Source organism: Methylobacterium sp. J-001 (genome assembly GCF_022829565.1).
Taxonomy (GTDB): Bacteria; Pseudomonadota; Alphaproteobacteria; order Rhizobiales; family Beijerinckiaceae; genus Methylobacterium.
In genome coordinates, this window is record NZ_JAKSYN010000227.1 from 166,042 (window position 1) to 219,612 (window position 53,571).

The 53,571-nt window shown below is 68.3% G+C and carries 60 protein-coding genes, 1 tRNA gene and 1 riboswitch (2 of these 62 cut by a window edge); of the genes, 22 read left to right on the forward strand and 39 right to left on the reverse strand.

Annotated features, from left to right (window positions below):
* From MKK65_RS30350 to MKK65_RS30390, 9 genes are all read right to left on the reverse strand, one after another.
* Window positions 1-461 carry the 5' portion of a biotin-dependent carboxyltransferase family protein gene (locus MKK65_RS30350; RefSeq protein WP_243961913.1) on the reverse strand. The gene continues 556 nt to the left of window position 1, outside the view, so only the first 461 of its 1,017 coding nucleotides appear in the window; it begins with the start codon at window positions 459-461; its stop codon lies beyond the left edge, outside the window.
* Window positions 458-1,195 carry a 5-oxoprolinase subunit B family protein gene (locus MKK65_RS30355; protein ID WP_243961914.1) on the reverse strand — a complete coding sequence of 246 codons (738 nt, stop codon included), beginning with the start codon at window positions 1,193-1,195 and terminating at the stop codon, window positions 458-460. Before MKK65_RS30355 ends, MKK65_RS30350 begins: the two co-directional genes overlap by 4 nt.
* Entirely contained in the window at window positions 1,192-1,953 is a 762-nt protein-coding gene (locus tag MKK65_RS30360; RefSeq protein ID WP_243961916.1) for a 5-oxoprolinase subunit PxpA, read from the reverse strand. The genes MKK65_RS30355 and MKK65_RS30360 overlap by 4 nt, the downstream gene beginning before the upstream one ends.
* A gap of 184 nt (window positions 1,954-2,137) precedes the next feature.
* Complete coding sequence (locus tag MKK65_RS30365; protein WP_243961917.1) at window positions 2,138-2,521, reverse strand: DCC1-like thiol-disulfide oxidoreductase family protein; 384 nt, start codon at window positions 2,519-2,521, stop codon at window positions 2,138-2,140.
* Window positions 2,518-4,200 carry a hypothetical protein gene (locus tag MKK65_RS30370; RefSeq protein WP_243961918.1) on the reverse strand — a complete coding sequence of 561 codons (1,683 nt, stop codon included), beginning with the start codon at window positions 4,198-4,200 and terminating at the stop codon, window positions 2,518-2,520. Before MKK65_RS30370 ends, MKK65_RS30365 begins: the two co-directional genes overlap by 4 nt.
* 540 nt (window positions 4,201-4,740) lie before the next feature.
* A complete protein-coding gene (locus tag MKK65_RS30375; protein ID WP_243961919.1) occupies window positions 4,741-5,556 on the reverse strand; it encodes a glycosyltransferase family 25 protein in 816 nt (271 codons plus the stop codon).
* Between the two features lie 308 nt (window positions 5,557-5,864).
* Window positions 5,865-7,181, reverse strand: a complete 1,317-nt coding sequence (locus tag MKK65_RS30380) for an O-antigen ligase family protein (protein WP_243961920.1) — start codon at window positions 7,179-7,181, stop codon at window positions 5,865-5,867.
* A 325-nt stretch (window positions 7,182-7,506) separates the two neighbouring features.
* Window positions 7,507-7,581 (reverse strand) — tRNA-Gly (locus MKK65_RS30385).
* A gap of 184 nt (window positions 7,582-7,765) precedes the next feature.
* A complete protein-coding gene (locus tag MKK65_RS30390; RefSeq protein WP_243961921.1) occupies window positions 7,766-8,101 on the reverse strand; it encodes a hypothetical protein in 336 nt (111 codons plus the stop codon).
* 257 nt (window positions 8,102-8,358) lie between these two features.
* Between MKK65_RS30390 and MKK65_RS30395 the strand changes: the two genes are divergently transcribed.
* Entirely contained in the window at window positions 8,359-8,892 is a 534-nt protein-coding gene (locus MKK65_RS30395; protein ID WP_243961922.1) for a TY-Chap domain-containing protein, read from the forward strand.
* 22 nt (window positions 8,893-8,914) lie between these two features.
* On the opposite strand, the gene thiC is transcribed toward MKK65_RS30395, so the two are convergent.
* A complete protein-coding gene (thiC, locus tag MKK65_RS30400; protein WP_243961923.1) occupies window positions 8,915-10,801 on the reverse strand; it encodes a phosphomethylpyrimidine synthase ThiC in 1,887 nt (628 codons plus the stop codon).
* A 70-nt stretch (window positions 10,802-10,871) separates the two neighbouring features.
* Window positions 10,872-10,978: riboswitch (TPP riboswitch) on the reverse strand.
* Between the two features lie 210 nt (window positions 10,979-11,188).
* Between thiC and MKK65_RS30405 the strand changes: the two genes are divergently transcribed.
* The 5 genes from MKK65_RS30405 to MKK65_RS30425 all read left to right on the forward strand — a co-directional run bounded on the left by MKK65_RS30405 (window position 11,189) and on the right by MKK65_RS30425 (window position 14,337).
* Window positions 11,189-11,470 carry a DUF6516 family protein gene (locus MKK65_RS30405; RefSeq protein ID WP_243961926.1) on the forward strand — a complete coding sequence of 94 codons (282 nt, stop codon included), beginning with the start codon at window positions 11,189-11,191 and terminating at the stop codon, window positions 11,468-11,470.
* 2 nt (window positions 11,471-11,472) lie between these two features.
* Window positions 11,473-11,817 carry a hypothetical protein gene (locus MKK65_RS30410; RefSeq protein WP_058192635.1) on the forward strand — a complete coding sequence of 115 codons (345 nt, stop codon included), beginning with the start codon at window positions 11,473-11,475 and terminating at the stop codon, window positions 11,815-11,817.
* Between the two features lie 116 nt (window positions 11,818-11,933).
* Window positions 11,934-12,773, forward strand: coding sequence for an alpha/beta hydrolase (locus MKK65_RS30415; protein WP_243961927.1), 840 nt, complete (start codon window positions 11,934-11,936; stop codon window positions 12,771-12,773).
* Window positions 12,774-12,795: 22 nt separating this feature from the next.
* Entirely contained in the window at window positions 12,796-13,170 is a 375-nt protein-coding gene (locus MKK65_RS30420; protein WP_243961929.1) for an HNH endonuclease, read from the forward strand.
* A gap of 105 nt (window positions 13,171-13,275) precedes the next feature.
* Entirely contained in the window at window positions 13,276-14,337 is a 1,062-nt protein-coding gene (locus MKK65_RS30425; protein WP_243961930.1) for an acyltransferase family protein, read from the forward strand.
* A gap of 9 nt (window positions 14,338-14,346) precedes the next feature.
* Here MKK65_RS30425 and MKK65_RS30430 read toward each other — a convergent pair whose 3' ends face one another.
* Both MKK65_RS30430 and MKK65_RS30435 read right to left on the reverse strand, forming a co-directional pair.
* Complete coding sequence (locus tag MKK65_RS30430) at window positions 14,347-14,592, reverse strand: hypothetical protein (RefSeq protein ID WP_058192638.1); 246 nt, start codon at window positions 14,590-14,592, stop codon at window positions 14,347-14,349.
* 106 nt (window positions 14,593-14,698) lie between these two features.
* Window positions 14,699-15,181 (reverse strand): hypothetical protein, encoded by a 483-nt coding sequence (locus MKK65_RS30435; protein ID WP_243961931.1) that lies wholly within the window; start codon window positions 15,179-15,181, stop codon window positions 14,699-14,701.
* Window positions 15,182-15,373: 192 nt separating this feature from the next.
* Between MKK65_RS30435 and MKK65_RS30440 the strand changes: the two genes are divergently transcribed.
* Window positions 15,374-15,748 (forward strand): hypothetical protein, encoded by a 375-nt coding sequence (locus MKK65_RS30440; protein WP_058192640.1) that lies wholly within the window; start codon window positions 15,374-15,376, stop codon window positions 15,746-15,748.
* A gap of 142 nt (window positions 15,749-15,890) precedes the next feature.
* Window positions 15,891-18,071, forward strand: coding sequence for a transglycosylase domain-containing protein (locus tag MKK65_RS30445; protein ID WP_243961932.1), 2,181 nt, complete (start codon window positions 15,891-15,893; stop codon window positions 18,069-18,071).
* An 11-nt stretch (window positions 18,072-18,082) separates the two neighbouring features.
* On the opposite strand, the gene MKK65_RS30450 is transcribed toward MKK65_RS30445, so the two are convergent.
* Window positions 18,083-18,529, reverse strand: a complete 447-nt coding sequence (locus MKK65_RS30450) for a DMT family transporter (RefSeq protein ID WP_243961934.1) — start codon at window positions 18,527-18,529, stop codon at window positions 18,083-18,085.
* A gap of 99 nt (window positions 18,530-18,628) precedes the next feature.
* On the reverse strand, window positions 18,629-19,468 hold the full coding sequence (locus MKK65_RS30455; RefSeq protein ID WP_243961935.1) for an aldo/keto reductase: 840 nt from the start codon (window positions 19,466-19,468) through the stop codon (window positions 18,629-18,631).
* A 280-nt stretch (window positions 19,469-19,748) separates the two neighbouring features.
* Between MKK65_RS30455 and MKK65_RS30460 the strand changes: the two genes are divergently transcribed.
* From MKK65_RS30460 to MKK65_RS30470, 3 genes are read left to right on the forward strand one after another with little or no spacing between them, the layout of a single operon-like run.
* Window positions 19,749-20,819 carry an adenylate/guanylate cyclase domain-containing protein gene (locus MKK65_RS30460; RefSeq protein WP_243961936.1) on the forward strand — a complete coding sequence of 357 codons (1,071 nt, stop codon included), beginning with the start codon at window positions 19,749-19,751 and terminating at the stop codon, window positions 20,817-20,819.
* The gene (locus MKK65_RS30465) at window positions 20,819-21,022 is read left to right on the forward strand and encodes a hypothetical protein (protein WP_058192645.1); all 204 of its coding nucleotides are present in this window, start codon (window positions 20,819-20,821) and stop codon (window positions 21,020-21,022) included. Before MKK65_RS30460 ends, MKK65_RS30465 begins: the two co-directional genes overlap by 1 nt.
* Complete coding sequence (locus MKK65_RS30470; RefSeq protein ID WP_243961937.1) at window positions 21,019-21,492, forward strand: YaiI/YqxD family protein; 474 nt, start codon at window positions 21,019-21,021, stop codon at window positions 21,490-21,492. The genes MKK65_RS30465 and MKK65_RS30470 overlap by 4 nt, the downstream gene beginning before the upstream one ends.
* Before the next feature lie 11 nt (window positions 21,493-21,503).
* Here the strand turns inward: MKK65_RS30470 and MKK65_RS30475 are convergent, their stop codons facing one another.
* Both MKK65_RS30475 and MKK65_RS30480 read right to left on the reverse strand, forming a co-directional pair.
* Window positions 21,504-22,067, reverse strand: a complete 564-nt coding sequence (locus tag MKK65_RS30475; protein ID WP_243961938.1) for a cyclase dehydrase — start codon at window positions 22,065-22,067, stop codon at window positions 21,504-21,506.
* Window positions 22,064-23,236, reverse strand: a complete 1,173-nt coding sequence (locus MKK65_RS30480) for a zinc-dependent alcohol dehydrogenase (protein WP_243961939.1) — start codon at window positions 23,234-23,236, stop codon at window positions 22,064-22,066. The genes MKK65_RS30475 and MKK65_RS30480 overlap by 4 nt, the downstream gene beginning before the upstream one ends.
* A 637-nt stretch (window positions 23,237-23,873) precedes the next feature.
* On the opposite strand from MKK65_RS30480, the gene MKK65_RS30485 reads away from it, so the two are divergent.
* Window positions 23,874-24,422, forward strand: coding sequence for a formaldehyde-activating enzyme (locus MKK65_RS30485; RefSeq protein ID WP_058192649.1), 549 nt, complete (start codon window positions 23,874-23,876; stop codon window positions 24,420-24,422).
* A gap of 204 nt (window positions 24,423-24,626) precedes the next feature.
* Here MKK65_RS30485 and MKK65_RS30490 read toward each other — a convergent pair whose 3' ends face one another.
* The 7 genes from MKK65_RS30490 to MKK65_RS30520 form a co-directional block, all read right to left on the reverse strand.
* Window positions 24,627-24,890 carry a BrnA antitoxin family protein gene (locus MKK65_RS30490; protein WP_243961940.1) on the reverse strand — a complete coding sequence of 88 codons (264 nt, stop codon included), beginning with the start codon at window positions 24,888-24,890 and terminating at the stop codon, window positions 24,627-24,629.
* A 6-nt stretch (window positions 24,891-24,896) separates the two neighbouring features.
* Window positions 24,897-25,268 carry a hypothetical protein gene (locus MKK65_RS30495; RefSeq protein ID WP_058192651.1) on the reverse strand — a complete coding sequence of 124 codons (372 nt, stop codon included), beginning with the start codon at window positions 25,266-25,268 and terminating at the stop codon, window positions 24,897-24,899.
* Between the two features lie 303 nt (window positions 25,269-25,571).
* Window positions 25,572-26,558: an energy transducer TonB gene (locus MKK65_RS30500; protein WP_243961941.1), complete on the reverse strand. Its 987-nt coding sequence runs from the start codon at window positions 26,556-26,558 to the stop codon at window positions 25,572-25,574.
* Window positions 26,559-26,562: 4 nt separating this feature from the next.
* Entirely contained in the window at window positions 26,563-27,036 is a 474-nt protein-coding gene (locus tag MKK65_RS30505; protein WP_243961943.1) for an ExbD/TolR family protein, read from the reverse strand.
* Between the two features lie 147 nt (window positions 27,037-27,183).
* Window positions 27,184-27,879: a MotA/TolQ/ExbB proton channel family protein gene (locus tag MKK65_RS30510; protein WP_058192653.1), complete on the reverse strand. Its 696-nt coding sequence runs from the start codon at window positions 27,877-27,879 to the stop codon at window positions 27,184-27,186.
* 122 nt (window positions 27,880-28,001) lie between these two features.
* The gene (locus tag MKK65_RS30515) at window positions 28,002-28,478 is read right to left on the reverse strand and encodes a hypothetical protein (protein WP_058192753.1); all 477 of its coding nucleotides are present in this window, start codon (window positions 28,476-28,478) and stop codon (window positions 28,002-28,004) included.
* Window positions 28,479-28,539: 61 nt separating this feature from the next.
* The gene (locus MKK65_RS30520; RefSeq protein WP_058192654.1) at window positions 28,540-29,031 is read right to left on the reverse strand and encodes a hypothetical protein; all 492 of its coding nucleotides are present in this window, start codon (window positions 29,029-29,031) and stop codon (window positions 28,540-28,542) included.
* 424 nt (window positions 29,032-29,455) lie between these two features.
* Between MKK65_RS30520 and MKK65_RS30525 the strand changes: the two genes are divergently transcribed.
* Window positions 29,456-29,884, forward strand: a complete 429-nt coding sequence (locus MKK65_RS30525; RefSeq protein ID WP_058192754.1) for an Hsp20 family protein — start codon at window positions 29,456-29,458, stop codon at window positions 29,882-29,884.
* Window positions 29,885-30,032: 148 nt separating this feature from the next.
* On the forward strand, window positions 30,033-30,317 hold the full coding sequence (locus tag MKK65_RS30530; RefSeq protein WP_058192655.1) for a DUF1150 family protein: 285 nt from the start codon (window positions 30,033-30,035) through the stop codon (window positions 30,315-30,317).
* A gap of 9 nt (window positions 30,318-30,326) precedes the next feature.
* Here the strand turns inward: MKK65_RS30530 and MKK65_RS30535 are convergent, their stop codons facing one another.
* On the reverse strand, window positions 30,327-31,094 hold the full coding sequence (locus tag MKK65_RS30535; protein WP_243961944.1) for an alpha/beta fold hydrolase: 768 nt from the start codon (window positions 31,092-31,094) through the stop codon (window positions 30,327-30,329).
* Window positions 31,095-31,264: 170 nt separating this feature from the next.
* Between MKK65_RS30535 and MKK65_RS30540 the strand changes: the two genes are divergently transcribed.
* The 3 genes from MKK65_RS30540 (at window position 31,265) to MKK65_RS30550 (ending at window position 34,132) form a co-directional block, all read left to right on the forward strand.
* On the forward strand, window positions 31,265-32,488 hold the full coding sequence (locus MKK65_RS30540) for a glycosyltransferase family 4 protein (protein WP_243961945.1): 1,224 nt from the start codon (window positions 31,265-31,267) through the stop codon (window positions 32,486-32,488).
* Window positions 32,489-32,727: 239 nt separating this feature from the next.
* Entirely contained in the window at window positions 32,728-33,249 is a 522-nt protein-coding gene (gene infC, locus MKK65_RS30545) for a translation initiation factor IF-3 (RefSeq protein WP_243944922.1), read from the forward strand.
* Between the two features lie 97 nt (window positions 33,250-33,346).
* A complete protein-coding gene (locus tag MKK65_RS30550) occupies window positions 33,347-34,132 on the forward strand; it encodes a HesA/MoeB/ThiF family protein (protein WP_243962058.1) in 786 nt (261 codons plus the stop codon).
* On the opposite strand, the gene MKK65_RS30555 is transcribed toward MKK65_RS30550, so the two are convergent.
* From MKK65_RS30555 to rpmI, 7 genes are all read right to left on the reverse strand, one after another.
* On the reverse strand, window positions 34,121-35,002 hold the full coding sequence (locus tag MKK65_RS30555) for a DUF1186 domain-containing protein (RefSeq protein WP_243961946.1): 882 nt from the start codon (window positions 35,000-35,002) through the stop codon (window positions 34,121-34,123). The two genes, MKK65_RS30550 and MKK65_RS30555, sit on opposite strands and share 12 nt — an antisense overlap.
* Before the next feature lie 10 nt (window positions 35,003-35,012).
* Window positions 35,013-37,433, reverse strand: a complete 2,421-nt coding sequence (pheT, locus tag MKK65_RS30560; protein ID WP_243961947.1) for a phenylalanine--tRNA ligase subunit beta — start codon at window positions 37,431-37,433, stop codon at window positions 35,013-35,015.
* Window positions 37,430-37,900, reverse strand: a complete 471-nt coding sequence (locus MKK65_RS30565; RefSeq protein WP_058192661.1) for a hypothetical protein — start codon at window positions 37,898-37,900, stop codon at window positions 37,430-37,432. The genes pheT and MKK65_RS30565 overlap by 4 nt, the downstream gene beginning before the upstream one ends.
* Window positions 37,901-37,903: 3 nt before the next feature.
* Window positions 37,904-38,188 carry a hypothetical protein gene (locus tag MKK65_RS30570; protein WP_058192662.1) on the reverse strand — a complete coding sequence of 95 codons (285 nt, stop codon included), beginning with the start codon at window positions 38,186-38,188 and terminating at the stop codon, window positions 37,904-37,906.
* 16 nt (window positions 38,189-38,204) lie between these two features.
* Entirely contained in the window at window positions 38,205-39,287 is a 1,083-nt protein-coding gene (gene pheS, locus MKK65_RS30575) for a phenylalanine--tRNA ligase subunit alpha (RefSeq protein ID WP_058192663.1), read from the reverse strand.
* Between the two features lie 161 nt (window positions 39,288-39,448).
* Window positions 39,449-39,826 carry a 50S ribosomal protein L20 gene (rplT, locus tag MKK65_RS30580; RefSeq protein ID WP_007561402.1) on the reverse strand — a complete coding sequence of 126 codons (378 nt, stop codon included), beginning with the start codon at window positions 39,824-39,826 and terminating at the stop codon, window positions 39,449-39,451.
* Window positions 39,827-39,876: 50 nt separating this feature from the next.
* Window positions 39,877-40,080 carry a 50S ribosomal protein L35 gene (gene rpmI, locus MKK65_RS30585; protein WP_007561407.1) on the reverse strand — a complete coding sequence of 68 codons (204 nt, stop codon included), beginning with the start codon at window positions 40,078-40,080 and terminating at the stop codon, window positions 39,877-39,879.
* 384 nt (window positions 40,081-40,464) lie between these two features.
* Here rpmI and MKK65_RS30590 point away from each other — a divergent pair, with 384 nt between their 5' ends.
* Together MKK65_RS30590 and MKK65_RS30595 are read left to right on the forward strand one after the other, a co-directional pair.
* Complete coding sequence (locus MKK65_RS30590) at window positions 40,465-41,595, forward strand: glycosyltransferase family 4 protein (protein ID WP_243961948.1); 1,131 nt, start codon at window positions 40,465-40,467, stop codon at window positions 41,593-41,595.
* Window positions 41,596-41,744: 149 nt separating this feature from the next.
* Window positions 41,745-44,087 (forward strand): amylo-alpha-1,6-glucosidase, encoded by a 2,343-nt coding sequence (locus tag MKK65_RS30595; RefSeq protein ID WP_058192665.1) that lies wholly within the window; start codon window positions 41,745-41,747, stop codon window positions 44,085-44,087.
* A gap of 55 nt (window positions 44,088-44,142) precedes the next feature.
* On the opposite strand, the gene MKK65_RS30600 is transcribed toward MKK65_RS30595, so the two are convergent.
* Window positions 44,143-44,442: a PilZ domain-containing protein gene (locus MKK65_RS30600; RefSeq protein ID WP_243961949.1), complete on the reverse strand. Its 300-nt coding sequence runs from the start codon at window positions 44,440-44,442 to the stop codon at window positions 44,143-44,145.
* 256 nt (window positions 44,443-44,698) lie between these two features.
* Between MKK65_RS30600 and dapE the strand changes: the two genes are divergently transcribed.
* Window positions 44,699-45,868, forward strand: coding sequence for a succinyl-diaminopimelate desuccinylase (dapE, locus tag MKK65_RS30605; protein ID WP_243961951.1), 1,170 nt, complete (start codon window positions 44,699-44,701; stop codon window positions 45,866-45,868).
* A 225-nt stretch (window positions 45,869-46,093) separates the two neighbouring features.
* Here dapE and truA read toward each other — a convergent pair whose 3' ends face one another.
* From truA to recR, 4 genes are all read right to left on the reverse strand, one after another.
* On the reverse strand, window positions 46,094-46,846 hold the full coding sequence (gene truA / locus MKK65_RS30610; protein ID WP_243961953.1) for a tRNA pseudouridine(38-40) synthase TruA: 753 nt from the start codon (window positions 46,844-46,846) through the stop codon (window positions 46,094-46,096).
* Window positions 46,846-47,781: a methionyl-tRNA formyltransferase gene (gene fmt / locus MKK65_RS30615; RefSeq protein ID WP_243962059.1), complete on the reverse strand. Its 936-nt coding sequence runs from the start codon at window positions 47,779-47,781 to the stop codon at window positions 46,846-46,848. The genes truA and fmt overlap by 1 nt, the downstream gene beginning before the upstream one ends.
* A complete protein-coding gene (gene def, locus MKK65_RS30620; RefSeq protein WP_058192756.1) occupies window positions 47,781-48,296 on the reverse strand; it encodes a peptide deformylase in 516 nt (171 codons plus the stop codon). The genes fmt and def overlap by 1 nt, the downstream gene beginning before the upstream one ends.
* Window positions 48,297-48,382: 86 nt before the next feature.
* Window positions 48,383-48,988: a recombination mediator RecR gene (recR, locus tag MKK65_RS30625; protein WP_058192670.1), complete on the reverse strand. Its 606-nt coding sequence runs from the start codon at window positions 48,986-48,988 to the stop codon at window positions 48,383-48,385.
* A 410-nt stretch (window positions 48,989-49,398) separates the two neighbouring features.
* Between recR and MKK65_RS30630 the strand changes: the two genes are divergently transcribed.
* The gene (locus MKK65_RS30630; RefSeq protein WP_243961955.1) at window positions 49,399-51,018 is read left to right on the forward strand and encodes a phosphoenolpyruvate carboxykinase; all 1,620 of its coding nucleotides are present in this window, start codon (window positions 49,399-49,401) and stop codon (window positions 51,016-51,018) included.
* A gap of 42 nt (window positions 51,019-51,060) precedes the next feature.
* Here the strand turns inward: MKK65_RS30630 and MKK65_RS30635 are convergent, their stop codons facing one another.
* The gene (locus MKK65_RS30635; RefSeq protein WP_243961956.1) at window positions 51,061-51,546 is read right to left on the reverse strand and encodes a MarR family winged helix-turn-helix transcriptional regulator; all 486 of its coding nucleotides are present in this window, start codon (window positions 51,544-51,546) and stop codon (window positions 51,061-51,063) included.
* 119 nt (window positions 51,547-51,665) lie between these two features.
* On the opposite strand from MKK65_RS30635, the gene MKK65_RS30640 reads away from it, so the two are divergent.
* Complete coding sequence (locus MKK65_RS30640; protein WP_243961957.1) at window positions 51,666-52,568, forward strand: DMT family transporter; 903 nt, start codon at window positions 51,666-51,668, stop codon at window positions 52,566-52,568.
* A gap of 137 nt (window positions 52,569-52,705) precedes the next feature.
* Here MKK65_RS30640 and MKK65_RS30645 read toward each other — a convergent pair whose 3' ends face one another.
* Together MKK65_RS30645 and MKK65_RS30650 are read right to left on the reverse strand one after the other, a co-directional pair.
* Window positions 52,706-53,029 carry a YbaB/EbfC family nucleoid-associated protein gene (locus MKK65_RS30645; protein ID WP_243961959.1) on the reverse strand — a complete coding sequence of 108 codons (324 nt, stop codon included), beginning with the start codon at window positions 53,027-53,029 and terminating at the stop codon, window positions 52,706-52,708.
* Between the two features lie 80 nt (window positions 53,030-53,109).
* Window positions 53,110-53,571 carry the 3' portion of a DNA polymerase III subunit gamma/tau gene (locus MKK65_RS30650; protein WP_243961960.1) on the reverse strand. Its footprint extends 1,437 nt past the window's final position, so the window shows 462 of its 1,899 coding nt (coding positions 1,438-1,899); the start codon falls outside the window, past its right edge — the gene reads right to left on this strand; its stop codon occupies window positions 53,110-53,112.

A 53,571-nucleotide genomic window follows, 5' to 3' on the forward strand; every position in this document is an offset into this window, starting at 1 on the left:
GGGAGGCGATCGCCGGCGGCGAGCCCGCGCCCGTCGAGACCGCCGAGGCCGGACCGGGTGTGGGTCGCCGTCGATCCGAGGACCGGTGCCACGTCGATGCGGCCCTGCACGGCCACATAGCCCCAGGCGCCGGAGGGGCCCGCGCGAACCGTCAGCGTCCGGCCGGGCTCCAAGGTCAGCGCGACCGAGTCAGGCAGGGCGGCCCCGTCGAGGGTGATCCGGAAGCTGCGCGAGACCATCGCGATCCCGAGTGGGCTGCCCTCGGCCGTGAGCGTGAGGCCGCCGGTGGAGACCTCGATGGCGGTGGCGTCGAGGGGATTGCCCGCCGCCCGGTTGGCGGTGGCGTGCATCAACGGGTCCATCGGGCCCGCGGCGGTGATGCCGTAGCGCAGGTAGCCGTGCCGGCCGCCATCCTGCAGGGTGATTCCCGGGCCGGCGGCCTCCACGACAAGGGCGGTCATGGGACGGCCTCTCCGCGCCGGGCCACGCGCTCGCCGGCCGCCTCGCGGGCGTCGAGGGTATCGAAGGTCGCGCAATCCACCGGCTCGAAGCGGATCAGGTCGCCGGCGCTGATAAAGAAGCTCTCTTCGCGCTCCGGGGCGTAGAGCCGGGCCGGGGTCGCGCCGATCACGTACCACCCGGTCGGCATCGGCACCGTCGCCACCGCGGCGAGGCCGCCGCCGATCACCACGGCGTTGCGCGGATGCGGCGGCCGGGGGCTCGCGCGCCGCGGCACCGCCAGGGTCTTGGGCAGGCCACCGAGATAGGCGAAGCCCGGGGCGAAGCCGTACATGTAGACCCGGTAGGTCGCCCCGGCATGGGTCGCCACCACGGCGTCGTGCGACAGGCCGGTGCGCTCGGCGACCTGGGCGATGTCCTCGCCGTGAGGCTGGTCGTAGCAGCAGGGCAGGGTCCAGAGGGTCGGCGTGCCGGCGCGCGCCACGGCGCCCGCGACCAACGCCCGGACCCGCTCCGCCAGCGCCTCCCGGTCGAGCACCAGCGGATCGTAATGGAGCATCAGGGAGCGGTAGGTCGGAACGCGCTCGCGCAGGCCCTTGGGCGGATCGGCGCCGAGGGCATCGTCGAGGGCCAGGACCCGGTCGCTGATCGCCGGATCGACGACGCTGCCGAACTCCACCACCAGGGCCGCCTCACCGGAATCGAGGAGCCGGGGCTCGTCCTCACTCCCGCTCATGGCCGGAACGGTGCCAGCGTCACGCCGGCCCCCTCCAGCCGGGCGCGCACCGCCCGAGCCGTGGCGAACGCGTGGGCGGAATCGCCGTGGACGCAGATCGAGCGGATCGGGGTCGGCAGCGCCTTGCCCGAGGCGGTGAGGATCGCGCCGCCCTCGACCATGCGCAGCACGCGTTCTGCGGCCGCATCGGCCTCGGTGATCAGGGCGCCGGGCTGGTTGCGCGGGATCAGCTGGCCGGCTTCGGTGTAGCCGCGATCGGCGAAGATCTCCTGGTGGACCTCCAGGCCGCAGGCCTCGCCGGCCGCCACTTGCGCGGTGAGCGCGATGGCGAGCAGCGCCAGGTCGCGGTCGACCGCCCGGACGGCCTTCGCGATGGCATCGGCGACCGCGCGATCTTCGGCGGCGAGGTTGGCAAGCGCGCCGTGGGCTTTCACATAGGTGATCCGGTGGCCGGCATAGGCGGCGAGCGCCTGGGCGGCGCCGACCTGATAGGCCACCAGCCGCTCGATCTCGGGCGGCGTGAACGGCATGCGCCGCCGTCCGAAGCCCCAGAGATCCGGAAACCCCGGATGGGCGCCCACCGCCACGCCGCGTTCCTTCGCCAAGGCGAAGGTGCTGGCCATGATCTCGGGATCGCCCGCATGCAGGCCGCAGGCGACGTTGGCGGAGGTGACGATGCCGAGGATCGCTGCATCGTCGCCGCAGGCATAGGCGCCGTAGCCCTCGCCGAGATCGGAGTTCAGGTCCACGCTGGCCAACGGGCTCGTCCCCTTCCTGCTGCGCAACGGCCCGACAGAGCAGGCGGCGCGCATCGCGACCGGATCTGCTCCTTCCACACCCGCGACGGTCAGAAGTCGAGAGCGCCATGGCGATGGCAGGGTGGACATGGGATCGGGAGCAAGGTCGATGCCGGATGGGTCTTTTTCGGATCGTCGGCCCGCGTTACGCCTGCGCGATGAGCTTGCGGCCCAGCAGGGCAAGGGTCGCGCGCCGGCCGAGCTTCATCACCGGATAGAGCAGGCGGGCGCGGGACGGGTCGCGCAGGAGCCGAGCGAGGGTTCGTCCGACAACGCCCCGATCCTCGCTGAGGGTCGAGAGCAGGACCAGGGCATCCGGGCCGTAATACAGGGTCTGTCCGTGCCGCACGACCATGCCGTTGTTGAGGTCATAGCCCCGTCGGGCGAGCTCCGCGACGATGGGGCCGCCCGCGCGGGCATCGACGAGCACCACGCTGCCGACCGACCGGCGCAGGGCCATCAGGCGGACGTAGTTGCTGCAGAACGGGCATTCGCCGTCGTAGACGACGGTGAGGGCGTGGTCGGTCATGGCTTCAAATCGATCCGATGCTCGGCTTCCGAGACCAGCCGCCGGACCGGCACGCCGTCCTGCAGGCTGAGGCAGACGGATTCACGCCGGTAGATGTAGGCGACGATGTCGTGCAGAGGCACGCCGTCGAAGCTCGCCCCGTGCTGGTGCGGAACGAAGAAGTGATGCGGGTAGAAGGCGTGGGGAAACGCCCCCAGCGTGTCGACGATCCGGCTGACCAGCCGGTGATAGCCACGGATATAGGCATCGACCGCGGGCCGGTTGATCTCGTTCTTGGCGAGATCCTGCCCGGCGCCGTCCCGGGTCGTCAAAACCGGCACGTCGCAGGTCAGCGAGGCCAGCACCTTGCGGTAGACCTGTGTGCCGCCGTTCGGGTTATCGAGGGCGAAGGCGGTCTCGGCATCCGGCGAGCCGTAGGCCATGTGGGCGAAGGGATACGAGTAGAACGTGAAGAAGTTCGTCGGGACGTAGTGTCGGCCGCCGTCCTTATCGACCGCCAGGACGTACATCTTGTTGTTGGCTGCGGTGTCGTACCAGCCGAGCCGGGCCTGGGTCATGAAGCTGTTGTCGGTCAGGATGAACAGTACCGAGAACAGCCCGATGACGAGCGGCGGCTTCTGATAGTGCCGGCTCACCACCACGGCGCCGATCGCCAGGTTCAGCAGGATCCACGGGGCGAAATTCGCCCCCATGACGACCACGATGGACAGATGCATCGCGTCGAAGCCGAGCAGCAGGACCACGAGCCAGCGCCGCGGCATCAGGATGCCCACCAGTGCCGCCCCCTGTCCCAGCAGGATCAGTGCATTCGTCACCGGCCCGGCATGGCTCAGGATCGCCCGCATGCCATCCACCAGCCAGGATGAACTCGCGTAGAAGACGTGATTGTTGTCGAGGCCGACACTGAAGAGCTTTCCGGGGTCGTTGCCCATAAGCCAGGAGGTCGGGCCGGCATCCAGCGTCACCTTGGCCAGGAAGGACGAGTAGTAGTTTCCCAGGTGGATGCTGATCGCCGCGGCGATCAGGATTTTGGCGAACAGCGCGCAAGCCGTTGCCATGTCGCTCTTCGTCGAACCGCTCACGCTTGGCCGGGCGCTCAGGCGCTCGGTCAGCGCAAGGACGGCAAGACCGGCCAGCAGGCAGGCGCCGACCTCGGCGAGCGGCAGGACATCGATGATGTGTCCGTGCCAGAGCCCCGTCACCCGCATGACGGCATGCTTGCTCCAGACCAGATAGGCCGCCCCCACGACGCCGAGCGACGGCCAGCGCAGGCACAGGATCCCGGAGGCGACGGCTGCGACCCACAGGACGACGATGGCCCACAGCGTCGCCATCACCTTGAAGCCGTGCTCGACGACCGGGAAGAGCGGGTAGTGGACGAGGGCATAAGCCCCCGAGATCACGCCGATCAGCTGCAGCAGCCGGACCGCGGCTTTGTCGAAGGGCGCATAGGTCCGTCGCACCATCGCGGCGGCGAGCAGCAGCGGCGGAACGATGCCGTAGACGTTATTCCGCTCTTCGATGACCCGGAACAGCTTGATCACCATCAGCAGAGCGATGGTCTGCGCCAGCACGATGAGATACGGCCGCGCCACCGCGAAGAAGATCGGGCCAGCCAGCCAGGATGCCCGGAGCGAGAAGGTCGCGTTCGGACCGGTGGTTGAGAACGAGCGGATCATCGTCAGTCTTCGCTGCCTCAGGATCGTGGCGGGCGCAGCGGCAGCGCGGCGGCCGGGTGGCTCTGGATGCGTCGTTTCAACGGGACCGCCGGTGCGACCACGATTCCTCCGCGCTTCGACAGCCAAACTGTCACGGTTCGATCCCGGTCCATGGTTAAAGACGACGGAACCCGGCTACGCCTTTCGGTTGCGGTTTGGGGTTACGTGCAGGCTCACAGCGTGGCACGTCAGATGGAACGGCCTCCGCCTCGGCACGAAAAAAAGCCCAGTCTCAGTCACCCGCACTCGACGAATGGGCTCCGCGGTGTTTGCAGGTGCAAAGCTCCAAATCTCGAACGCGTGCAGCGTTTGCGAACTGAGATACGGATCTGCAGCGCACGATACCGGAAGCGACTTTGCGGTGCTGTCCCTGTCGTGACGCGAAGGGTCTCGGCTGGCGTTCGGGGAATGTTGGACTGATTGATCGAAGATGATCGCGTCGATGGACGTGTGGACGTCGCGTCGTTACATCAACGAATGCCTAGATCTCATGGATCTCAGTTATTGCGGCGATAGGTTCGCGTAGGGCGAGACTTCGTCCACCAGCACCGTATTCCCCGTCATGCGTGCGGTCAGGAACCTGCGTCTGGCCGCAAGCAGGGGTTGGAGCAGACGGCTCCCTTTCATGACACTGCCGATCTTCGATCCGGACGGAAAGATCGTGGATTCGAACGGCTTGAGCGAGACCGGGTTCGGCGACATCACCCGTGCCCGCGTGAAAGCCCTGCGCTCGTAAAAATATCCCCAGTTGTCAGCGGCGGCCACCACGGGCTGGTTCGCCTTCAGGATGCCTTCCGCTGCCTGCCGGGTGATCACGTATGCGGCCGTCGTGCCGAGACCGCCCATGCTCATGGGCAGACACAACCGGTAATCGCCAATCGAGTCGGCGTTCACGGTACTGAAGGCGGCGCGATACTGCGGACGATTGTAGAGCAGGACCACGTCGCCTCGGCGCAGCGTTGCCTCGACCCGGATGAGAATGTCGTGAATATCGGGCGGCAGCACTGCGTCGTCTTCGACGATCAGCGCCCAGGGCAGATTGCGGGCGACCACGGCCTCGTAGGCGGCCAAGTGCGACAGCGCGCAGCCGACCTGTCCGGCGCTCAGATCGGACCCGGGCGATGCGTCCCGACCCGCCACCGCCCCGTCGATGCCGATGATCTCGAAATCAGGACCCCAGATCGTCTGGAGATGCCGTGTAATATAGGCATGTCTCTCACGGAACCGCGGGATGGATATTGCAATGCAGCACATGGTACGGACCTTTGCTGCCCGATATTGCGCAAAAAGCGAGAGTTTTACAATTAATTTGCGCATCCGAATTCAGTAGTCGCCGTACGTCCAAATTGCGAGCCTTGCGCCTCTCGGCATGCGGGTGCCAAAAACACGAAACCTAAGTTACGGAGGTCGCAGGTCAAGATTTATCTTAAAGTTTTCGTCTTTAATTCGATCGATAAATAAAATTGGTCTCACACATAAAGATCTCGTCACCGACCGGACGTGAAACGATACTGATAAGCCGTCCGTGGCCTTCAGCAGTTCCGATTTTCTTTCCGATTCGAGCGTCGTGGCGATTGTCGTCCCCGGCGATGCGCCCGCAATCCTGCGCCCACCCCGATCGTCCGTCAGCCGGTCTGCCGCGGCCGGAGAAGCGGCAGGCTCGCTGCCAGCAGGAGCTGATGCAGCCCATGATTCACGAAGAGCGGGCATTCGAAGCCGACGAGGAGGCTGGTCTGGGTCAGGAACAGGATCGGCCAAGCCTCGATGTAGCCCGGCGCGCGCGCGAAATGCTGGACCACCCGGCGGGCCGTATCCAGCATCACGCCCGTGAAGACGATGAGGCCGAGAATCCCGAACGCGACCGCGACGTCGATGAAGTTGTTGTGAAAGAACCAGAGCTTCTGCTGGGTGGTGAAGTGCAGGTACGGCGCGGTCGTAATCGGGCTTTCCCAATAGGCCTTGTAGCCGATGCCGATGACGGGTTCCCGCCAGAACTGATCGATACCGAACTGCCAGAGGATCGTGCGGCCGGTCAGCGTCGTGTCCTTGCCGAGATCGGAGAGGAGACGGGCCGACAGGTCTGCACCGTAGGTCGCGGCGACCAGGATGCCGATCCCGGCAAGCGCGATCGCGAAACCCAAGCAGACGCCCGTGACCAGGTTGCCCTGGCGCCACGCAATGATCACGCTGAGCGGCGCGAGTCCCAGAGCTCCGGCCACCAGGGCCGTGGCGGAATGGGAGGAGGCGAGGAGCGCCAGCGCTCCCAGGAAGGCCGCCCCCGTCAGGGCCCGCTGCCAGCCCTGAAGGAAGAGGCAGGCGGCACAGAGAAGCTGGAGGCTCATCAAACCCCCAAGCACGTTCTTGTGTGAATAGACCCCCGACCATTCCCCGCTGAGTCCGCGGGTCAGTCCAGGCGCGGCCACGCCCAACACGACCGACAGGATTTGTCCGCCCAGGAGCCCCAGGAAGACGATCCGGACGATACCCGACAATCCCATCGTGGCCCGCAGGGCGATTCCGGCCACGATCGTGGCGAGCAGCTGGACGCCGTGATAAACCGAGATGCCGGGGGTCAGGGACCAGGTTGCCGACAGGATCGCGAGCGCCGGCCAGAGCAGGATGATCGGCCGACTTCCGAACAGCGTGCTGCCGAGATCGCGCCGCAGGACCAGGAAGGCGAGGGCGGCCAGATCGGCTCCGAGCCAGACCAGCTTTTCGAGTCCGGGCAGCTTCACCTGCTCGCCGCTCACCGGCGCCAGCATGATCAGCAGGATCCAGGGGATCGCGGACAGCCCGAGGCGCGGTAGCGCGATGGTGCGGTGTCGACGAACGCCGGAACGACCAAGCGGCCAGCCGGCGACCGAACCCTCGTCGCCGGGCTGAAGCCAGGCCAGCTCGGGATCCCTGGGTCCGAAGGCTGCCAGATCTCGACGCACCGCCATCGCACCCCGTCCCAGACTTCCCCGACGCCGGCTCTGCCAGATCCCAGTCAGCGAAGTCTCGAGCCAGGCTCCACCTGCTCATCCCGATCGCCGCGAGGCTGGCAAAGCTGCCGTCCGGACGTGAACACAGACCAGAGCCGCCGCCCGTCCGATTCCGCCAAACGAGGTAGGCCGGGGGGATCGGCCAGTCCCAGGCCGCAATTGGGCAGGGCGTCGAAACCGCGAGACCGATGACACGCCGACCGTTGGGCCACGCGGTCGCCCTAACCCGCGAGCGCGACACGCTTCCGGGAAAAATCGGATCGACGAGTATGATGAACGGAATTGGAGCGGGCGATCGGGATCGAACCGACGACATTCAGCTTGGGAAGCTGACGTTCTACCACTGAACTACGCCCGCGGACACGAACGGTGCGGTGGTATCTGCGCCAGCGAGGCCGTGGCTTCGCTGGGGCTCCGTGCGCCCGTGTACGGGAGCGATCTAACAGCCGGGCGGCAACGGCGTCAAACGGCGTTTTCGGTATCGACGGGATCGCGGCGCCTGCGGGACGGGTGCGGTCGCCAAAAGGTCCGGGTGTGCGCGCTCAGGCGATCCGAGACAGATTGCCCGCGGCGGCGTGCGATTCGCGGGCGGCGTCGTAGGCTCGGTTGCGGAGGGCCGTCTCGCTCGGGAGCTGCTCCACCACGTTGCCCGAGTTCGGATCGACCACCTGGAACACGATCGCGCTGGTATCCGGATCCTGGATGTAGCGTGCCTTGTCGCCGGTTGGGGCGATGTCGAGCTTTACCGCCGGCTCCAGCGGTGGCGTTGCGGCCTGCGCCGGCGCGGTTTCCTGCGTGACGGCCGACGTCGCGGTCGCCGCGAGGGCGTCGAGACCCTGTGGCCCCGGCGTCGTCGCATTCAGCGGACGGATATCCATGGCTGATCTCCTACGATCCTGTGATTGGGGGATTCAGCGGATCTGCGGCCTAACAGCTCGTTAATGGCGCCCCCCAGCGCAGGGGATGGCCGAGCCGCGGCCGGACTCGCGATGAAGATCCTGTTACCTAAGACGCGCGAACTTACGATTCTTCTGGTCGCTCAGGTCGCTCAGGTCGCTCAGGTCGCGCTTCGCGAGGGGCGGGGGCTCACGACTGCCGCCGCACCACCGGCGGAGGCGTGCGTCGGGAGGCGCCCATGCGCCGGATCCGTATGGCGGCTGTGATCATGACCACAGCCCTCAGCGCCGCCGCTCCGGCCAGCCCGCAGGCGCGCCCAGGGCTGTCGCCGCGGGAGGCGTTTGTTCTGCAGCATCGCTGCGAGATCGTGGCGCGCCTTGAGAGGATCCATCGGCGCGGCCCGGTCGAAACGTCGCGCGACCGCTTCGTCGTCGTCGCGCTGCGCGATCGGCCGATGCATTACGTCCAGTGCATCTTCCAGCCCTTCGACACGGAGATGCTGTGCGAAGCCTCGTCGGGGGCGTACGGCAGCCCGGCCTTCGAGCTCGACGCGCAATCGCAGGCCGTGTTGCGCGCTCTCCATTACGTCCAGGAGGACCCCCGGACGAATTTTTCCCGCACGATCTTCCTCGGAGACCCTCCGAATCTCGGCATCGCCGCGGATCTGATGCTGGCCGCACTCTACGATGCCTACGGAGCGGAGCCGGATTCGGCGATCTCGATCACGGCGCCGCGCGGGGGCGGCGCCGGATGCGGCACGCCCACGTCCTGACCGGACGGGGCGTGCCGCGCGCTCACTCGGCGGCGTCGACGTAGAGCTTGCCGCCCTCGGCCAGAAATTCCTGCGACTTCGCCCGCATGCCGGCCTCGGCCTCCGCCTTGGACATCGCAGGCGCGGCGCCGATCACCGCGCCGGCTTCCTCCATGGCCAGAACCTCGGCGCGGAGATCCTGCGTGATCTTCATCGAGCAGAATTTTGGTCCGCACATCGAGCAGAAATGCGCGACCTTGTGGGCGTCCTTGGGCAGGGTCTCGTCGTGGTAGCGGCGGGCGGTGTCCGGATCGAGCCCCAGGTTGAACTGGTCCTCCCAGCGGAAGTCGAACCGGGCGCGGCTGAGCGCGTCGTCGCGCAGCTGGGCGGCCGGGTGGCCCTTGGCGAGATCGGCGGCATGGGCGGCGATCTTGTAGGTGATCACGCCGGTCTTCACGTCGTCCCGGTCGGGCAGGCCGAGATGCTCCTTCGGGGTGACGTAGCAGAGCATCGCGGTGCCGAACCAGCCGATCATGGCCGCGCCGATGCCCGAGGTGATGTGGTCGTAGCCCGGGGCGATGTCGGTGGTCAGCGGGCCGAGTGTGTAGAACGGCGCCTCGCCGCATTCCCGCAGCTGCTTCTCCATGTTGACCTTGATCTTGTGCATCGGCACGTGGCCGGGGCCCTCGATCATCACCTGGCAGCCCTTGTCCCAGGCCACCTTCGTGAGCTCGCCGAGCGTCTCCAGCTCGCCGAACTGGGCCGCGTCGTTGGCGTCGGCGATCGAGCCCGGGCGCAGGCCGTCGCCGAGCGAGAACGACACGTCGTAGGCCCGCATGATGTCGCAGATCTCGTCGAAATGCTCATACAGGAACGATTCCCGGTGCCCGGCGAGGCACCAGCGCGCCATGATCGAGCCGCCGCGCGAGACGATGCCGGTCACCCGCCGGGCGGTCAGCGGCACATGCGCCAGCCGCACGCCGGCATGGATGGTGAAGTAGTCGATGCCCTGCTCGGCCTGCTCGATCAGGGTGTCCTTGAACACCTCCCAATCGAGCTTGAGCGGGTCGCCGCCGACCTTCTCGAGCGCCTGGTAGATCGGCACGGTTCCGATCGGCACCGGGCTGTTGCGGATGATCCACGAGCGGATGTTGTGGATGTTGCGGCCGGTGGACAGGTCCATGACCGTGTCGGCGCCCCAGCGGATCGACCAGACGAGCTTCTCGACCTCTTCCGCCGCCGACGAGGTGACGGCCGAGTTGCCGATATTGGCGTTGATCTTGACCAGAAAATTCCGGCCGATCGCCATCGGCTCGAGCTCGGTGTGGTTGATGTTAGCCGGGATGATCGCCCGGCCGCGGGCGATCTCGTCGCGGACGAATTCGGGGGTGATGAACGGCGGCACCGAGGCGCCGAAGCTCTGGCCGTCGGCGAGCGTGGCCTCGGCACCCGCCAGCATCGCGTCGCGGCAGGCGTTTTCGCGGTGGGCGACGTAGATCATCTCCTCTGTGATGATCCCGGCCCGGGCGAACTCGTACTGCGTCACCATCTGGCCGGGGCCAGCCTTGCGGATCGTGCGGGCAGCCGGGCAGGGGGCCACGAGCTTGTCGCCGGCGAAGCCGTTATCCTCGGGCTTGACCGCGCGGGGCTCGACCGCGGTGTAGCCGCGTGCCGCGATCCAGGGCTCGCGCACGCCGGGCAGGCCGGCGGTGAGATCGATGCGCGCGTCGGTCTCGGTGTAGGGGCCCGACGGATCGTAGACCCGCACCGGCTCCTCTTTCGGATCGGACAGGACGATCTCGCGATAGGGCACGCGGATGTCCGACCGGCCGGCCGGGCTCGCATAGACCTTGCGCGATCCGGTGACCGGACCCGTGGTCACGGTCTCCGGGCTGCCTTTCACGTCCTTGGGGAGAACGGGTGCGTTCATCGTGGGCCTCTCCTCGTGTTGGAGCGCTCCGGACCACGCGATGGCTGAGATGAGATCCGGCCGCACGCATGCAGCCGCAGGTTCCCGTCCCTCCGCCGGTATGAGCCGGATCAGGTTCAAGGGTCAGGGCAGCGTGCCCAATCTCAGCCCCCTCGCAGGGCCCCCCTCGGAACGGTTCAAGACTCGGCCTCGGCAATGGGTTTGTCAATGCTGTGGTGCGGGGCGGGGCTGACAGGATCGCGCGGTTCGGCATGGTAGCGGGGCGGACCACCGCGCGGCTCGCCGCCGGGATCGGATCACCGCTGCCGGGATGTGGGAAAGCTCCTCTCCGAATGCCTGTTGGCACGCTTGCCAACGACCTGGTCCGTTGGCATTCTCGCCAACGTCATGGACGCCGCACTGCTGTTCAGGGAACGGATCGAGGTCACGGCCGATCGGTCGTTCGCCGAACTCGTCGTTTGGAGGGTGCTGTCTCCGGTTCGTGGAAGCGCCCACGGCTTCAAGTATCGGCTCGCTTTCGTGGTCGAGGGTGCTTGCGTGCTCCGCTACGACAACGAGGCCGGGAAGGGCGACCACAAGCATATCGGCGAGCGGGAAGTGCCTTACACCTTTACAAGCTCAGAGGCCCTGATGGCGGACTTCTGGGCCGATGTCGCATCCTGGAGATGACCATGAAGACCGTGACCATCGGTGTCTCCACCATCGAAGACAGCACTGTCCGGGCGCTGGCGGCTTTCCGCGGCGAGGAGCAGGGCGCCTTCATCTCGTTTCCGACGGTCGAGCGGTTGTGGACCGTCCTGACGCCCCGCCGCTGGGAGCTGATCCGGATTCTGGCCGGGCAGGAACCGATGTCGCTGCGGGCCGTGGCGCGCTTGCTGGATCGCGACGTCAAGAACACGCATGGCGACGTGCATGCGCTCCTGAACGCGGGCGTCCTGGATCGTACAGAGGACGGGCGGATCGTGTTTCCCTACGACACCGTGCATGTCGACTTCACGATCCGGAAGGCGGCTTGATGCACGGCCTGATTGAGCGCGCGCGATAGGATTGGGGCTGCCCGGCCACCAATCGGCCTCGCCTCCTCAGACGAGCGAAACGCAGCTATCAAGGTCTCTCAACCCAATCTTCAAAAATGCGCATCCTGCTCCTGGTGCTGGCCGGCGTGGTCCTGGTCTATCTGGCCGCGCTCGTGGCCCTCGCGGTGTTCCAGCGGCGGTTGATCTATCCGGGGGCGGCCTGGGCGGGTGAGCCGGCCCGCGACCGGTTCGCGCCGCCCGGGACCGAGGCGATCACCCTGACCACCGCGGATGGCGAGCGGCTCTTCGCCCTGTGGCGGCCGCCGCGTCCGGGCTGCGGGGTGGTGATCAGCTTCCACGGTAACGGCTCCCGGCCCCAGCCGCATGCCGCCCGCTTCGCTGCGGATCCGTGGCGCGGGGCCGGATGGGGCGTGCTGGCGCTGGCTTATCGCGGCTATCCCGGCTCGACGGGATCGCCGAGCGAGGACGGGCTGATCCGCGACGGGATGGCGGCGGTGGCGGCCACGATGGAACGCGCCCCGGGGGCGCCGATCCTGCTGCATGGGCATTCCCTGGGGGCCGCGGTGGCGGTGGCCATGGCCGGGCATATCGAGGCGATCGGGCTCTACCTGGAGGCACCGTTCGATTCGCTCACGCACGCCGTGCGGCTGCATGTCCCGCTGGCCCCGCCCTGGCTCCTGCGCGACACCTTCCGCTCGGACCTGCGCATCCGCGGCGGGACCGAGCCGGTCCTGATCGTTCAGGGCGCCGACGACCCGGTGGTGCCGGCGAAGCTCGCCCGGGCGCTGGCGGCGGCGGCGGGCCCCCGGGCGCGGTTCGAGCTGGTCCCGGGCGACCACGTCTCGATCGTCGGGATCCGGGACCGCGAGGCCGAGGCGGCGTTTCGCGGGCGCGTCGGGCCGGCCTGTCTCGCGGCGGACGGCGCTGTGCCCTGATCGGGATGGAAGGAGGGATCGCTTGGTCGGACGCCGCTCCTGGCGCTGGAACGCAGACGACCCGGATATGCCGGGCGCCGCCCCCCGGGCGGATCCGGTCTGCCCGCTCTGCGGACGGCCGATCCCGCCGCGCGCCCGCTCCAGCCGCCATCACCTCACCCCGAAGCTGAAGGGCGGGACCCATCAGGGCACGGTCCGCCTGCACCAGATCTGCCATTCGGCGATTCATGCCCGCTACAGCGAGGCCGAGATCGCCAAGCGGCTTGCCGATGTCGACGCCCTGCGGACCGATCCGGAGATTGCGCGCTTCCTGATTTGGATCCGTGGCAAGCCCGACGATTTCCACGCCGCCACCCGCATGACCCGCGACCGCCGGGCCGGGCGGCGCCGGGATTGAGCCGGCCGTTTACCCGGCGCTCAGCACGTCCGCAGGTTCCGCAGCCGGGCACGCATCCCCGCTAACCTTGCCGCTCCACACTCACCTCGATCGCGGAGTTGGACGATGGGCGGGGCAGGGGACGGGCGGCTGGCCTGGGTGGATGTCGCCAAGGGGATCTGCATCCTTTTGGTGGTGATGATGCATTCCGCCATCGGCACCGGCGTCGCGATGGGCGGGGAGGGGTTCCTCCACCCGGTGGTGGCCTTCGCAAAGCCGTTTCGGATCCCGGATTTCTTCCTCTTGTCCGGCCTGTTCCTGGGCCGGGTCATCGACCGCGACTGGCGCCTGTTTGCCGACCGCCGGGTGGTGCATTTCGCGTATTTCTACCTGCTCTGGCTCGTGATCCAGTCGGCGGCCCGCTACGGCAGCATCGTCGGCGATTCCGGGCCCGGGGCGTTCGCCGCCCATCTCGCCCATGCGCTGGTCGAGCCGTATTCCAGCCTGTGGTTCGTCTACCTGCTGGCGGTGTTTTCCGTGGTGACCAAGGCCCTGCGCCGATGCCCGGCCGGAATGCTGCTCGCCGGCGCCGCCCTGCTGCAGATCGCCGACATCCGCAGCGATGCGACTTTGATCGAGGAGTTCTGCGGCCGCTACGTCTACTTCGTGGCGGGCTACCTGTTCGCGGGTCGGATCTTCGCTCTGGCCGATGGGGCGCGCCGGCATGCCGGCCTCGCGCTCTGCGGTCTCGTCGCCTGGGCCGCCGTGGAAGGCTGGCTCGCCCTGACCCAGACCGGCAGCTCGGTCTACCCGACGCTCGCCAGCCTGCCGCTGGTCAGCCTCGCCCTCGGGGCGGCCGGCGCCCTGGCGATCGTGGTCATGGCCGCCCTGATCGAGCGGGCGGGCGGCGGCGTGGCCGAGGGCCTGCGGACCTGTGGCCGGCGCTCGATCGTCATCTATCTCGCCTTCTCGCTGCCGATGGCCGCGACCCGCGAAATCCTGGTCCGCACCGAGCTTGTCACGGATATCGGCCTCGCCGGTCTGATCGTGATGGCTGCCGCCCTGCTGCTGCCGCTGGCGCTGGAACGAATGGTGCGGGACACGCCGCTCAAGCTGCTGTTCGTGCGCCCTCAGAAGTTCCGGCTGGTGGCCGGGCCACGCCCGCGCTCGACCCTGGCGGCGACGTGACGAAGGACGTCAGCCCTCGAAGGCGACGCCGATCCGGCGGCTCTTCCGCCACGCCACTGCGGCTGGTCGCGGATCGGCCCCGTCCGTGAGGCGGATTGGGAAGCGGTCCGGTACCGCTTGATCGCCCTCGACCTCGATCTGGGCGCCCGTCTCGGTCGCGTCCCAGACCAGGCAGCTGACCTCGCCGCAGGCGAGCAGCAACGTGCCGAACGTGAAGGCATTCTTCCGGAATGCCCCGCGGCGATCCTCCGTCATCGCAATCTCCACCCGGCTCGCGACGCCACGGCTCGCAGATTGGACGATGCCGGAGGGTGGTTAACAGCCCGGATATGGGGGTGCGACTGGTATCACCCTCGAACGATCAATATTCGTCCCGGTCGTCCCGATAGCTGCGCCGCGGCGGGGCGTCGTAATCGTCGTCGTAGGACCGGCGCGGCCGCGGGCGGTCGTAATCGCGGCCGTAGCGGTACTCGTCGCGCTCGCGGTAATCGTCACGTCGGCGGTCGTCGTAATCGTCGTTTCGGTCCCGGGGGGCGATTCCGCCGCCGCGGGTCTCGCTCAGGCGCGGCGCGTACCAGCAGCTCTTCGGCTGGCCAGGGGCGGGATCGCCGAAGGTCTGGCTGTTGCAGGGGACCATCCCGCCCTGCGGAAAGGGGCGACCGTTGGTTTTGCCGGGCACGCCGTAATAGACGTTCGTGGGGTAGGGCATCCGGCAGACGCCGCCATCCTGGGCGCAGGCGACCAGGTTCACCGTGTCGAGTTGCTCGACCCGCGCCGAGGCCGGCCCGACCTGAATTGAACCAAGCAAGAGGCCCCCCAGGGCCACGGCAATCCTGCAACGCACGTCGTCGATCCCTCTCTCGCCGATGATCGCGGCCTCGATATCGCGGCGCGGTGGCTTCCGGCTAGGGCTCAGCCCCGGTATGGCGAACCCGTGATGGTCTGCACGCGGTCGCAGGCCGGGACCGACGTTTGTGTGACAGGGATCGGGCGCGTGCCGGGTTGTCCACCGGGATTGGCGCGCCGGGAGGAATCCATGCGGGATGCGTCGGCGCAGGAGCTCATGATCCTCAGCGCGCTGCAGGAATGCCGGCTCCAGCTCGAGACCGCGCGTCGGGACGAGGCGAGCCGGGCTGTCGTGCGCCTCGAACTCGATGCGGCCCTGAAACGCGAGGCCATGCTGAAGGCGGAGATCGTGGAGGAGCGCGAGCGCACCGAGGCGGTGCGGACCGTCCTGCTGGCGCTGAATGCCAGCATCGGCCGGTTCGGCCTGCGCCGGCGCCTGTTCAAATCGCGCATCGCCCGGCTCGGCCGCGAGACCCCCGATTCCGGACCCCAATCGGTCCGGCATCCGGTTCTGCTCGCCGAGGCGCGGCGGGTGCTGGGCCAGGATCCGACAGCCACGGGTTGAGGCCCTGGCCCATCCGTCCACCCGGTTCGGGTGCTGAATGGAACGCTAACGACCCCTTAAACCGCCGCATTTAGCGTGCGGAAACGCGGTTGCACCGCAACGCACGCGCGCGTCGGTGTCGGATCGTTCGAAGACGGGATGCATGGCCAAGGGTCGGGGCAGGATGGAGCCGAATTTCGACGTGCCGGAAGGGCGCGTCCGGGATCGCGGCGAACTCGACCTGCGCCTGTCTCGGGACGACCGGGCCGGGACAGGAGAACGTGTGGGCAAGCGAGCGGACGAGACGGCGCGGCCCCCGGCCAAGACGACGGCACGCCGGACCCAGAAAAAGTCCGGCCGGCGTCGGCGGTCGTGGCTCGGCCGGATCGTCTACGGCACCGTTGTGCTCGGCCTGTGGGCGGTGATCGGCATCGCCGGCCTCATCGCCTACCACGCCTCGCAGCTGCCGCCGATCGACCAACTCGCGGTGCCCAAGCGTCCGCCCAACATCGCCATCCTGGCGAGCGACGGCTCGCTCCTAGCCAACCGGGGCGAGACCGGCGGCCGGGTGGTCTCGATCAAGGAGCTGCCGCCCTATCTGCCCCGCGCCTTCGTGGCGATCGAGGACCGGCGCTTCTACCAGCATTTCGGCGTCGACCCGGTGGGCATCCTCCGGGCGATCGGCCAGAACCTGACCCGGCGCGGCGTCGCGCAGGGCGGCTCGACGCTCACCCAGCAGCTCGCCAAGAATCTGTTCCTGACGCCTGAGCGCTCCGCCTCGCGCAAGATCCAAGAGGCGATCCTCGCCCTCTGGCTGGAGCACAAGTACAGCAAGGACGAGATCCTCGAACTGTACCTGAACCGCGTCTATTTCGGCGCCGGCGCCTACGGCGTCGAGGCCGCCGCGCAACGCTATTTCGGCAAGCCCGCCAAGGAGGTGTCGCTGGCCCAGGCGGCGATGCTCGGCGGCCTCGTTCAGGCGCCCTCGCGGCTCGCCCCCAACCGCAACCTACCCGCCGCCCAGGCCCGGGCCGCGCAGGTGCTGGCCGCCATGCAGGAGCTCGGCTTCGTCCCGGCGCAGGACGCCAAGGTGGCGCTCGCCCAGCCGGCCCGGCCCGCCAACGCCCGTGGCGGCGGCTCGGCCAACTATGTCGCCGACCTCGTAATGGACGTGCTCGACGATTACGTCGGCAAGTTCGACACCGACATCACGGTCCAGACCACCGTCGACACCGGCCTGCAGGGGCTCGCCGAGAAGGCGCTCACCGACGAGCTGAACGCCAAGGGCGCGCGGTTCAACGTCGGCCAGGGTGCGCTCGTCTCGATGCGGCCCGACGGGGCGATCCGCGCGCTGATCGGCGGGCGCGATTACGCGCAGAGCCAGTTCAACCGGGCGACCACGGCCAAGCGCCAGCCCGGCTCCTCGTTCAAGCCGTTCGTCTACCTCGCCGCCGTGGAGCACGGGGCGACGCCCGAGACGGTCAAGGACGACGCGCCGATCCGGATCGGCACCTGGGCGCCCGAGAACTACTCGCACCGCTACGAGGGCCCGGTCACCCTGCGCATGGCGCTGGCGCATTCGCTCAACACGGTGGCGGTGCGGCTCGGCCAGGAGGTCGGACCGAAGACCGTGGTTCAGACGGCCCAGCGCCTCGGCATCACCTCGCCGCTCCAGGCCAACGGCTCGATCGCGCTCGGCACCTCCGAGGTGACCCTGCTGGAGATGGTCGGCGCCTACGGGGCCTTCGCCAATGGCGGCACCGGGGTGATCCCCTACGTGGTCACCTCCGTGAAGAGCGCCGCCGGCAAGGTGCTGTACAAGCGCTCCGATAACGGCCTCGGCCGGGTCATCGATGCCAATGCCGACGGCATGATGAACGCCATGATGCACGAGACCTTCGTCTCCGGCACCGCCAAGAAGGCCGACATCCCGGGCTGGGAGCTCGCGGGCAAGACCGGCACCACCCAGGATTTCCGCGACGCCTGGTTCATCGGCTATTCGGGCACCCTCGTCACCGGGATCTGGCTCGGCAACGACGATGGCGAGCTGACCAAGAAGGTCACCGGCGGCAACCTGCCGGCGGAGATCTGGAAGACCTACATGACCCAGGCGCTGAAGGGTCAGAACCCGGTGCCGCTGCCGGGCCTGAACCGCTGGCGCAAGCCGCCGCCCGAGACCACCGCCTCGGTGGCGAGCGCGGCGCCGAGCGCCCCGACGGACATCCTAGGCCAGATCTTCGGCGATCCGGCCGCCCAGGCGCCCCGCCAGCAGGCCCCGGCGCGCCGAGCGCCTGCCAAGGACGATCGCAACTTCGTCGAGAAGCTGTTCGGGATCGGGGAGTAAGCCGGTCCGGCTCAGCGCCGGATCAGGACGACGCCGCCGATCAGGAGCGCGACGCCGAGCGCGCGGGGCAGGTCGATCGGCCTTTGGGTCAAGCCGAGCCAGCCGTAATGGTCGAAGGTCACCGACGCCAGCATCTGGCCGGTGACGAGGAGCGCCAGGAAGGTTCCGGCCCCGAGCTGCGGGACGAGCACGATCCCGAGGCCGATGAAGATCGCCCCGAACATCCCGCCGCTCCACGCCCACCAGGGGATCCGCGCCAGCACCCCGGCGGACGGGATCGGGTCGCGGGCCACGAGGGCGAAGACGACCATGCAGGCCACCCCGGCCGTGAAGCTCACGACGCCCGACAACGCCGACGAGTTGAGGGCCGTGCGCAGATTGGCGTTCAGCGCCTGCTGGATGACGATACTGACGCCCGCCGCGAGGGCGAGCGCCGCGGGGAGGAGGAGCTTCAGCATGAGGGGCGCGTGCTTCCGGATGGTGCTGGCATTACGCCCGCCGTATCGCGTTCCGCGACCTTCGCCACAACGTCTAACGATGCCGGCTCCGTCCGTCCCTCATAGCATCGGCAGCATCCGCGGACGCGGCCCCCGGGGGAAATGCGCGTCGATCATGGCGAGTTCGGCCGGGCCGAGATGCAGGTCGGCCGCGCCGGCATTCTCGATCGCCCGGGCGGGGCGGCCTGTCTTGGGGATCGTGAAGGTGCCGGGCAGGCGCGTCAGGAAAGCCAGGGCCACCGCGTAGGGGGTGGTGCCGTGGGTGCGGGCGATGCCGTCGAGGACGCGGCCGCCGGCGCTGGCCGGGTCGGGGAAATCGCCGCTGCCGAACGGCGAATAGCCGACCATCGCGACCCCGTGCTTCTCGCACCAGGGCAGCACCGCGTGCTCGATCGCCCGCTCGTTGAGATGGTAGAGGACTTGGTTGCAGGCGATCCGGTCCGGACCGGCGATGGCCAGCACCCGGTCGAGGTCGTCGACGTCGAAGTTGCTCAGTCCCCAGGACAGGATCTTGCCGTCCCGGCGCAGGTCCTCGAACCCCGCGATCGTCTCGGCGAGGGGATGCTGGCCGGGCCAGTGCAGAAGGTAGCTGTCGAGCCGGTCGGTCCTGAGCCGGCGGAGGGAGGCCTCGCAGGCCCGCACGACGCCCCGGCGGGTGGCGTTGCCCGGGACCACCTTCGAGACGAGGAACACCTCCTCGCGGCCATCCGCGATGGCCTCGGCCACGATCGCCTCGGCGTCGCCGTACATCTCGGCGGTATCGATATGGGTCATGCCGGCATCGATGCCGGCCCGCAGGGCGCGCACGGCGTCGGCCCGGTCCGAGCCGTCGATGTGCCACGTGCCCTGGCCGATCACCGGCACCGAAACGCGCGTCGCCCCGAAGCTCCTGGCGTACATGGCAGCGCTCCCTTCCTCGCCGCGATGGCTTTTTATGTCTCGGCCGGCATGCGGATCCGAGCCCACCCGGCCTCCGCAGGGGCAGGAGGGCGCCGCCATCCGCAGGGCCGAACGTCCGCCGCGCCTTACTCGCGCCATCTTGGGGGAATGAGCAATGGGTCGTCGCCGCTCCGGTGCGAAACTTTAGTCCAGTGTCTCACGCCGCGCTCAACGAGGCCGCCAGGGGGCCTGCCAAGCCTGGGCCGCGGTGGACCGCGCCGGCCCTGTGGGAGACGCGCTGATGCTGCCGGCCCACCGGGTGTTTTGGGGTCTGATCCTGCTCGCCGCTGCCGGCGCGGGGTTGCTCTACAACGTCATCTTCGCGGATGCCGCCGCGCCGCTCGCCGGCTTGACCTACGGGCTGTGCATGGGCGCCACGGTGCTGGCCTTCGACCGCGGGCTGATCCTGGCGGGGCTGCAAGCGCGGATCCGGCGGCTGCCGGCCTGGCTCTACGTCATCGCGGCGGAACTCGCCTACGTGCTGATGATTGTCGCGGGCAACGCGCTGGGCGGCCTGATCGTCTGGAGCCTCGGCCTCACCGGCGACGAACTCGCCGTCGCGACGCGGATGACCGCCCGGGTCCTCGCCTACGCCCTGGCGGTGGCCGGCCTCCTCGTCTTCGTGATCCGGATGCGCGACCTCGTCGGAGGCGAGATCTTCGTGAACTTCATGATCGGCCGCTATCACAAGCCGGTCGCGGAGGAGCGGATCTTCCTGTTCCTCGACGTCGTCGGGTCGACCGCCTTCGCGGAGACCCATGGCGACCTGCGAGCCCAGGAATATCTCAGCGCGGTCTTCGCCACCCTGGCCGAGCCGGTGCGCCGCAACGGCGGCTCGGTGGACGACTATATCGGCGACCTCGCCATGATCACTTGGCCGATGAGCCGTGGCCTGAAGGATGCCCGCTGCGTCACCTGCGTATTCGACGTCATCGACCGGATCGAGGCCGACGTGGCCGCCTGGACCGCCCGGTTCGGCACGGTGCCGAAGCTGCGCGCCGCGCTCCATGGCGGCTCGGTGGTCACCGCGGAAGTCGGCGTCGACCGCCACAAGATCGCGTATTTCGGGGATGCCGTGAACGTCACCTCGCGGATCGAGGCCCTGTGCCGCCCGCTGGGCGTCGGCATCCTGATCTCGCAGGATCTGCTGAGCCGTCTGCCGCGCCTGCCACAGGGCGTGCGGGCGCGCTCGCTGGGGGCGCATGCGCTGCGCGGCCGTGGCGCGCCACTCGCTGTGGCGACGCTGGAGCGCGGCGCCGCCGATACCGGGATCGCCGACGAGCCGGTTCCCCGTCGGGTCGCGGCGCGCTGATGGCCTCCACCGAAACCGGCCCCTGGACCGTTTTGCTGGTCGTCAAGCTGGCGTTGCGTTTCGGGCTGCCCCTGATCGGCCTGTTCGTGATCGGACGCGCGGTCGTTCACTCGATCGGCGGCGATATCCAGCGCTGGCAGTTCGCCCTCGGGGCACTGCTGATCCTGGCGGGCTTCGTCTCCAAGCTGGTGCCCCGGCGATGAGCGCTGAGGAGACCCGGCCACCGATCTACCTCGATGCCGATGCCTGCCCGGTGAAGGACGAGACCTATCGGGTCGCCGCGCGCTACGGCCTCACGGTCAACGTCGTGGCCAACAGCGTGCTGAACCTGCCGCGGGAACCCTGGATCGTGCGCGTCGTGGTCGGCGCGGCGCTGGACGCCGCCGATGACTGGATCGCCGAGCGCGCCGGCCGCGGCAGCATCGTGCTCACCGCCGACGTGCCGCTCGCCGCCCGCTGCGTGAAGGCGGGCGCCACCGTACTGGCCTTCACCGGCAAGCCGTTCAGCGAAGCCTCGATCGGCATGACGCTGGCGACCCGCGACCTGATGCAGTCCCTGCGGGAGGCTGGCACGATCACGGGCGGCCCGCCGCCCTTCTCCCGGGCCGATCGCTCGTCGTTCCTCTCAGGGCTGGACCGGGCGGTGAACCGGATCCTGCGCGAGCGTCCCTAGACCGGGGGGATCTACATCCTGTCGGGCTGCCAAGAGCGCAGCGGCTCGGGGATGCGAAAATCGGCCGGTGGCTCGAAGTCGGAGGCTGCCCCCCGCATGGTCCGCGCGGGCCGGGGGAAGCCGCTTCGAGTGCTGTAATCGAAGGCTCCCGGGGGCGAGAGGCGCTTCTGGCCGATCAACCCCTGCGCGCAGATCACGTCGAGAACCGTCACGCCCGCCACCGCGGCTGTGGCGGCGGCGAGGTTGGTCTTCTTCGGGTTGTCGTCCTCGAAGCCGGTAGCCAGCGTCGCGAGGTCGATGACATCGCCACCGACCCGGCCGAGGATCCAGGGCGTCGGGTCGTGGCTCGTGAGGATCGCGACGCCTGTTGCTACCTCGCGGATGCCGTAGGCCTGGATCAGCGTCTCGCGGCCGCGGAGACCGAGCGCTCGGCACAGACCGCGCGCCGCCGTCAATTCCAGGAATCCCAGGCCGATCGAGAACCAGCCGAGACTCCGGGCCAGTTCGTCGTGCCGTGTCGCGGCGCCTCCGCCCGGAGCGCCGCGGGGTGCGAGCGGTTGCTGTCTGGTGCTCATGGCCGGATCACCACCTTGATGCAGCCGTCCTGCTTGTCCCGGAAGACCCGGTACATCTCCGGCCCGTCCTCGAGTCCGATGGTATGGGTGATGACGAAGGACGGGTCGATCTGCCCGTCCTCGATCCGCCGCAGCAGGTCGCGGGTCCAGCGGTTGACGTGCGTCTGACCCGTGCGGACGGTCAGACCCTTGTTCATCAGCGCGCCGATCGGGAACTTGTCGATCAAGCCGCCATACACGCCAGGCACCGAGAGCACGCCCGCCGGCCGGCAGACCATGATCATCTGGCGCAGCACGTGGGCGCGGTCTGTTTCCAGCAGCATCGCCTGCTTGGCGCGATCGTAGACGGCATCGACGGCCCCCATCGCATGCGCTTCGAGCCCGACTGCGTCGATGCACTTCTCCGGGCCCTTGCCGTCCGTCATGTCGTTCAGGCGGCCGACGATGTTGGATTCCGTGTTGTAGTCGATCACCTCGGCCCCGCCGGCCTCGGCCATCTGCAGGCGCTCGGGGACCCGGTCGATGGCGATCACGCGCTTCGCGCCGAGCAGCAGCGACGAGCGGATCGCCATCTGGCCGACGGCGCCGCAGCCCCAGATCGCCACCGTGTCGGTGGGTTGGATGTCGCATTGGACCGCGCCCTGCCAGCCGGTCGGGAACACGTCCGACAGGAACAGAAGTTTTTCGTCGGAGATGCCGTCGGGCACCTTGACGTGGGTCGAGTCCGCGAACGGTACGCGGAGATACTCGGCCTGACCGCCGGCATAGCCCCCGGTCAGGTGGGTATAGCCGAACAGGCCCGCGGTGGTGTGCCCGAACGCGGTATCGCCGAGCGCCTTGTTGCGGTTGGATCGCTCGCAGACCGAGAAATTGCCGCGCCGGCACTGCTCGCACTGGCCGCAGGTGATGGTGAACGGCACGACGATCCGGTCGCCGACCTTGAGCGCCGTGTTGTCCTTGCCGACCTCCACGACCTCGCCCATCGCCTCGTGGCCGAGGATGTCGCCGGACTTCATGCCGGGCATGAAGTGATCGTAAAGATGCAGGTCCGAGCCGCAGATCGCGCAGCTCGTGACCTTGATGATGGCATCGCGGCCTTCCTCGATCACAGGATCCGGGACGGTGTCGCAGCGGACGTCCCGGGTGCCGTGCCAGACGAGTGCCTTCATGGGCGTAACCTCTCGGCTGCCATTCCACGAATGGTTGTCTTGATACCAACCGACGCTCGCGAGGATTGTTCTGTCGCTACGGCAGAACAGCGCTCCGCGTCCGGGGTACGCACCGGTCTCGAAGCACCGCGGGCTCAGCCGATCTGCTCGGACTGGGCCGCGCTGGCCGGTCGTGCCGGACCCAGCACGGGCTCCTGGCCCATCGGCCGGTTCTGGACGATGCAGTATTGGCCCTCGTCGTCGAGAGACGAACCTTCGGTGCAGCGGCCAAGACACCGATCATCGACCGCTCGGTGTCACGACCTCTTGGTCCCCGCGGAGGGTCTACCCGGCAGCTCGGATAAGACATTCCGACGTTCCATCATCATCGGAATGGCCGCCGCTTGGTTGGGGCTGGTCCCCCGGGATCGCCCTTCGCTTGGTGACACGCCGCTACGCGGGCCCGCGCAGCGTGTGCATAGGAGCGCAGGGCACGATGATGAGGCGCCGCCCGGTGACCGCCCCCGTGTTAGAGGACGCGGCGCTGGCCGGGGGCGTCACGGAACACGTTGCGCGAACCCAAGGCGATCATCCAGTCGATACCCATGCTTGCGGGCCGCGTCGACCTTCCGGTGCCGCCCTTCAGGAGCTTACCGTTATGAGTGAACGTATCATCCTCCGCGCCGGCGAAGCCCTTGTGGCGGGTGGCCCACCCAACACGGCATCCGAGCCGGAGGTCATCATCGGTGAGCTCGACGGGCCCGTTGGTACCGCGATCGCGACGCTGACCGGCGACCAGGTTGTCGGTCACAGCCGCGTCTTCGCGCTGCTCAACACCGACATCATGGTCCGCCCGGTGACGCTGTGTGTCTCCAAGGTCAGCGTGACCGAGAGCAAGTACACGTCGATTCTCATGGGCACGGTGCAGTTCGCCATCGCCAACGGCGTCCTCGATGCCGTACGGGCGGGCTACATCCCCAAGGAAAAGGCCAACGACCTCGGCATCATCTGCTCGGTGTGGCTCAGCCCGGGCGTGATCCAGGCCGAGACGGTCGACCACAAGGCGCTGTTCGAGATCCAGCGGAAGGGCATGACCGAAGCAATCCGCAAGGCCATGACCAATGAGCCGTCGATCGATTGGCTGTTGGAGAACCAAGACAAGATCGTGCACAAATATTACACGATGGGTCTTGAAGGTAAGATCTGATCCAGGGACTTAGCATTCATATGCAAACGGCCCGTGCCATAGCGCGGGCCGTCACGCTTGTCCTTTGCGAACAGACGTGGGGCGGAGCCGCGATGCGTTTCCCCACCACGCGGATCCCAGTTCGGCGAAAGCCGGCGCGTCGACCGAGGCGGCGGCACTGAGCGCGTCGTGGACGATGGGGACTGGAACCCGGCTAAGCCGGCCTCAATCCTCTGACGCAGGTACCAGCGCCTTCAGCGCGTCGTTGACGCGGTCCTGCCAGCCCGGCCCATCCTTCTGGAAATGGGCCAGCACGGCGCTGTCGAGACGCAGCGTGACCATCTCCCGTGCACCTGGAACCGCACTCGGGCGCGGCGGCGCTGGCGCTACCGGTGCGGCGGCGGGCTTGGCAGTCGTGGCGGCTTTGAAAGCCGCCTCGGCTGCCGTGCGCGGATCGGTGAATCGGCGGCGGTTGCGATCGTCGGCCATCGGCCCTCAGTCCTTCGCGGCAGCTTTCTTGGGCGCCGCCTTCTTGGCGGTCCCCTTGCCGGCACTCTTGGCCGCGGCCTTGGCGGCCTTCTCGGCTGCCTTGGCCTGCGCGTCTGCAGCCTTGGTCTGGGCCTCCGCGGCCTTGGTCTCGGCCTCGGCGGCTTCCTTGGCCAGGCGCAGGGAGCGGAGCTTCAGCGTGCGCTCGTCAATCGCCTTGATCGAGGCGTGATGCTCGGCCATCGCCTGCGCGCCCTCGCGGGCCATGCGCTCGGCGCGTTCCGCCCGCTCGGCGCGGTTGTCGGCCCGGGTCTTGGCTTCCGCTTCCGCGTCGCGGATATCCTCGGCCTCGTCGAGGTCGGTTTCAGTCTCGTCGCTCATCCTGTGCCTTTCGCCCCGGCCCAGCGGCACCGGATCCTGCGCGTCGGGCGCGGGATCAGCGTCTGGAGCGGGTCCGGCCTGTTCGAGGGGTGGAGGGGCAAGGCCGGAAGATCCGCCCCGCCACGCCGTCCTGCGACGACTGCTCGAGGCCATGATCACAAGATCACTAGCACGCAAGCGGGGCGGATGGCGAATCCGGCATGTCGAAGCTGCAGGACAGCGTAACGTATTCGTCCCGGATCCAGAGATGCCTGTTCAATCGAGGTCGGCGTCTCTGCCTCGTGGTGCGGCGCTTATTCCTGCTTACCGCACGCGATAGTTGAGCGGGATCGTGACCGAAAGGCTCGGTTGCGTCACCCCGGGGGGCGCCGGCGGCATCCCGCCCCGCACCGCCGCCAGCGCGGCGCTGTCGATCTGGCCGACGCCGCTGGACCGGGCGAGGCCGGCCCCCGTCACCGCCCCCGAGCGCATCACGGTGAACCGGACCATGGCGGTGCCCCCGGCGGTGCCGGCGGCGACGCCCGGGTTCATCCGCCCGTGGATCGCTGCGCTGATCGCACCGGTCCATTGGCGCAGCGCGCTCGGATCGCTGCCCGCGGCGGCGCGACCGGCCGCATTCTGGCGCGAGGCCGAGGCCGAATTGCGCGCTTCCGCGCCCTGCTGCGCCTTCGCCTGCTTCGCCTTGGCTTCGCGGGCCGCTTTCAGCTTCGCTTCGCGAATCTCCTCGAGTCGCTCCTCGCGCTTCTGCTCGCGCAGCTTCTCTTCGCGGATCTTGCGAAGCTTGGCCTCGCGCTCGGCTTTGATCTTCGCCGGATCCGGCGTCGGTTTCGGCGGCTCTTCGGTCTTGGCCACCTCGGTCGGCGGCGGCGCCAACGGCTCGGCGGTCTCGGAGGACGAGGTGATCACCTCGCTCTGGGCCTCCACCGGGACGGCTTCCTGTGGCGGCTCCACGACGGCCTGAGTCTCGTCCGGCGTGACCTCGGTCATCTCCGGGGGCGGCGGCTGCACGGCCTCATCGGGCGGCAACTCCACCGGTTTGGCCTCCGGAGGGGCCGCCTGGCTCATCTGCTGCTCGGAAGGCGCCTCGGTCGCCGCATCGGTCATCACCGGCGCCAGATCGATCGAGATCTGCTGCTCGCCGGGGGGCGCGGGCGGCGTCAGCCGGTAGAACATCACCGCCACGAGAACGAGCGCGTGTAGGGCGAACGCGACCAGGAAGGCGGCGAGTAACCCGGAGGGGCCGCGCTCGCCGGGGCCCGCCGGCAGATCCGTCGAAGTCAGCGTGCTCATCGATTCAGCGGGCGGTCTCTACGGGAGCGGCCGGCGCTGCCGCGGCGGGTCCGCCCGGCGATTGCGCGATCAGCGATACTTTCGTGAAGCCCGCCTGGCCGACCAAGCCCATCACCTGCATGATCTTGCCGTAGGGCACGTCCCGGTCGCCGCGCACCAGGATGACCTGATCCTTGTCAGCGGCCGCCATCTCACGCAGGCGCGGCACGAGGCTGTCCATGGTGAAGACCTCCTTGGCGATCGACGGGTTGCCGTCCTTGTCGACCGTCACCTCCTGAGGCTTCTTCGACTGAGCAACCTTGGCCGCCGCGGTCTTGGGCAGCTGCACCGGCACCCCGGTGGTCATCAGCGGCGCCGCGACCATGAAGATGATCAAGAGGACGAGCATCACGTCCACCATCGGCGTGACGTTGATGTCGGACATCGGCATGTCGTCGTGGTCGTCGTCGTCGCTTGCGCGGGGCGAGGCCATCGCCATTGCGGCGTCTCCGGTTGGTTGCGGTCGGCCCCGTTGGGACCATGGGTCGGAACGCTCAGGGCCGAAGCGGCAATGGCGAGCGGGTCAGATCACGGGTTTGGCACTGGGCCCGATCGCGGGGCGACGGACCCTGGCGATGTCGAGCGCCTATTCGGCCGCTGCGCGATGGTGCCCGGCTGCGGCCCGGTCACGGGCGAGGCGGTCGCCCAGTAGCGAGATGTAGGCGGTGAAGGAGCTTTGGATGCCGCCGATATCACCCGCCAGCTTGTTGTAGGCCATCACCGCCGGGATCGCTACGACGAGGCCGATGGCGGTGGCGAACAGGGCCTCCGCGATGCCCGGCGCGACGACCGCGAGCGAGGTGTCCTGGCTGCGCGCGATCGACGAGAACGAGTTCATGATGCCCCAGACCGTGCCGAACAGGCCGACGAACGGGGCCGTGGAGCCCGAGGTGGCGAGCAGCGACAGGCCGGTGCGCAGGCGCTTCACTTCGAGGCCCAGCGCGCCACGCATGGCCCGCTCGATCCGCTCGCGCCGCTCGCCCCGGGTCTCGGTGGGATCCTGGTCGCGCCACGCATCGATGGCGGCCTTCACGACATGGCCGGTCAGGCCCTTGTGCTGGCCGTCGAGGCTGCCGCCCGAGCGCACCAGGGTCTCGAACGCCTTCGCCTGACGCCGGGCGGCCGAGAGCCGGATGATCTTCTCGAACACCACCGTCCAGCACGCGATCGAGGCGATCACCAGCAGGATCATCACGCCTTTCACGATCGGGTCGGCCTGCAGGAATAGGCCGAGGAACGAGAAGTCGTGGACGACCTCGGTCGGGGCTTGTGTCGGGTCCATCGCGGGCTCCTGGTGTCATGCGGCCCAGGGGCCGCCGTCATGTCGAGGTGCGGCGAAAGCCGCTGGCCGCCCGGCGACATTCGGCACCGGGGCGGTGTGGTCTCAGGATCCTTCAGGCCACCTCAGCGGTCGAAGGCAGGTCCGGCCTTGGACTCAGTCTCGGTGCGCTCCAGGCAGACCTCACGGGCGGCGTCGCCACCGTCACAGGCCAAAACATCGTTCAGCAGAACCCGGCCGACCTTGCCGCAGGCGATGCCGGGGAAATCGAAGATCTTTACGGTGGTCTTGCGAGCCGGCAGGGGGCCGAGCTCAACGGCCACGCGCTTCTGGGCGACGCCCTCTGGATCGAAGGCGAACAGGTCGACCTTATAGGATTTGAGGGCCGTCCCCTTGGAATTGTCGACCACCAGGGTGACCCGGCAGGCCTCGCCCGCGGTCTCCAGCTTGTTGAGCTGAAGCTTCAGCGGCGTCTTCTCGGCCGCGACGTCCTGCGCCAGTGCCGAGACGACCAGGAGCGCCGAGAGCGCCAAGCAGGCAGCGGTGTCGAGGGCGATCCGCCCGATCCGACGGCGATACAAGGGGACGCTCAAGGCAAGCACCAACCGATTTCCTCTTCTCTCGAACCCGGCCGGAACCGGACTGGCCGTTGAAGCGGCCGACCTAGTGGAGCATGGCCCTGTGGGGGCAGCTTGTGGGCGACAAGCGTTCGGCCGCCGCATCGAGGGTGGCGACAGCGGCCCGAACCGCCGCGACCAGACGAGGTGCCGCCTCGCGCCCGGTGAGCGCAGCCGCAGCGTCGTCGAGATCCGCCCAGAGGCGGCGCCGGCCCCGGCCGATCAGTGAAACCAGCGCGCATTCGTGACCGGTGACCCGGCAGCAGCTCGCCGGCATGAACGACCAATCGTCCTCGCGCTCGGCCCGCAGGGCCCGGACGATTGCGACCACGCAGGCGACGAAGCGGCATCCCTCCGTCGGGCCGAGCAGCTGCTCGGCCCCGTCGAAGGCAGCATTCCAGCAAGCCACGTCGCTGGTCATGTAGCCGGCCGCCACGAATCGGGCCACCGATAACGCCAGGATGTCGGCCTCGTCTCCGCACACGTCGACGACGCGCTGCATCGCCGCATGACTTGCCGGGGTCGAAGGCACGCTCATCGGGGCTCCGCTGCATCCCGCGAGGGTCGGGACTCGTTGGCGAGAACCCGTCGAGCCGGGCGTTCACCAATCGCGGCAGTAGCCACGCCAGCTTCCGGGATCAAGACCCGGCGCGAAAATCAGAGCAGTTCCAAACTGTTAGAGGAAAGCGTGGCTGTCTCGGCGATTGCTGAAACATCCTGTCGGAATATGCCAAAAGATCCCGTCGATCGCATGCCGGCACGATCCTCCAAGCGATTGAAAAACGAAATTAACCCGTTCCCTTGATGGGGTTGAAGGCCTTGGCCATATCTTCGTCTTACCGGCGGTGTTCCGACCGGTGGGGCGCTGTTTCGTGCGGGCTCCATGGCGTCGAGGTGCTCGGAGATCCGGGACTGCGGCTAGTCCCAGGGTCGGAGGCCTCGCTGTGAGGATGATGGCCGCGATGACTCGACCCTCGCCCTTCGGGCATCCATTCCTGCTCGGCTTCGACGAGATCGAGCAGGCGCTCGATCGGGTCGCGAAGGGCGCCAACGACGGCTATCCCCCGTACAACATCGAGCGGCTGCCCCGGACCGAGCGGGAGCCCGAGCGCCTGCGCATCACCCTGGCCGTGGCCGGGTTCACCCAGGAGCAACTCGATGTGATGCTGGAAGACAGTCAGCTCGTGGTCCGTGGCCGTCAAATTGACGAGCGCGAGCGGCAATTCCTGCACCGCGGCATCGCGGCGCGGCAGTTCCAGCGCACGTTCCTCCTGGCCGACGGCATGGAGGTGCTGGGCGCGGATCTCGCCAATGGCCTGCTCTCGATCGACCTTGTCCGCCCCGAGCCCGATCGGATTGTACGCAAGATTGATATTGGTGCCCGCGGCTAGAGCGGGCGCGATTTCAAGGTCGATCTGGACCCTGCGCGACGATGCCATAGGTCGATTGATTGGGCGCCGGACATCCCCACATCTGGATGGAACCGCCGGTGCCTCCGGGACCGGAGGTAGACGCTCTGCCACCTCAGGAGGGCAAGACATGACGAACCTGAACACATCTCCCCTGACTCCCGCCGACCTCGACCCGGCCGAGTTCAACCCGGCGGATCTCGCCGCCCTTGGCGAGGGGCACATCGCCTACGTCCGCCCGATCCGGTCCGACGAGGTGCGCCGCCTGTTCCCGCAGGCGCCGGAGCTGATGCCCGGCCTCGATCTGTTCGCCTTGCTCTCGGCGAGCGGCGAGCCGATCATGCTGGCGGATTCCCGGGACGTGGTGCTGGCCAATGCCGTCGCCCAGGACCTCCACGCCGTCAGCCTGCACTGACCCCCTCGGTCAGGCGATTCCAGCCACCGCCGCCACGAGCCGCGCGATATCCTGCGGCCGTGACAGGCGGTGGTCGCCATCCGCGATCAGGGTGAGCACGGTGCCCTCGGCGGGCAGTCGCCAGACCGTCTTGAGGGCATGCGTGTAGGGGACATCCGAGTCGCGCATGCCTTGCAGGATGTGAACCGGGCAACCGGGATCGAAGGCCTGCGTGAGCAACCTGTTCCGGCGGCCATCCTCGATCAGTGCGAGAGTGATCGGATCGGGCTCGGGCGAATAATCGCTAGGCCTGCGAAGGCCCCCGTCGCGAAGCAGCGCGGCGCGCGCGGCCTCATCGAGCTGCGACCAGATCAGGTCCTCGGTAAAATCCAGGGCTGGGGCGATCAAGACGAGCCCTGCAGTCTTCTGACCGCGCGCCGCCCGGTCCCGCGCAGCGAGGCAGGCGATCCACCCGCCCATCGACGAGCCGACCAGGATCGGGGGCTCCGAAACGTACTGCGTCAGCACCGCCTGCGCGTCTTCGAGCCAGGATGAAATCGTGCAATCGGCGAACTTGCCGCCGGACGCGCCATGGCCGGCGTAATCGAACCGCACCAGGGCGCGCTTCTGCACGGCCGCCCAGGCATCGAGGGAGGTGGCCTTGGTTGCGGTCATGTCGGAGCGGAATCCACCGAGCCACACCACGGGCGGCCCGGCACCCTCGCGCATCCGTACCGCGATCTGCCGGGCGGCATCACCGTCGCCGACGCTGATGAAGTCCGGCCCTGTATCGGTCATCGATCTCTCCGGTAGGCCTATGTCGAGCTTCAAGAAGTCCTTCCCTGACCGGGTCGGCTTCAACCTCCGTTTACCAGACCGTAAAGCGCGACCGCGATGCTGGGGCAATGGGTACGAGTATGTTGCAGATGCCGGCAGGGGGCTTGAGTCTCCTCGCTGACCGAGCGCGGATGGGTGATGTGACGCGCAGCCTGTCGAGCTTCCCGGCCGAAATTGACGTTCTCGCGGGTGCCCGCGTTCTGCAGATCATTCCGGAACTCGATGCCGGCGGCGCCGAGCGGACCACGGTCGACGTGGCCGAAGCCCTGGCGGGAGTCGGAGCCCGGGCGCTGGTCGCGACCGAGGGCGGCCGTTTGATCGGCGAGCTTCAAGCCAAGGGCGGCCACTGGCTGCGCTTTCCGGCGGCCTCGAAGAACCCCGCCCGCATGGCGCTTAACGTCGTGCGGCTGATGGCCCTGTGCCGGCGCGAGGGCGTGCAGATCGTTCATGCCCGGTCACGGGCACCCGCCTGGGTGGCGCTCGGCGCCGCCCGCCGCCTCGGCCTGCCCTTCGTGACCACCTATCACGGCAGCTATTCCGGCCGCACAGGCGTGAAGGTGCTGTACAATTCCGTGATGGCCCGGGGCGACGTGGTGATCGCCAATTCGCGCTACACCGCCGACTTGATCCACCAGCTTCATGCCGAGCAGGCGGGCGACCGGGTGCGGGTGATCCACCGGGGCACGGATCTCGCCGTGTTCAACCCGGTGGCGGTCGGCGCCGGCCGGGTCGAGGCCCTGCGCCGGGCCTGGAACGTTGCGCCGCACGAGCGAGTGATCCTGCTGGCCGCCCGGCTGACCGCCTGGAAGGGGCACCGGGTGCTGATCGACGCCGCCGCGCAGATGCGCGACCGCGGCGTCCCGGATCTTGCCGTGGTGCTCGCCGGCGATCCGCAGGGGCGTGCGTCCTACGAGCGCGAACTCGATGCCTTGATCGCCGCCCGCGGTCTCGGCGGTATCGTCCGCCGGGTCGGCCATTGCACCGACATGCCGGCCGCGTTCCGGGCGGCTTCCGTGGTGGCCGTTCCATCCGTGGAGCCCGAGGCGTTCGGCCGCTCGGCCGTGGAGGCCCAGGCGCTCGGCACGCCCGTGGTGGTCTCGGATCTCGGGGCCGTCCCCGAGACGGTGCTGGCGCCACCGGACGTCTCGGCCAGCCAGCGGACCGGCTGGCGCGTGCCGCCCGGCGATGCGGGCGCCCTCGCCGCGGCACTGACCGAGGCCCTGTCGCTCGGCGCCAGTGCCCGGGACGCGCTGGTGCGGCGCGGCCGCGCCCACGTGGAGGCGAATTTTTCGCTGGAGCGCATGGCCGGTGATACACTGGCGGTCTACGCCCAGTTGCTCGGCCGAAACTCCTGATCGCTGTGCGGGCAGCAGGGGACTGATACCCGGGACGTGAGTCAGCGTTTCAACGCGCGGCTGATTATTTCGCGCCTCGCCCCGACACCCCGTTGACTCTGGCCGGGCTTCCTCCAACGTAGTATTTCCGGAAGAGACCGGAGCGGCTGGCGGTCAGGAGATCCTGGGAACGGGTCGTCCGATCCGCCGTTTCGTCGTTGCAGCAGGAGACCGAAGCCATTCGTAGACCGATGAGAGCCATGCCGGCCCCGCAGAAGGACGGGCCGCGCGCCAACCGCGACATCCGCGGGGTGCGGGAAGTGCAGCTGATCGACGATACCGGGCAGAACCGCGGCGTCGTCCCCTTCTTCGACGCGCTGACCCTCGCTGAGGAAGCCGGCCTCGATCTCGTGGAGATTGCGCCGAACTCGGTGCCGCCCGTCTGCAAGTTGCTCGATTACGGGCGCTTCCGCTTCAACGAGCAGAAGAAGCAGAACGAGGCGCGCAAGCGTCAGAAGACGGTCGAGGTCAAGGAGATTAAGCTCCGCCCCGGCATCGACAAGCACGATTACGACACCAAGATGAAGTCGGTGCACCGCTTCTTCGAGGAAGGCGACAAGGTCAAGGTGACCCTGCGCTTCCGTGGTCGTGAGATGGCTCACCAGGATATCGGCCTGCGCCTCCTGGAGCGCGTGAAGACCGAGACGGCCGAGATCGCCAAGGTGGAGAGCGAGCCGATGCTCGAAGGCCGCCAGATGATCATGATCCTCGCGCCGCGCTGATCGATCTCCAAATTGCTGTTCACGCCGCCTCCTGACCGGGGCGGCGTTCGCATTTGTGGCGCTTCCGTCGCGAAGCGTGGGCGACTATCTCCTGTCCATGGCCCTGGCTCCCGACGAGATCGAACGCTACGCCCGCCACCTCGTCCTGGCCGAGGTCGGGGGTCCCGGACAGGCACGCCTCAAGGCGGCCCGAGTGCTGGTCATCGGGGCGGGGGGGCTCGGCGCGCCGCTGATCCAGTACCTCGCGGCAGCCGGCATCGGCACGATCGGCATCGTCGACGACGACGCGGTCTCGCTCTCGAACCTCCAGCGCCAGGTGATCCACGGCACCCCGGATCTCGGGCGCCCCAAGGTCGAGAGTGCGGCTGATGCGGTGGCCCGGCTCAACCCGCACGTCGCGGTCGTCCCGCACCCGTACCGCATCGCGCCGGACAACGCGGTCGAACTGATCGCGAGCTACGACCTCGTCGCTGACGGCTCCGACAACTTCGCCACGCGCTACGCCGTCTCGGATGCCTGCTTCCACGCGCGGCGCCCGCTGGTGACGGCGGCGCTCGGCCGGTTCGACGGGACGCTCACCACCATCCGGGCGCACGAGACCGGACCCGACGGGACGCCGAACCCGACCTATCGCTGCCTGTTCCCGAACCCGCCGCCGCCGGGCAGCGTCCCCGCCTGCGCCGAGGCCGGGGTGCTCGGGGCGCTGGCCGGGGTGATGGGCTCGCTCATGGCGATGGAGGTGATCCGCGCCGTGGCGGATTTCGGCGAACCGCTGGTCGGGCGCCTGCTGATGGTCGATGCCCGCTCGATGCGGTTCGAGACCCTGAGCTACGGCTGGGATCTGGACAACCCGCTCAGCGGCGCCGGGTCGTCAGCCCAGTGAGGCACCCGGCGGCATCCAGGGACCGTCCGCCTCCGCCTTGCCGAGGCAGCACTTCTTGAACTTCTTGCCCGAGCCGCACGGGCAGGGATCGTTGCGCCCGACATCCTTGAACGGGTTGCGCTGCGGCTCGCCTGCGCCCTCCACGGTCCAGTCGAGCGCTTCGACCGGATCGTCGAGATAGCCGTACTGGTAGGGGCCGAGCCGGTCCCGGTCGTCGGGCTTGGTCTCGGCCTTGCGCAGGGCCTCCTTGAACCAGTCGGCGTCGCTGATCTCATCGGTGATCCGCCCATCGGCTCGTGCCGCGGCGGCGCGGGGCGCGAGATCGCGGAAGCCGAGATGCGCGATCGACTCCTCCCAGCCGACCCAGGCCGGCCCCTCCTCGACCGCCGCCTTCGCGTCGTCGAACCGGACCAGCAGCGCATGCATCGCGTCGCGGTCGATCCGCCCCTCCAGGGTCAGGAAGGTGCAGGCCGACAGCAGCGCCATGCGGGTGAGGTCATCGACGGTGCTGTCGAGGATCAGCCGGAACAGGAGCTGGTGATCCCCGTCGAACAGGCTGCTGACGACCTTGGACAGGGTCGCGGTCACGGCGTCGCCCAGCACCGCGTCGAGCGTCTCTTCGTCCTGCCGAAGCAGCGTGAGGAGGGGGGGCAGGGCACGGGTATCGCGGGCCTGCGCCATGACGTGCAGGCCCCAGAACAGGAGGTTCTCCTGCTCCGGGGTGAGTTCGTCGCCCCTGGCCGCGGCCTCGATCAGCGGCAGTGTCGCCTCGGCGATCTCGGCCGGATGCGCCAGCGCCTCGCGCAGGGCCTTGGTCGGCCGGTACTCGGAGGCCGCCAGGTCTTCGATCAGCGCTGCGATTCGGCTCATGCCATCCTCCTCAAGCCCGCAGGGTCGCGCCGGTCCGGCGCGAGACCTCGGCCACGATCTTGGCGCTCACCGCCTCGATCTCGGCATCGGTCAGGGTGCGCTCCAGCGGTTGCAGACGCACGGCGATCGCCACCGATTTCGAGCCCTCCGGCACGCCGGGGCCCTCGTAAAGGTCGAACACCTCGACGCCGGTGACGAGCTTGCGCTCGGCCCCCTGGGCCGCCTTGACGATGTCGCCCGCCGGCACGTCACGGCCCACCACGAACGCGAAATCCCGGGACAGGGGCTGGAACTCGGACAACGCCAAAGCCGGTTTGGCCTTGGTCGGCTTGTGCTTGGGCAGAGGCAGCGCGTCGAGCACGATTTCGAACGCCACGAGGCTGCCCTTGAGGTCGAGGGCCTGCAGGGTCCTGGGATGGACCTCGCCGAACCAGCCGATCTCGGATTTCGGTCCGAAGCGCAGAGTGCCCGAGCGGCCCGGATGGAGCCAGGACGGCCCGCCCGCGGTCACCTGCAGGCCGCCGGTCGGCACGCCGAGGACACCCAGCAGCGCAAGGGCATCGGCCTTGGCGTCGAAGACGTCCACATTCTTGGTCGCTCCGTCCCAGTGACGCCCAGCGCCCGCCAGGATGGCACTGCCCCGCCGCACCGCCGCCGCGCGGATGCTTTGTCCCTCCGGCTCGTCCGTGGCGAAGCACTGGCCGACCTCGAACAGGGCCGCGTCCGGGTAGCCCCGGTCGGCGTTGCGCTGCGCCGCCCGCAGGAGCCCCGGCACCAGGCTCGGACGCATGTCCGACAGTTCCGAGGCGATCGGGTTGGCCAGCACCAGATCGGCACCACCGCCGCCGAACAGCTCGGCATCTGCGTGCGGGACGAACGACCAGGTCACCGCCTCCATCAGGCCACGGCTCGCGAGGGCGCGCTTGGCGATGCGGGTGCACTTCTGCATCACGGTGAGCAGCGGCCGGCCGATCCCGGCGAGCCGCGGCAGAGGCTTCGGTTCGATCCGGTCGAGACCGGCGATGCGGATGACCTCCTCGACAAGGTCGGCCTTGCCCTCCACGTCCGGCCGCCAGGACGGCGTCGACACCTTCACCCGGTCGCCGGTGCCGGAGACGTGGAAGCCCAGCGTCTCGAGGATCAGCTTGATCTCGATCTGCGGCAGCTCGATACCGGCCAGCCGCCGCACCTCGGTCCACGGGAAATCGATGATCCGTTCGGAGTCCGGCGGTTCGCCGGCGATCTTCGCCTCGGAGGGCGTGCCGCCGCACAGGTCGATCACGAGGCGCGTCGCCAGGTCGAGGCCCGGCAGCGTGAAGGCCGGATCGACGCCGCGCTCGAACCGGTACCGGGCATCGGTGATGATGCCGAGACGCCGCCCGGACTGGGCGATGTTGGCCGGATCCCACAGGGCCGATTCGATCAGCACGTCCGTGGTTGTCGCGTCGCAGCCGGAGGCCTGCCCGCCCATGATGCCGGCGATCGATTCAACGCCCGCCTGATCGGCGATCACCACGGTGTCGTCGGTGAGGGTGTAGGTGCGCCCATCCAGCGCCAGCAGGCTCTCGCCGTCCCGCGCCCGTCGAACCGTCACGCTGCCCGAGACCTTGGCGGCGTCGAACACGTGCAGCGGCCGGCCGCGATCGAAGGTGACGTAGTTGGTGATGTCCACCAGCGCGTTGATCGGGCGCAGGCCGATCGCCCGCAGGCGGGCCTGCATCCAGGCCGGCGACGGGCCGTTCTTGACGCCGCGTACCAGCCGGAGCGCGAAGAGCGGGCAGAGATGCCGGTCCTCCGGCGCGAAGGCCAGGCCGATCTCGACGGGGCAGGGGCCTTCGCCGCGCACGCTCGGCTGGGCCTCGTGCTTGAGCGTGCCGATCCCGGTCGCCGCGAGGTCGCGCGCGATGCCGTGCACCGAGGTGCAGTCCGGCCGGTTCGGCGTCAGGTTGATCTCGATGACCGGATCGTCGAGCCCGGCATAGAGCGCGTAGCCCTGGCCGACCGGCGCTTCAGCCGGAAGTTCGAGGATGCCGTCATGGTCCTCGCCGAGCCCGAGCTCAGAACCCGAGCACAGCATGCCGTGGCTCTCGACGCCGCGGATCGTGCCGACCGAGAGCGTGATCGCCTTGCCGGGCACGTAGGTGCCGGGCGGCGCGAACACCGTGACCAAGCCGGCCCGCGCGTTCGGCGCGCCGCAGACCACCTGCACCGGCGCGCCGGCGCCGGTCTCGACGGTGCAGACCCGGAGCCGGTCGGCGTTGGGATGCTGCTCGGCCGTCAGGATCCGGGCGACGACGTAGGGCTTGAGGGCGGCCGCCTTGTCCTCGACGCCTTCGACCTCGAGGCCGATCCGCGTCAGCGTCTCGGCGATGGTGTCGAGGGACGCCTCGGTGTCGAGGTGATCCTTGAGCCAGGAGAGGGTGAATTTCATTTTTTTCTTGGGGGAAAGAGGAGGTTCAAGGCCAGGGTTCGGCGATCCTGAGCAGTCAAGCTCGCAAGGCGTGAGAGGATTTCGCGAGCCCGCTCGACATGCTCCCGCGCTTTCGCCAGCGTGACTACGTTTGGCCGGGGCGGCGCATAATCCGCGAGTTTTCGGGCATCCTGTAACCGAATGATATCGTCGCCGATCTGCCTCAGCGCACTGTTTCGCTTCAAGGGGCCGTCGCTCACGAAAGCCTGTTTGAGCGGCCCGTGATCGATTTGACGATAGACGCGCTCGAACTCGGCGGACGCAGCGTCCGAACCAGGCAGGATTTCGTCTGCGCAAAGTTGCATGACGGCGTGGAACGCCGCGTAATAGGCTCCACTGACCGCACGTCGCTTCGCTGCCGAACTACCCGGGTTCCGCTCGATCAACTCCGTTGCTTGGTCGAGCATCTGTAAGACCATTGCGGTCATAGGCTATTCGACATCTTCCTCGACACGGCGCTCATCGGCAACTTCGTTGTCCAAGAACACCAATCGACTCTCTCCGCGCTCGATGAGGGCGGAACGGAGATCGTGAACGGCCGTGATCAGGGGATCCGGTCTCATGCTCGGCCGATGATCGTAGCGCGCGGTCACGCGTATGATCGGATCTCCGTCAAAATCGGTGTCCGACCAAACGTCCGCACTTCTGAACCTGGCCGCTGGAAGCCGGTCGCGCAGGACGCGATCAACGATCAGACTGATTTCCTGGTCGGTCATGACAACCTCCGTGGCCTTACCCCGTCAAACCCCCGATCAGGCTCGGCACATCCAGCGGCCGGAAGCCGTAATGATCGAGCCAGCGCACATCCGCCTCGAAGAACGGGCGCAGGTCCGGCATGCCGTATTTCAGCATGGCGATGCGGTCGATGCCGACCCCGAAGGCGAAGCCCTGCACCGCGTCCGGATCGAGGCCGCAATTGCGCAGGACGTTCGGGTGCACCATTCCGCAGCCCAGGATCTCCAGCCAGTCGGTGCCCTCGCCGAAGCGGATCTCACCGCCCTTGCGGGAGCACTGGATGTCGACCTCGGCCGACGGCTCGGTGAACGGGAAGAACGACGGGCGAAAGCGCATCTTCACGCCGTCGACCTCGAAGAATGCCTTGCAGAATTCCTCCAGCACCCATTTCAGGTTGGCGATATTGGCAGCCGTGTCGATCACCAGCCCCTCGACCTGATGGAACATCGGCGTGTGGGTCTGGTCGGAATCGTGCCGGTAGGTCCGGCCCGGGATGATGACGCGGATCGGGGGCGTCTGCGCACGCATCGTCCGAATCTGGACGGGTGACGTGTGGGTGCGCAGCACCTTCCGCTTCCCGGTCTGGTCCGGCGCCAGGAAGAACGTGTCGTGCATCTCGCGGGCCGGATGGCCGGGCGGGAAGTTGAGTGCGGTGAAGTTCAGCTCGTCGGTCTCGATATCCGGGCCCTCGGCCACGGCGAAGCCCATATCGGCGAAGATCGCGGTAATCTCGTCGATCACCTGCGTGATCGGATGGATCCGTCCGCGCACTTCCGGCGCCTCGCGCATGGGCAACGTCACGTCGACCCGCTCGGAAGCGAGGCGAGCCTCCAGAGCGGCCTCCACCAGGGCGGTCTTGCGCTCCGTGACGGCGCCCTGGATCCTGTCGCGCAGGCCGTTGATCAGCGGGCCGCGTTCCTTGCGCTCCTCGGGCGTCATGGAGCCCAGGGTCTTGAGCAGATCGGAGACGCTGCCCTTCTTGCCGAGCGCGGCCACGCGCACCGCGTCGAGGGCGGCCTCGTCGGACGCAGCCGTCACCTGGGCCAGGAGGTCGCGTTCGAGGGTGTCGAGATCGGTCATCGCTGTCTTCGAGCAGGGTTGTCGGAGCCGCCGTCGCGGCGTGCTCTCGCGCGTTGTTCGCCGTCACGCAAGCGCGTGCGTTCAACTGCGGCGTGAGAACGACGAAGGCGCGACTCTCGGGGGAGAGCCGCGCCTTCGGATGTCTCGCCGCGGGCCTGGGGTCAGGCGGCCTTGGCGGTGGTCTCGGGGAGGGCGGCCTTGGCCTTCTCGACCACGGCGGCAAAGCTCGCCGGCTCGTGGATCGCCAGTTCGGACAGCGCCTTGCGGTCGACGACGATGCCGGACTTGGCGAGGCCGTTGATGAAGCGCGAATAGGTCAGGCCATGCTCGCGCACGGCTGCGTTGAGGCGCTGGATCCAGAGAGCGCGGAACGTACGCTTCTTATTCTTACGGTCGCGGTAGGCATACTGCATGCCCTTCTCGACCGCCTGCTTGGCGATCCGGATCGTATTCTTGCGCCGGCCGTAATAGCCCTTGGCGGCCTTCAGAACTTTCTTGTGCTTCGCGTGACTGGTCACGCCGCGTTTGACGCGGGCCATCGGTTATCTCCTGGTTTCGACGAAAGACAGTGGCAACGGGTGCAGAAGGCTTACCGCGCGTTCGGCAGGAAGTACTTCTTCACGTTGGCGGCATCGCCCTCGAACAGGGTCGTGGTGCCGCGCAGGTTGCGGATCTGCTTGGTCGTCCGCTTGATCATCCCGTGGCGCTTGCCGGCCTGGGCGTACATAACCTTACCGGTGCCGGTGATCTTGAAGCGCTTCTTGGCGCCTGATTTGGTCTTCAGCTTGGGCATTTGGCTCTCCGTTGCGCGAAAATTCCTCTGAGCCGACCCGCGAGGGTCGGTTGAGGTGTGCGCGATGATGCTTCTGGTGGAGCAGCACGAGCCGCCACGGCAGCCCTATCGGCCGGGCGGTTCGACGCGGTGCGGCTTATGACAGAAACGCGCAGCCACGGCAACGGCTTCCGTCGCAGCAAGGCACCGCACCGCCAAGGTGCGGCCACGGCCGGGGGCAGGCGCGCATCGGGGAATGCGGGGACAGCTTCCGCGCTGCACAAAACTTGTCGAGACAACCTGCGGGCGCAGGAACCATAACCTTGGCCGTCGGTTTCATTCATGTCCCGCTCAGGCCGGCAGGGTTAGACCCCCCGTCAAATTCGGCCAACCAGGAGACACTTCGTGCGCATTGCCCAGATCGCTCCGTTGTCGGAGGCCGTTCCTCCGAAGTTCTACGGCGGCACCGAGCGCGTCGTCAGCTGGATCACAGAGGAACTGGTTCGCCAGGGCCACGATGTCACGCTGTTCGCCAGCGGCGACTCGGAGACGTCGGCGAAGCTGGCGGCTTGCACGCCGGAGGGGCTGCGGCTGCTGGGCTACCGCGATCACACGGCCAGCCACTTGGCCATGCTGCATCAGGTGCATCGCCGGGCACACGAATTCGACATTCTGCACTTCCACATCGACCTGCTTCAGTATCCCATGTTCGAGGATCTGAATCACAAGTGCATCACCACGATGCATGGTCGGCTCGATGTGCCGGACTTCATGCCGGTCTACCGGACCTTCACCGGCATGCCGCTGGTGTCGATCTCCGATAACCAGCGCGAGCCGATGCCGCCGAACGTCAACTGGCTGTCGACGATCCATCACGGTCTGCCGTCCCAGAATTGCCCTTACAGCCCCGAGGCCAAGGGCGGTTACCTGGCGTTCCTCGGTCGTATTTCGCCCGAGAAGCGTCCCGACCGGGCCATCGAAATGGCGATCCGTTCGGGCACCCCGCTGAAGATCGCCGCTAAGGTCGACAAGGCGGACCAGGATTACTGGGACGAAGTCATCGAACCGATGACGCACCACCCGCTGGTCGAATACATCGGCGAGATCAACGAGGAGCAGAAGAAGGCCTTCCTGGGCAATGCCCTGGCGCTCGCCTTCCCGATCGACTGGCCGGAGCCCTTCGGCCTGGTCATGATCGAGGCGATGTCGGCCGGAACCCCGGTGATCGCGTTCCGCAACGGCTCCGTGCCGGAAGTGATCAAGGACGGTGTGAGCGGCGTGCTCTGCGAGACCATGGACGACGCCGTCGAGGCGGTGGCCAAGGTCAAGGTCATGAGCCGCGAGGGGGTGCGCAAGCACTTCGAGAGCCAGTTCACCGCCGAGTGCATGGTCAAGAAATACGTCGCCGCCTACGAAGCGTTGCTCGCTCGCGGCGCCGACGTGATCCAGCTGCCGAAATCCGGCTTCACGCCGCAATACGGCGACGTCAATGGCTCCGCGCGGCCGTCGATCTCGGTCGCGGCGATGCCGGCTTAATCTCTGGCCTCGGGCTTGCGAGCGATCGCCGGCCCGGCCTAGCGTCGTAAAGGCGCCTCATCTGAATGGTCACCAGGGGCCGCCGCATCCGAGCCGATGCGGCGGCCCTCTCGATTCGTACCCCACACACGCACTCGGAGACGTTCTGCATGGCGGCGGAGAATACGGCGGCACACGACGCGACCGCGCGGACACAGGCCAGCAACGTCACGGTGGCGCCCGGCTTTCAGGACGCTGACGATGTGCTGCCGACCTACCACATCGAGGCCCATACCTCCTTGGTCGAGCGGCCCCTGCGCGCGCTGAAGTTCGGTGAGGCCTTCGGGGTTTTGGATTCCTACGGTGATATCGGCGTCCAGCCTGGGCCGGAGGGCCTGTATTTCCAGGATACCCGCTATCTCTCCCGGCTCGAACTGACTGTCGAAGGCCAGCGCCCGCTGATGCTGTCCTCCGTGATGCAGGATGACAACGGCGCGCTCAGCGTCGACATGACGACGCCCGACATCCGCCTCGAGGCCCATGATGAGACCTCGATCCCGCGTGAGACGATCGCGATCGAGCGCACCAAGTTCCTGTTCCGGGGCGCCTGCTACGACCGGATCGGCCTGCGCTCCTTCGATTCGAAGCACCGCCGCCTGCGCATCGCCGTGACCTTCGACGCAGATTACCGCGACCTGTTCGAGGTGCGCGGCACCGACCGCAAGGAGCGCGGCAAGCGCGGCGTCCTGGTGGCGAGCGACCGGGAGGTGCAGTTCCGCTACGTCGGCCTCGACGAGATCGTGCGCACGACCTCGCTTCACTTCGGCCCGAAGCCGGATCAGATCGAGCCCGGCCGCGTCGTCTTCGACGTATCCCTGCCGCCCGAAGGCCGCGCGTCGCTGTTCATTCGCGTGTCCTTCGAAGCGCACCGGGCCTTCACGAAACCGCCGAGCGGCGAGATGGTGGGGGAGGATGCCGCCGCGAAGCTGACCCTGGCCGCCAATGTCGGCGGCGCCCGGCGAGAGGCGAAGGATCTCGCCGAGGGTACGATCTTCGCCCGTGCCTACCGCGATTCGCGCCGCGACCTGCGCGAGATGACCGCCGGCATCACCACGATCATCTCGTCGAACGACCAGTTCAACGAGGGCCTCTGCCGGGCCACCGCCGACCTCTACATGCTGGCAAGCCGGACGCCCGAGGGGATCTACCCGTTCGCCGGCATACCCTGGTACTCCACGGTCTTCGGCCGGGACGGCATCATCACCGCCCTGATGGCGCTGTGGATCGACCCGAAATTCGGTCGCGGCGTCCTGCGCTATCTCGCGGCGACCCAGGCCAAGGCGGTCGATCCCGCGGCGGATGCCCAGCCCGGCAAGGTGCTGCACGAGACCCGCCGGGGCGAGATGGCCATGCTCGGCGAGGTGCCGTTCCGCCACTATTACGGCACCATCGACGGCACGCCGCTCTTCGTGATGCTGGCCTGGGAATACTACGCCGTCACGGGCGACCTGGAGACGATCCGGGCGATCTGGCCGTCCCTCGAGCTCGCACTGGAATGGATGGACCGCTACGGCGACCGGGACGGCGACGGCTTCGTCGAATACGCCCGCGACACCGACAAGGGCCTGGAGAACCAGGGCTGGAAGGACAGCCACGATTCGATCTTCCACGCCGACGGCCAGCTCGCCAAGGGCCCGATCGCGCTCTGTGAGGTCCAGGGCTACGTCTATGCCGCCAAGAAAGGCATGGCCAAGCTCGCGGCCCTGCTCGGGCACGACCCGATGGCCGAGCGGCTCTCGCAGGAGGCCACCGCCCTGCGCGAGCGCTTCGATGCGGCCTTCTGGAACGAGGAGATCGGCACCTACGCGCTGGCGCTGGACGGCGCCAAGAAGCAATGCGCGGTGCGCTCCTCGAATGCCGGGCACGCCCTGTTCACCGGCATCGCCAAGCCCGAGCGGGCGGCCCGGGTCGCCGAGACCCTGCTGGGCAAGGACGGCTTCAACGGCTGGGGCGTGCGCACCATCGCCAAGGGCGAGGCGCGCTACAACCCGATGTCCTACCACAACGGCTCGATCTGGCCGCACGACAACGCCCTCGTCGCGATGGGTCTCGCCCGCTACGACCGGAAGCACGAGGCCGCGCGCATCTTCCAGGGGATGTTCGACACCTCGCTCTACCAGGACCAGAAGCGCCTGCCCGAGCTGTTCTGCGGCTTCATGCGCCGCAAGCAGCGCGGTCCCGTGGCCTATCCGGTGGCCTGCAGCCCGCAGGCCTGGGCGGCGGCGGCACCGTTCGCGTTCCTGGCCGCCTGTCTCGGCCTCGAACTCGACCACGACCGCAACAGCGTCCGGCTCAAGAACCCGATCCTGCCGGGCTTCCTCGACGGCGTGACGCTCTACAACGTCAAGCTGGGATCCTCGCGACTCGACATCCGCTTCCAGCGCTACGACGACGACGTCACGGTGTCGGTGATCCGCCGCCACGGCGACGTGCAGGTCGTCGTGACGAAATAGGCCCACGACCCCGCCGCAGCCTTACGATCAGGCTGCGGCGGCGAACGTCCTGCTGTCAGGACCCGGTGACTTCGGGCAGGTCGAGGACGACACCGGCGGCGTCGGCGCGCTGCCAGACGCGGCGGACGGGATAGCGCGTTTCGTGGCCCGTCACCGAGAGCGTGAAGGTCGGCGGCAGACGATGCCGACGGGAAACCGACAGCTTGGCGCCGCCCGGTGACATATCCCGCAGGATGCAGCTGATGGATTCGCCGTCGGGGCACCGGATCGTCGCCGGAATTAGGACCTCCCGCCGATTGCCGTCGCGCCTGTTGGCTGCCGCATCGACTGGGAAGCCGGACTCGTTGCCCTTCATCCGCGCCATCCCAATGCGCTCTACTTGATTGCGCGCATGATGCGGCGGAAACGACTGACAAAGTCTGACTGCGCCGCCTTGCACATCGGTCTTCACGCATTCGTGCGAGCGGTGAGCGTGTGGCGCCGGGAGCTCGGTATGCCGACCCGGCTGCAGGGGGGACGGTCGAGCGCAGTGGAGGAATGGCGCACCATCCTCGGATCCCGCCGACTTGGTGTAAGGGGCAACGCAAGATTCTCCGTCCTGGGACCCGTGCATGCCGGCCGACCATTCCGCCCTGTCGCTCGCCCAAGAGCTGATCCGCTGCCCCTCGGTCACGCCGGAGGATCGCGGCGCCCTCGACGTGGTGGCGCAGGCGCTGGCCGAGGTGGGTTTCGCGATCGAGCAGCCAATCTTCTCCGAGCCCGGCTATCCCGATACGCCGAACCTCTACGCCCGGCTCGGCGCGCGCGGGCCCTGCCTGGTCTTCGCCGGCCATACCGACGTGGTGCCCGAAGGCGATGGCGTCTGGCGCCATGGGCCGTTCGAGGCGGCGGTCGCGAATGGCCTGCTCTACGGGCGCGGCGCCGCCGACATGAAGGGCGGCATCGCCTGCATGCTGGCGGCGACCTTGGCCTTCGTCCAACGCCGGGGCGACGCGTTTCCGGGCTCCATCGCCTTCCTGATCACCGGCGATGAGGAGGGGCCGGCGGTCAACGGCACCGTCAAGTTGCTCGACTGGGCCCGCGCCCGGGGTGAACGCTTCGATCATTGCCTGCTGGGCGAACCGACCAATCCGGGGCGGCTCGGCGAGATGATCAAGATCGGCCGCCGCGGCTCGCTCACCGGCAAGCTCACGGTGCTGGGGCGCCAGGGTCACGTCGCCTATCCACACAAGGCCGAAAACCCGATCCCCGGGCTGCTGCGGCTCGCCTCGGCGCTGGTGGCCGAGCCGCTCGACGGCGGCACCGCGCATTTCGACGCCTCGAACCTCGAATTCACGACGATCGATGTCGGCAATCCCGCCACCAACGTGATCCCGGCCACTGCCCGGGCGACGTTCAATGTCCGCTTCAACGATGATTGGACCGCTGCCAGCCTCGGGGCCGAACTCCAAGAGCGGCTGGAGCGTGCAGCCGGCAACGCCGTGCGCTTCACCCTCGACCTGCAGCCGTCGAACGCCCCGGCCTTCCTGACCCAGCCGGACGCCTTCGTGGATCTCGTCTCCCGGGCGATCGAGGCCGAGACCGGGCTGACGCCGACTTTGTCCACCACCGGCGGCACCTCGGATGCCCGGTTCATCAAGGATGCCTGTCCGGTGATCGAGTTCGGCTTGGTGGGCGAGACCATGCACCAGGTCGATGAATGCGTGGCCGTGGCGGATCTCGACCGCTTGACCGCGATCTACGAGCGGGTGCTGGACGCGTATTTTTCGGCCTCGGATTGAAGGCGCTCGGCGCGCCGAGCCTATCGACCAATCCGTCTAACCCCGCGCCCTTATCTTGAAATGCCCGCGCCAGCGGGCCGCGCAGGAGCTGCCGGGACGGCTCAGCGAGCCCTGGAGGGCTGCTTCGCGGCGTCTGCTCTGCCAAGTCCCTCAGGATGAGGGGTCAGATCGGGATCCGCGTTGCTTGGACCGTCTTCCGCCTGAGATCAGGCCGTCAGAACGATCTCAGGCGTAATCCACCCCCACGAAGGTCAGCCCAGCCGCCGGCGCCAGCGGCCCGCACCGGCGCTTCTCGCGGGACTCCAAAATATCGGCGACGTCGTCGGCCGAGAGGCGGCCGCAGCCGGCGAGCATCAGCGTACCGACCATGGCCCGCACCTGGTGATGCAGGAAGGAACGCGCGCAGGTCGTCACCACGATCTCCTCGTGCAGCGCCATCGTGGCGCGCGCCACGTCCAGCCGTTCCAGCGTCCGCACGGGGCTGTTCGCCTGGCACTCGGCGGCCCGGAACGCGGAGAAGTCGTGCAGGCCGACCAGGCGCTGGGCGGCGCGATGCATCGCCTCTGGATCGAGCGGCCAGTGCACCTGCCAGACATGCGCGCGGGTCAGCGCGGCCGGGCTGCGGCGGTTCAGGATGCGGTAGCGGTAGTGCCGGCGGATCGCCGAGTGTCGGGCGTTGAAGCTCGTCGGGACGATCTCGGCGGAGAGTAGTGCCACGGGATGCGGCCGCAGATGTGCGTTGATGGCGTCTCGCACCGTATCGGTCCGCCAGTCCTTCGTGAGGTCGAGATGGGCGACCTGATGGATGGCGTGGACGCCGGTATCGGTCCGGCCCGCGCAGGTCAGCCGGGCATCCTCGCCGGAGAAGCGCGTCACCGCCGCTTCGATCGCCCCCTGCACCGTGGGTTGATCGGCCTGACGCTGCCATCCGGAGAATGGGCCTCCATCATACTCGATGACGAGCTTATAGCGTGGCATCAGCCGAGGCTTGCGCCGGGCGCGATGCGCGCGCCGCGCACGAACTCGGCACCGCTGGCGCTGCCGCCCTTGCCGGCGCGGCGCAGTTCCAACAGGCGGACCGCCCCCGCGCCGCAGGCGACGAGGCCCTCCGCATCGAGGAGGGTTCCCGGCGTACCCGCGACGTCGCTGGCCGAGGCGCGCAGCACCTTCACCCGCTCCGGCCCCTTGCCGAGATCCACCTCGAAGAACGCTCCCGGGAACGGCGACAGGCCGTTGATCCGGTTCGCGACCTGCGCCGCCGGGAGCGACCAGTCGATCCGCGCCTCCGCGTTGTCGATCTTGTGCGCGTAGACGACACCCTCCTGTGCTTGCGACGTGAAGGTCAGGTCGCCGCGGTCCAGGCGTTCGAGAGCCTGGGACATCAGCTCGGCGCCGACGGGCATCAAAGCATCGTGGAGCGCGCCTGCGGTCATGCCCGAAGCGATCGGGACGCGCCCTTCCAGGGCGACGGGGCCGGTATCGAGGCCCGCCTCCATGCGCATGATTCCGACGCCGCTCTCGGCATCGCCCGCCATCACCGCGCGCTGGATCGGCGCGGCGCCGCGCCAGCGCGGCAGCAGCGACCCGTGCAGATTGAGGCAGCCGTGCTTCGGCGCGTCGAGGATCGCCTGCGGCAGCAGCATCCCGTAGGCCACGACGACGCCGATATCGGCCCGATGCGCCGCGAAGGTCTCGGCCGCCTCGGGCGACCGCAAGGTGGCCGGCGTCAGGACGGGGATCCCGAGCGTGTCGGCCAGAATGTGGACCGGAGAGGGCCGCAGGCTCATGCCGCGGCCGGCCTTGGCGGGGGCGCGGGTATACACGGCCACGATGGTGTGGCCGTCCTGCGCGAGCCGCGCCAGCGTCGGCACCGCGAAATCCGGCGTGCCCATGAAGACGACGCGCATCGGGATCAGGCCGCGTCGCGCTTGGCAGCCTTGGTGAAGCGCTTGATTACCCGGTCGCGCTTCAACTTCGAGATGTGGTCGATGAACAGCACGCCGTTAAGGTGGTCGATCTCGTGCTGGATGCAGGTCGCCAGCAGGCCGTCGGCCTCGATCTCCTGCTCGGTGCCCTCGAGATCGCGGAACTTCACGCGGACCCGGTCCGGCCGCTCGACCTCGGCGTAATATTCCGGGATCGACAGGCAGCCCTCGTCGTAGACCCGCTTCTCGTCCGAGGTCCAGACGACCTCCGGGTCAATGAAGACCCGCGGCTCCCGCACGCCCTCTTCCTTCGAGGTGTCGATGGTCACGACCCGCTTGGCGACGCCGACCTGGATCGCCGCGAGCCCGACGCCCGGGGCGTCGTACATCGTCTCGAACATGTCGGCCACAAGGGTACGGATCTCGGGCGTGATCGGCCCGACCGGATCGGAGACGCGGCGCAGGACGGCGTCGGGGAGGATGACGAGCGGACGAATGGTCATGGCGGAAACCGGCGAGGGGAGCGCCACAGACGCGGACTCCGAGGATTCCGAGGCAATATGGCGTGGGTCGGGGCCGGTCAAATACCTCAGAAGGCCGTGCGGCTGCGGATCGCCGCGGTGAGCGTCCCCTCGTCGAGGTAGTCGAGCTCGCCGCCGACCGGGACGCCGTGCGCGAGGCGCGTCACCTTGCGGTCGAGGTGGCGGATCGACTCGGTAACGTAATGGGCGGTGGTCTGGCCGTCGACGGTGGCGTTCAGCGCCAGGATGATCTCCTTCACCGCCGGATCGGCCGCGCGCTCGACCAGGCTCGCGAGATTGAGGTGCTCGGGCCGCACCCCGTCCAGCGCCGAGAGAACGCCGCCGAGCACATGGTAGCGCGACTTGACCGCGCCGGAGCGCTCCAGGGCCCAGAGGTCCGACACGTCCTCCACCACAACGAGGGTCGAGGGATCGCGCTCGGGATCGCGGCAGATCGTGCACGGCTCGGACGTATCGACGTTGCCGCAACTGGTGCAGACCACGATGCGCTCGGCCGCCACCCGCATGGCATCGGCCAGGGGGGCCAGCAGCGTCTCGCGCTTCTTGATCAGCTGGAGCGCGGCCCGCCGCGCCGAACGCGGTCCGAGGCCCGGCATCCGGGAGAGGAGCTGAATCAGGCGCTCGATTTCGGGGCCGGCGACGGCTTGGGGCATCGTGCCTCTTGGGCGGGGGCGAGGATCTGCGAAACGTCCGGCAGGGCATAGCGGCCGGGGGGCGCTGCGCAAGGGCGCATCTCCGCCCACCTCCGAGATGGGTATTTCCAGCCGACTTTGCCGAAGCCGGAATTATGAATACCCAGTTCCATCTGGTTACAGCTGCAGCCTCTTGAGGTCAGCACAGTGGTCAAGCCCGCTGGACCACGTTGCAGACGCCCGGGCACACCCCGTAAGACAGCAACGCTTGGCCGCCTATCCAGTATGGGGGCGAGCGACCGGGGAACGGTGATCCAGCGTGCGGCGGTCCTGTCCGACTGCACGGACGTCCCCCGGTGCAATCCCGGATGCCGGAGGCGTCCGGTCTTGTCGCGTCGACGGCACGAACAGGGGCCTCGGGAGATACGCTCTTGACCAACATCGGTGATCACAACGCGGCCCACGATGCGGAGGCCGCCGGCTTTCGTGCGCTGAAGGCCGTCCACTGGAATTTCGAGGCGCCGCGCCTCTACGAGGAGGCGCTCGCCCGCACGGAGGGTCAGCTCGCGCGCGGCGGCGCCTTCGTGGCGACCACCGGCAGCCATACCGGCCGCTCGCCCAAGGACAAGTTCGTGGTGCGCGATGCTACCACCGAGAACGAGGTCTGGTGGGAGAATAACGGGGCGATCACGCCCGAGCAGTTCGCGGTTCTGCACGAGGATTTCCTCAAGCATGCCGAGGGCAAGGAGCTGTTCGCCCAGGACCTCTATGGCGGTGCCGATCCGGCCCACCGGGTGAAGGCCCGGGTGTTCACCGAGTTCGCCTGGCACTCGCTGTTCATCCGCAACCTGCTGATCCGGCCGGACCGCGCCGAGCTCGCGTCCTACGTGCCCGACCTGACGATCATCGACCTGCCGAGCTTCCAGGCGGATCCCGCCCGGCACGGCTGCCGGTCCAAGACCGTGATCGCCATCGACTTTTCCAAGAAGCTCGTGCTGATCGGCGGCTCGGCCTACGCGGGCGAGATGAAGAAGTCGGTCTTCACCTACCTGAACTACATCCTGCCCGGCCAGAACGTGATGCCGATGCATTGCTCGGCCAACGCTGCGCTCGATGCCGAGGGCGGCTCGGCGATCTTCTTCGGCCTGTCCGGTACCGGCAAGACCACCCTGTCGAACGATTCCTCGCGCCAGCTGCTCGGCGACGACGAGCATGGCTGGTCGGATGCCGGCATCTTCAACTTCGAGGGCGGCTGCTACGCCAAGACGATCCGCCTCTCGCGCAACGCCGAGCCCGAGATCTACGCCACCACCGAGCGCTTCGGCACGGTGATGGAGAACGTGGTGATCGACCCGGTGACCCGGGTGCCGGATTTCGACGACGGCTCGCTCACCGAGAACACCCGCTGCGCCTACCCGCTCGACTTCATCGCCAATGCCAGCGCCACCGGCCGGGCCGGGCATCCGAAGAACATCGTGATGCTGACCTGTGACGCCTTCGGGGTGATGCCCCCGATCGCCAAGCTCACCGGCGCCGAGGCGATGTACCACTTCCTGTCGGGCTACACCGCCAAGGTCGCCGGCACCGAGCGCGGCCTGACCGGGCCGGAGGCGACCTTCTCGACCTGCTTCGGCGCGCCGTTCATGCCCCGGCACCCGAGCGCCTACGGTAACCTGCTGCGCGACCTGATCGCCAAGCACAGCGTCGATTGCTGGCTGGTCAATACCGGCTGGACCGGCGGCGGCGTCGGCACCGGCCGGCGCATGCCGATCCGGGTCACCCGCCGGCTTCTGGCCGCGGCGCTGGACGGCTCATTGGCCCAGGCCGAGTTCCGCCGCGACCCGTATTTCGGCTTCGCAGTGCCGGTCTCGGTGCCGGGCGTCGAGGCGGACATCCTCACCCCGGTCAAGACCTGGGGCAACAAGAGCGCCTTCGTCGAGACGGCGGCGCGGCTGGTGAAGATGTTCGACGACAACTTCAAGCGCTTCGAGGCCCATGTCGATTCCGACGTGCGCGCCGCCGGGCCGACCGCTCAGGCGATCGCCGCGTAAGCGTCGTACCGACCGGGCGGCCCATCCTGCGGCCGCCCGCGCTCAGCCGAGCCCGGCGATCAGCTTCGCGAGAAGCCTGTTCAGGATGCGCTGCTCATCCTCGGTGAGCGGCGCCAGGACTTGGCGCTCGGCCTCGATATGGCGCGGAAGCAGGGCATCGATGAGCGCCGAGCCCTTACGGGTTAGCGCGACCAGTGTCCCACGCCGATCCGACGGGTGCTTCCGACGCTCGATCAAGCCGGCCTTCTCGAGGCGGTCGATCCGCGCGGTCATCCCGCCCGATGAGATCATCGCGGCCTCGCACAGGGCGGTGGGCGTCAGCGCGTAGGGCGCACCGGACCGCCGCAGCGTCGCCAGCACGTCGAACTCACCCTGCTGCAAGCCGAATTCCGCGAAGACCGGGTTGAGCCGGTCGCGCAGGACGACCTGCGCCAGCTCGGCGAGCCGGCCCAGAACCTCCATGGGAAACGCGTCGATATCGGGCCGTTCACGCTGCCACTGCGCCACGGCCTGGGCCGCACGATCCATCCCGTCCACCACGGCGCAGCCCCAGATATCTTGACGTAAAGATACTTTGCGGCGAGATTTTAGGTCTGCCGATTCCGGATGGCAATCGGCTGGGATCGCCCATGGATCGGGAGGGGACGATGAATGCACCGGCTGGGATCGCGACGCCCCGTGCCGCGCCGCCGGCCTACCTTCTGCTCTTGTCGACCGGCGCCTTGCTGGGTCTCACGACCGTGGTCGCCGGCCTCGCCAGCGGGCTGGGCTGGCCTCCGATCGCCTTTCTGTTCTGGTCGGCGCTCGGCGGGGGGCTGATTCTGGCAATGCTTGCAGCCGAGGCGGGCGAACGGCTGACACCGTCGCCGGCGCTCCTGCGCTACGGGCTGCAGGCCGGGCTGTTGAGCTTCGCCCTTCCGAACATCCTGTCGTTCGCGGCGATCCCCCATGTCGGGGCCGGCTTCGTGGCGCTGTGCCTCGCCTTCCCGCCGCTGCTGACCTACGGCCTCGCGCTGGCCCTCGGGATGGATCGGCTCTCGGTCCAGGGGCTGGCCGGCATGACGCTCGGGCTCGGGGGGGCGCTGCTGTTTGCCGTGTCGCGCCTAACGGGGGCCGATGGGGGAGGGCTCTGGACCGGGCTCGCGCTCGCGGCGCCGCTCAGCGTCGCCGCCGGCAATATCTATCGCTCGGTGGCGTGGCCCGACCACGCATCGCCGCGCCTGTTGGCGCCGATCATGGTTCTGACCGCCACGGCGCTCATCGGGGCCTATGCGGTTGCCTCCGGAATCCCGCTTCTCGCAGTGCCCTCGGCCTCGACGGCCGGCCTGCTGCCGGTGCAGGTGGCAATCATCGCCGCCACCTACGCGCTGTTCTTCGTCTTGCAGAAGCGCAGCGGCCCGGTCGGGCTCAGCCAGATCGGCTGGATCGGCGCGATCACCGGCAAGGGGCTGGCGGTGGCACTGCTGGGTGAAAGCTTCCCGCCGATCCTCGCGCTGGCGATCCCGCTCATCTTGGCCGGGATCGTCCTCGTCAGCCGGCGACCGCGTTGACCAAGACGTGGCTCGCGAGGCTGGACCCACCTGTCCGAACCTCGCCCTCATCCTGAGGTGCCCGCGCCATCGGGCCTCGAAGGACAAGGGGATAGATTCAGGGGGCCGTCGCCCCGAACCTGTGTTTCGGGCTGCCCCTAGAACGGCAGTTTCATGCCGGGCGGCAGGGGCAGGCCCTTGGTCAGCTCGGCCATGCGCTCCTGCATGGTCGCCTCGGCCTTGCCGCGGGCGTCGTTGCAGGCGGCGACGATCAGGTCCTCGAGGATCTCGCGCTCGTCGGCCACCATCAGGGACGGATCGATGCTGACGCCCTTCGTCTGGCCCTTGGCGCTCATGGTGACGCGCACGGAGCCGCCGCCGGACGCACCGGTCACCTCGATCTCATCGAGCTCGGCCTGCAGGGAGCCCATCTTCTCCTGCATGGCCTGAGCCTGCTTCATGATGCCCATCAGGTCGCGCATGCAGCTCTCTCTCGTCGCGTGAAGGTCACTGGAGATGGGGATGGTGTCGGCGCGTCGCCATGTGCGGCCGCGCCTGCGCCTCAGAAGTCGTCGTCCGGGACCTCGTCCGCCGGCACCGGATCGCCGTCCTCCGTGATCGCCGGTTCGGCGGTCGGCGGGGGCGCGGTCTCGCGCACGTCGACGATCTCGGCGCCGGGAAAGCGCGTCAGCACCTCGCGCACGAACGGATCGGCGGCGGCGTTCTCGCGGCGGGTCTCGGTTGCGGCCTTGACGGTGGCATCGAGGGTCGGCGCACCCTCTTCCTTCGAGACCGAGACGACCCAGCGCTGTCCGGTCCAGCGCAGAAGCGCGGAGGCAATGTCGGTGGCCAGGCTCGACCGGCCGCCCTGAGCCAGGCGAAACTCGATCCGCCCTTCCTCGAAACGAACCAGGTGGACGTCGCGCTCCAGCGCGGTCTTCAGCAGGATGTCGCGGTTGGCGTCGGCCAGGGCCACGACGTCCTCGAAGCGGGTGAGCCGCGGTGCGGGCGGTGCGGCCGGCCG

Excerpts from the sequence above, each read along its gene's own strand:
- MKK65_RS30370 (WP_243961918.1), bottom strand. The coding sequence starts at position 4,200 with ATGATCCGCTCGTTCTCAACCACCGGTCCGAACGCGACCTTCTCGCTC.
- MKK65_RS30425 (WP_243961930.1), top strand. The coding sequence starts at position 13,276 with ATGGGCGGGGCAGGGGACGGGCGGCTGGCCTGGGTGGATGTCGCCAAG.
- MKK65_RS30375 (WP_243961919.1), bottom strand. The coding sequence starts at position 5,556 with ATGCGCAAATTAATTGTAAAACTCTCGCTTTTTGCGCAATATCGGGCA.
- MKK65_RS30465 (WP_058192645.1), top strand. The coding sequence starts at position 20,819 with ATGGCCTCCACCGAAACCGGCCCCTGGACCGTTTTGCTGGTCGTCAAG.
- pheS (WP_058192663.1), bottom strand. The coding sequence starts at position 39,287 with ATGACCGATCTCGACACCCTCGAACGCGACCTCCTGGCCCAGGTGACG.
- MKK65_RS30535 (WP_243961944.1), bottom strand. The coding sequence starts at position 31,094 with ATGACCGATACAGGGCCGGACTTCATCAGCGTCGGCGACGGTGATGCC.
- MKK65_RS30475 (WP_243961938.1), bottom strand. The coding sequence starts at position 22,067 with ATGAGCACCAGACAGCAACCGCTCGCACCCCGCGGCGCTCCGGGCGGA.
- MKK65_RS30495 (WP_058192651.1), bottom strand. The coding sequence starts at position 25,268 with ATGAGCGACGAGACTGAAACCGACCTCGACGAGGCCGAGGATATCCGC.
- MKK65_RS30565 (WP_058192661.1), bottom strand. The coding sequence starts at position 37,900 with ATGACCGCAATGGTCTTACAGATGCTCGACCAAGCAACGGAGTTGATC.
- MKK65_RS30520 (WP_058192654.1), bottom strand. The coding sequence starts at position 29,031 with ATGAGCGTGCCTTCGACCCCGGCAAGTCATGCGGCGATGCAGCGCGTC.
- MKK65_RS30555 (WP_243961946.1), bottom strand. The coding sequence starts at position 35,002 with ATGAGCCGAATCGCAGCGCTGATCGAAGACCTGGCGGCCTCCGAGTAC.
- MKK65_RS30490 (WP_243961940.1), bottom strand. The coding sequence starts at position 24,890 with ATGGCCGACGATCGCAACCGCCGCCGATTCACCGATCCGCGCACGGCA.
- MKK65_RS30635 (WP_243961956.1), bottom strand. The coding sequence starts at position 51,546 with ATGGATCGTGCGGCCCAGGCCGTGGCGCAGTGGCAGCGTGAACGGCCC.
- def (WP_058192756.1), bottom strand. The coding sequence starts at position 48,296 with ATGACCATTCGTCCGCTCGTCATCCTCCCCGACGCCGTCCTGCGCCGC.
- pheT (WP_243961947.1), bottom strand. The coding sequence starts at position 37,433 with ATGAAATTCACCCTCTCCTGGCTCAAGGATCACCTCGACACCGAGGCG.
- MKK65_RS30505 (WP_243961943.1), bottom strand. The coding sequence starts at position 27,036 with ATGGCGATGGCCTCGCCCCGCGCAAGCGACGACGACGACCACGACGAC.
- MKK65_RS30525 (WP_058192754.1), top strand. The coding sequence starts at position 29,456 with ATGACTCGACCCTCGCCCTTCGGGCATCCATTCCTGCTCGGCTTCGAC.
- MKK65_RS30485 (WP_058192649.1), top strand. The coding sequence starts at position 23,874 with ATGAGTGAACGTATCATCCTCCGCGCCGGCGAAGCCCTTGTGGCGGGT.
- dapE (WP_243961951.1), top strand. The coding sequence starts at position 44,699 with ATGCCGGCCGACCATTCCGCCCTGTCGCTCGCCCAAGAGCTGATCCGC.
- MKK65_RS30460 (WP_243961936.1), top strand. The coding sequence starts at position 19,749 with ATGCTGCCGGCCCACCGGGTGTTTTGGGGTCTGATCCTGCTCGCCGCT.
- MKK65_RS30395 (WP_243961922.1), top strand. The coding sequence starts at position 8,359 with ATGCGCCGGATCCGTATGGCGGCTGTGATCATGACCACAGCCCTCAGC.
- rplT (WP_007561402.1), bottom strand. The coding sequence starts at position 39,826 with ATGGCCCGCGTCAAACGCGGCGTGACCAGTCACGCGAAGCACAAGAAA.
- MKK65_RS30595 (WP_058192665.1), top strand. The coding sequence starts at position 41,745 with ATGGCGGCGGAGAATACGGCGGCACACGACGCGACCGCGCGGACACAG.
- MKK65_RS30410 (WP_058192635.1), top strand. The coding sequence starts at position 11,473 with ATGAAGACCGTGACCATCGGTGTCTCCACCATCGAAGACAGCACTGTC.
- recR (WP_058192670.1), bottom strand. The coding sequence starts at position 48,988 with ATGCCCCAAGCCGTCGCCGGCCCCGAAATCGAGCGCCTGATTCAGCTC.
- MKK65_RS30415 (WP_243961927.1), top strand. The coding sequence starts at position 11,934 with ATGCGCATCCTGCTCCTGGTGCTGGCCGGCGTGGTCCTGGTCTATCTG.
- truA (WP_243961953.1), bottom strand. The coding sequence starts at position 46,846 with ATGCCACGCTATAAGCTCGTCATCGAGTATGATGGAGGCCCATTCTCC.
- MKK65_RS30645 (WP_243961959.1), bottom strand. The coding sequence starts at position 53,029 with ATGCGCGACCTGATGGGCATCATGAAGCAGGCTCAGGCCATGCAGGAG.
- MKK65_RS30355 (WP_243961914.1), bottom strand. The coding sequence starts at position 1,195 with ATGAGCGGGAGTGAGGACGAGCCCCGGCTCCTCGATTCCGGTGAGGCG.
- MKK65_RS30510 (WP_058192653.1), bottom strand. The coding sequence starts at position 27,879 with ATGGACCCGACACAAGCCCCGACCGAGGTCGTCCACGACTTCTCGTTC.
- MKK65_RS30500 (WP_243961941.1), bottom strand. The coding sequence starts at position 26,558 with ATGAGCACGCTGACTTCGACGGATCTGCCGGCGGGCCCCGGCGAGCGC.
- infC (WP_243944922.1), top strand. The coding sequence starts at position 32,728 with ATGCCGGCCCCGCAGAAGGACGGGCCGCGCGCCAACCGCGACATCCGC.
- MKK65_RS30405 (WP_243961926.1), top strand. The coding sequence starts at position 11,189 with ATGGACGCCGCACTGCTGTTCAGGGAACGGATCGAGGTCACGGCCGAT.
- MKK65_RS30390 (WP_243961921.1), bottom strand. The coding sequence starts at position 8,101 with ATGGATATCCGTCCGCTGAATGCGACGACGCCGGGGCCACAGGGTCTC.
- MKK65_RS30480 (WP_243961939.1), bottom strand. The coding sequence starts at position 23,236 with ATGAAGGCACTCGTCTGGCACGGCACCCGGGACGTCCGCTGCGACACC.
- MKK65_RS30600 (WP_243961949.1), bottom strand. The coding sequence starts at position 44,442 with ATGAAGGGCAACGAGTCCGGCTTCCCAGTCGATGCGGCAGCCAACAGG.
- MKK65_RS30470 (WP_243961937.1), top strand. The coding sequence starts at position 21,019 with ATGAGCGCTGAGGAGACCCGGCCACCGATCTACCTCGATGCCGATGCC.
- MKK65_RS30570 (WP_058192662.1), bottom strand. The coding sequence starts at position 38,188 with ATGACCGACCAGGAAATCAGTCTGATCGTTGATCGCGTCCTGCGCGAC.
- MKK65_RS30365 (WP_243961917.1), bottom strand. The coding sequence starts at position 2,521 with ATGACCGACCACGCCCTCACCGTCGTCTACGACGGCGAATGCCCGTTC.
- MKK65_RS30530 (WP_058192655.1), top strand. The coding sequence starts at position 30,033 with ATGACGAACCTGAACACATCTCCCCTGACTCCCGCCGACCTCGACCCG.
- MKK65_RS30430 (WP_058192638.1), bottom strand. The coding sequence starts at position 14,592 with ATGACGGAGGATCGCCGCGGGGCATTCCGGAAGAATGCCTTCACGTTC.
- MKK65_RS30550 (WP_243962058.1), top strand. The coding sequence starts at position 33,347 with ATGGCCCTGGCTCCCGACGAGATCGAACGCTACGCCCGCCACCTCGTC.
- rpmI (WP_007561407.1), bottom strand. The coding sequence starts at position 40,080 with ATGCCCAAGCTGAAGACCAAATCAGGCGCCAAGAAGCGCTTCAAGATC.
- MKK65_RS30440 (WP_058192640.1), top strand. The coding sequence starts at position 15,374 with ATGCGGGATGCGTCGGCGCAGGAGCTCATGATCCTCAGCGCGCTGCAG.
- MKK65_RS30455 (WP_243961935.1), bottom strand. The coding sequence starts at position 19,468 with ATGTACGCCAGGAGCTTCGGGGCGACGCGCGTTTCGGTGCCGGTGATC.
- MKK65_RS30445 (WP_243961932.1), top strand. The coding sequence starts at position 15,891 with ATGGCCAAGGGTCGGGGCAGGATGGAGCCGAATTTCGACGTGCCGGAA.
- MKK65_RS30380 (WP_243961920.1), bottom strand. The coding sequence starts at position 7,181 with ATGGCGGTGCGTCGAGATCTGGCAGCCTTCGGACCCAGGGATCCCGAG.
- MKK65_RS30450 (WP_243961934.1), bottom strand. The coding sequence starts at position 18,529 with ATGCTGAAGCTCCTCCTCCCCGCGGCGCTCGCCCTCGCGGCGGGCGTC.
- thiC (WP_243961923.1), bottom strand. The coding sequence starts at position 10,801 with ATGAACGCACCCGTTCTCCCCAAGGACGTGAAAGGCAGCCCGGAGACC.
- MKK65_RS30540 (WP_243961945.1), top strand. The coding sequence starts at position 31,265 with ATGGGTGATGTGACGCGCAGCCTGTCGAGCTTCCCGGCCGAAATTGAC.
- MKK65_RS30640 (WP_243961957.1), top strand. The coding sequence starts at position 51,666 with ATGAATGCACCGGCTGGGATCGCGACGCCCCGTGCCGCGCCGCCGGCC.